This window comes from Mycobacterium sp. NGS41 (assembly GCF_059812725.1).
Window position 1 is genome coordinate 57237 of sequence record NZ_JCALDF010000016.1, and the last position, 54465, is coordinate 111701.

Below are 54465 nucleotides of genomic sequence, written 5' to 3' on the forward strand. Positions count from 1 at the left end.
GTTGCGGCTCGCACAGATCCGGTGCTGGCGCGTCAGATCGAACGGGTGGAGCCCCTGGTAAACACCGCACTGATCGCGGCGATCGCCCAGTTGATCCCCGACCCACAGGCGCAGAAGCAGATACGTGACCTCGTCTACACCGCGATGGATGCGCTGCGGGGGATTCTCGTCGCCAGCTTTGTCGACCAAGATACCGACCGCGCTCGGCGGCGGTGGGAGCGCGCTTGCGCGCAGCTTCAGCCCCGCCTGGCTGAGATTTTGCCATAATCGCTATCTGGGTAGGTGCGCGAGTCTGAGTCGTACCGCTGTTGACCTTCTCCTGGCAATATTGCAAGATACAATCTGGTGTGTATGTTTGTGTGCTAGTTGAGAGGAAGTCATGACGAACAAGGTGTACGTGGTAGGCGTCGGCATGACGAAGTTCGAGAAGCCGGGCCGTCGCGAGGGCTGGGACTACCCCGATATGGCCAGAGAATCTGGAACAAAGGCGCTCGAAGATGCCGGCGTCGACTACACCGAAGTCGAGCAGGGTTATGTCGGGTATGTCTACGGGGAGTCGACTTCCGGTCAGCGGGCGCTGTACGAATTGGGCCTGACCGGCATTCCGATCGTCAACGTCAACAACAACTGCTCGACCGGATCGACGGCGCTTTACCTTGCTGCCCAGGCGATTCGCGGCGGACTGGCGGACTGCACGATCGCGCTGGGTTTCGAAAAGATGAAGCCGGGATCGCTGACCACCAGCTATGACGACCGCGCGCAACCGATGGACAAGCACGTCATGGCGATGGCCGAGATCTCCGAGGTGCTCTTTCCCGCGGCACCGTGGATGTTCGGCGCCGCGGGTCGTGAACATATGAAGAAATATGGCAGCACCGCAGAGCATTTTGCGAAGATCGGCTACAAGAATCACAAGCACTCGGTGAACAATCCGTACGCGCAATTCCAGGAGTCCTATAGCCTCGACGACATCCTGGCGTCGCGGATGATCTACGACCCGCTCACCAAATTGCAGTGTTCGCCCACCTCGGACGGCTCCGGCGCGGCGATTCTGGCCTCGGAAGACTTCGTCGACAAGCACGGCCTGGCCGGTCAGGCGGTGGAGATCGTCGGACAGGCCATGACGACCGACTTCAGCTCGACATTTGACGGCACCTGCAAAGGGCTCATCGGCTATGACATGAACGTGCAAGCGGCGCAACGTGTCTACGACCAATCCGGTTTGGGTCCGGAGGACTTCCAGGTGATCGAGCTGCATGACTGCTTCTCCGCCAACGAGCTGCTGCTCTACGAGGCCCTCGGTCTGTGCGGCGAGGGTGAGGCGCCCAAGCTGATCGACAACGGCGACACCACCTACGGCGGACGCTGGGTGGTCAATCCGTCCGGCGGCCTGATCTCCAAAGGACATCCGTTGGGCGCCACCGGTTTAGCGCAGTGCGCCGAGTTGACCTGGCAACTGCGCGGGACCGCCGACGAGCGTCAGGTCGAGGGCGTCACCGCGGCGCTGCAGCACAACATCGGGCTCGGCGGCGCCGCCGTCGTCACCGCGTACCAACGCGCGCAACGCTGATCCGGCGACAACTGAACTGACAGGGAGGAAATCACATGGGACACATCGAAGCCACCCGGGACCTGGCCGCCAGTCCAGAAGCACTCTGGGGGACGGTCGCCGATCTGGCCAACTGGGACAAATGGTTCACCGTGCACGAAAAGTGGCTGGCGGAACCACCGGCCACCCTGAGCGAGGGTGCCAAGCTGACCGCCAAGATCGTAATGCTGGGGATGGCCAACAAGATCGAATGGACTATCGAATCAGTGGACGCCCCAAATCATTTGGTGCTGGGGGGTACCGGCATGGCAGGCGTTAAAGCGCAGTTCACGTTCGACATTGCACCGGAGGGCACGGGTTCCAGGTTTACAGTGTCCGGTGATTTTGAGGGCGCGATGATCAAGGGCGCATTGGGCAAGGCTGTGGAAAAGGACGGCGTCAAGCAGCTTGCCAAGACACTCGATCAGCTCGACGAGTTGGCGTCGGCGTCGGCATGACAGGCGAGGATCTGCGGTTCGACGACAGCGCACTGAATCAATGGACCGACGACGAGCGGTTCGAGGTCACTAGGGAACGGCTCGCGGAGTACGCGGCGGCGACCAACGATCCGATCGAGGCACACCGTTCGGGGGAGGTGGCCGCGCCGGTATTCGCTATTGTGCCTGTGTTCGAGGCCCTACTCATCCCGGCCGTCGACGTGATGCCGGTCGAGCTGATCCCGCGGGTAGTGCACGGAGAGCAGGACTTCCACTTCCACCGGCCGATCCGGCCCGGCGACAAGCTGGTGTCGCGCGGCAAGATGATCGGCTATGAAGGCTTGGAGAATGGCACCCGGGCTGCGATCCTGCTGGAATGCCGAACCGAGGAAGGTGAACTGGTCAACGAACAGTACGTCACTACCTTCGTTCGCGGCTTCAACGCCGACAAGGCCGTGGGCGAACTGAGTCCGAACCACAAGTTCGACGACCGCTTGCGCGCCGGCGCCCCGGCTGCCAAGGTCGTCCAGCACATCGACGCAGACCAGACCTTTCGCTACGCCCCGGCAGCGGGCGACCCGATGCCAATCCACCTCGACGAAGAAGTGGCGAAAGACGCGGGATTACCCGGAATCATCGCCCACGGGCTGTGCACCATGGCGTTCACCTCCTGGGCGGTACTCACCGAGCTCGCCGGCTCGGATGTCAACCGGCTCACGCGACTCGCGGTCCGGTTCTCCAAACCAGTGCTGCCCGGCGATGACCTGGAGACCACGATCTGGACGAAGGGGGCCGCGAACGGCATCACCAGCTACGTATTCCAAACCACACGAGGCGGCGGCCAGGAACTGGCCATCACCGATGGACTGGCGGAACTCGCCGACTGACCCGACTGATGTTGAGGGAGTGAGCAAATGGGGACTTTGGATGGCCGGGTAGCGGTGATCACCGGCGCGGGCCGCGGTATCGGACGTGAGCACGCTTTACTGTTCGCCAGGGAAGGAGCCCAGGTCGTCGTCAACGACCTGGGCGGTGACAACACCGGAGCGGGCGCGGACAGCGGCCCGGCCCACGACGTCGTGGACGAAATCGTTGCCGCGGGAGGAACCGCAGTCGCCAACACCGACAACATCGCTGGCTGGGATGGCGCGGAAAGCCTTGTGCAGCAGGCTATCGACGAATACGGCCGGATGGACGTACTGGTCAACAATGCCGGTATCCTACGTGACTCCTTCATCGCCGGCATGGAGGAGTCTCAGTGGGACGCGGTGATCGCCGTCCACTTGAAAGGCCACTTCGCGATGCTGCACCATGCCGCCGCGTACTGGAAAAGCCAATCGAAGGCCGGCGATCAGCCGAATGCGGCGGTGATCAACACCGCGTCCGGCTCCGGGGTTACGCTGCCCAATCCAGGCCAGGCGAATTACGGTGCGGCCAAGGCGGGAATCGCGGCGTTGACCCTTATCGCCGCCGAGGAGCTGGAGCGCTATGGCGTTCGGGTCAACGCGATCGCGCCGATCGCCCGTACCCGGCTCACCCTGGCCACGCCCGGCATGGGCTCGCTCATCGCGGAGCCGGAGGAGGGCGAGCACGATTTGTTCAGTCCGGCCAACATCTCGCCCCTGGTGGCGTATCTGGCGACCGAGAAGTGTCCGGTAACCGGCAAGGTGTATGCCGTTCAGGGCGGTGCGATCTCGCGGTTGTCAGGGTGGCGGGATGTGGACACCATCGAGACCGACGGCCCCTGGCTGATCGACGACATCGCCGCGCGGCTGCCGCAGTAATCCCGACGATCAGGAGTAGATGATGTTCGAATGGTCCGACACCGATCTGATGATCCGGGACGCGGTGCGCCAGTTCATCGACAAAGAGATCCGGCCAAATCTTGATCAGCTTGAGACCGGAGAGCTTTCGCCGTATCCGATCGCGCGAAAGCTGTTCAGCGGCTTCGGTCTTGACGTGATGGCGGCCGAAGCGGTCAAAACGATGCTCGATCGGGAGCGTTCCAGGCAAGAGGGCACCGATACCCGCGATGAGGAAGACGAAACCCGCGGCAACTCAGGCGGTTTCGGCGGTATGGGTGCGCAGGCGTCGATGGTCGCGATGCTGGTCTCCGAATTGGCCGGGGTCAGCATCGGATTGCTGAGCACCGTCTCGGTCAGCCTCGGGCTGGGCGCGGCGACCATCATGAGCCGCGGCACGCTGGCCCAGAAGGAACGCTGGTTGCCTGAGATGATGACGCTGGAAAAGATTGCGGCGTGGGCCATAACCGAACCGGATTCCGGATCGGATGCGTTCGGCGGCATGAAGACTACGGTCAAGCGCGACGGTGAAGACTATATTCTGAACGGACAGAAAACCTTCATCACCAACGGGCCCTACGCCGACGTTCTCGTCGTTTACGCCAAACTTGATGACGGGGACCCATCGGTGGACAAGCGCAACCGGCCGGTATTGATCTTCGTGCTCGACGCCGGCATGCCCGGTCTGACGCAGGGCAAGCCATTCAAGAAGATGGGCATGATGTCGTCGCCGACCGGCGAATTGTTCTTCGACAATGTGCGGCTGAGCCCGGACCGGCTGCTCGGGGAGAATCAGCAGCGTGATAAGGATGGCCGCGACAGCGCCCGCGACAACTTCGCCGCCGAACGCATGGGGATCGCGCTGATGGCGCTCGGCATCATCAACGAATGTCACCGGCTCTGCGTGGATTACGCGAAGACCCGCACGCTGTGGGGCAAGAACATCGGGCAATTCCAGCTGATACAGCTCAAGCTGGCCAAAATGGAAGTCGCCCGAATGAATGTGCAGAACATGGTGTTTCAGACCATTGAGCGGCAGCAGGCCGGCAAACCGCTGACGCTGGCCGAGGCATCGGCGATCAAGCTGTACTCATCCGAGGCAGCCACCGACGTCGCGATGGATGCCGTGCAATTGTTCGGCGGCAACGGCTACATGGCCGAGTACCGGGTGGAGCAGCTTGCCCGCGACGCCAAGTCGCTGATGATCTACGCCGGCAGCAACGAGGTTCAGGTGACCCACATCGCCAAGGGGCTGCTGAGCGAATGATACGCCGCGACAACACTATTCAAAACCAGGTCGTCGCGGTCACCGGGGGCGTCCGCGGTATCGGCCGCGCCACCGGGGAGACGTGGAGCCCGAAGGCGTCGCCGCCGCCATCGTGACCGCGGCAACCAGTAGACGCGCGATGATCACCGTCCCAGGGACTTTGGGCGCAATGATCAAAACAATGTCGCTGATTCCGGCGCGCGCTCGGTATCGGATTGGGCATGCCGCTCGCTTCGACACCGTGTTCACCAATGTGGACGCCAACGCGCGCGAGGCGTACCACCGCCGGATCAGCGAGATGGGTTTATGCGATGTCAGGCCGGCAGCGCCGCCGAGAGGCTGTTCTTGACCGGGACGAGGAATCGCCGCGCGTAGTTCTCCGGGCCATCAGGTGCGTCAAGGTCCATGACGCTAGAGGGAATGAGAATCAGGGTATGGATCGCGCGCGCGACGTGCTCGGCGAACATCGCGCGATGCGGCTCGGGCATCTCGTCCTGGCGCACCACCGACTGGACGAAGTCACGACCCCAATCCAACGCCACGCTGTCCTCGGTAATGACGTAGGGCAGCAGAATTTTCGGGTTCACCCGCAGGATCGCGGACAGCGCGGCGTTGTAGCGCAAATAGCGATAGGCGTGGGCGAAGCCGTGAACCAGCCGCTCGTCGGCATCGTCGTAACGCGCGACGACCTCGCTGACACCGGCGAAGAACCGGCCCAGCTCATTTTGGACGGCCGCCGCGACCAGGGCATCGCGGCCCGGGAAGTACTTGTACAGCGTGGCCCGGCCGACCTTGGCATGTCGCGCCACCTCGTCCATAGACAGCTTGCGTAGCCCGGTGAGCGCCGCCAGCGGCAACAGCGCGTCCAGGATCCGCTTGCGGGTATCGGCTTCCCGCCCATCGGCATTCGACTTCCGCGCTCGACTCACAAGCACAAGAATAAGGGTAGACGAAAAGACAAAAAGTGTCTACCTTTCTCTGTATGACAGCAACTCCAACCAGTGCGCACGACGAGGTGGCCGACCGGTTGATCGCGGGGTCGTTGCGGCGGTCGTTTGATTCGCTGGTCGACGTCGACTGGGACGCTCCGCAGGATCCAGACGTGTTCTACATGCCGCCCGAGATGATCTCCCTGTACGAAACGAAGTTGTGGCAGCAGATGAGCCACCGTCAGCGGGTGGAGTTGTCCCGGCAAGAGGTCGCGAACCTCCTGAGCCGGGCGGTGTGGTTCGAGAACACCCTCAACCAGGGGCTGTTGATGGTGATGCTGCATCAGGACCCCACGTCGCGGCATGTGCATTACGCGCTGACCGAACTGGGGGACGAGACGCGTCACATGGTCATGTTCGGGCGGGCGGTTGCGGCGATCGGCGCCGAGCCCTATCGGCTTTCGCGGCTGGAGGCGCTGGCGGTGCATTTGTTTCCGTTGGCGTATCGGGGTCTGATGCTGTGGGTTGCGGCCTTGGTGGGCGAGGAGATCCTCGACAACCTGCAGCGGACCTACGCGCACCATTCCGATCTGCAGCCGATCATCGCGCAGATCATGCGCATTCACGTCGTCGAGGAAGCCCGCCACATCCGGTACGCGCGCGAGGGCGTGCGGCGGCGTGTTCAGCGAGCCCGCGGGTTTGAACGCCGCCTGGTGGCAACCGCCCACGGCGCGGGCGGCTTCGTGATGCGCCGCATGGCCTACGACAAGCGCGTCTACGCGCGTTGCGGGCTGGACGTCAAAGAGGCCATGGCGCAGGCTCGCGCGAACGAAATGGTCATCGCTCGCCGAAGAGAGGCGTTTGCGCCGCTGCATGACTTCTTGGACGAGAACGGTCTGTTCAACCCGGTGAGCCGGTGGTTGTGGCGCAAGTTCGGGTTTCTTGGATGACGGCAAAGTTCAATGTCATCGTCTTCGGAGCCGGGTCCGCCAGACCGGGGTGGGGAATCAGCCGGTGTTGGGCATGATCGAGGCGCACTTGCGCCACACCATCGCCGCTATCCGGGCCATGACCGACCGGAAAGCGACGCGCGTGGCAGCCAATTCGCATGGGCACGCTCATTTCAACCGGGCGATCTGGCCGGCGACCCATCTGTCGTATCGGCGTCGCATGCGCCCGGACCGCACCGCCCTGGATTCTGACGGGTCCGCCGATGACCAGAGCGGTGACTACCGCGGTCCGGCGACTCTCATCGCGAGCGGCAACGTGGAAGTTCGGGTGCAGGTCCACCTGATCGGCAGATACGAGCCGCTGGACAACACCGTACGGTGGGCAGGCCGCCTTGCGCCTTCAGATGAAGTCCGAACGCTGCACCGGTCCATCAACCAGCGGGTGCGGCTGCAGATCGACGGCAACGAGCCCGTGGACGCGCTGTTGCTCGACGCCGACCCGTGGGGCGGCTCGCACATAAGCGGCCAAGGCAAATGTCCGTATCCGCATCCGCTGGAGGCCGAGTTGAGGCTGCTGGAGGAGCGCCGCTGATGACTTACGTCATCACCCAAAGCTGTTGTAACGACGCATCTTGTGTGGCCGTGTGTCCGGTAGGGTGCATCCACCCGACGCCTGACGAACCGGGATTCGGTTCCACCGAGCAGCTGCATATCGACCCTAAAACCTGCATCGACTGCGGCGCCTGCGCCGATGCGTGCCCGGTCGATGCCGTTGTCGCGGACAGCAAGCTCACCCCAGAGATGCAGCCCTATCGGCAACTCAACGCCGCCTACTACGCCGACCACCCGATCGCGCCAACCTTCCAGCGCCGCCGGCCGTTTCGAGTTGTGGTCGGTAGTGGAGCCCCGCTGCGGGTGGCCATCGTCGGATCTGGTGCGGCGGGCTACTACTGCGCCAAAGAGCTCTTGGTGCAGCCCGGTGTCGAGGTGGACATGTACGAGCGGCTGCCGGTACCCGGCGGGCTCATCCGCTTCGGCGTCGCGCCCGATCACCCGGAGACTCGTGAGGTGATACGCCAATTCCGGTGGAACGCCGAGAAACAACGCCGGTTCCGGCTGCATCTGGGCGTCGAGGCTGGTGTCGACATCGACCACGACCAACTTCTGGCCGGCCACCATGCGGTCATCTACGCCGGCGGCGCGTTCCATGACCGCCGCCTGGGGATCCCCGGCGAAGACCTGCCGGGTTCGCTGCCCGCTGGTGTATTCGCCGGGTGGTACAACGGCCACCCCGACCACCGCAACCTTCGCCCCGACCTCTCGCATCGGCGTGCGGTTGTGATCGGCAACGGCAACGTCGCCTTGGACGTCGCGCGCATCCTGATCAGCGAACCCGGCGCACTCGCCCGCACCGATATGGCGCCGGATGCGGTGGAAGCGCTGCGGCGAAGCGCGATCGAAGAAGTCGTCGTCCTCGGTCGACGCGGCCGCGAGGACGCCAGCTTCAGCACGCCGGAAATGCTTGGGCTGCAGGCGGTTCCCCGCGCGGACCGCGTCAGGTTCCGATTCCATGCCCCGTCGGCCGAGATCATCGGTGACGGGCGTGTGCAGGGGGTGCGCATCGCCGGCGGCGAGGTCATCGAGGCGGGGCTGGTAGTGAGCGCCATAGGGTTTGCGGGCCGCCCAATCGACGATGTGCCGTTTGACCCGACGACCTGCACGATTCCAAACACAGCAGGGCGGGTGGTGCCGCGGGTCTACACCGCGGGATGGATCAAGCGCGGGCCAAAGGGAGTGATCGGTACCAACCGGGCTTGTGCACGGGAAACAGTTGGCCGCCTGCTCGACGACTATCTCGCCGGCACGCTGACCGCGCCAGCACTCGTCGCAACCGCGCCTGGCCACCACTCGAGCGACTGCTGCTGGCGGGGTGTTAACCGCTAGGCAACCACCCAGATGGCGCGGGCGGCCGGGCTCCCCAACTCGACGGTGGTCTGAGCACCGTCGGCCGACTCGATCGCCACCGAGATCATGCCGGCGAACTCGCGGCGGGTCAGGACCCGGAACTGCGAGTCCAAACTGATCCCGACGCTGGCGAAATAGCGCAGCATCTCCGGGTCGGCATCAGAGATGCGGGCCACCGTCCCGGTGTCTCCGTCGTCGCAGGCCCACAGCTGGCGCGCCGGCGGCGTCGGTACCTGCCCGTCCGTGGCGGGAATGGGATCGCCGTGCGGGTCGCGCCTCGGGAACCCGAGCTTGGCGTCGATGCGGGCCATCAGGCGGTCGGACACCGCGTGCTCGAGCACCTCGGCCTCGTCGTGCACCTCGTCCCAGCCGTAGCCGAGCTCGTGGACCAGGAAGGTCTCCAGCAGCCGGTGCCGGCGCACCATCGCCAGCGCCGCCCGCCGCCCCGCTTCGGTCAAGGTCACCGCGCCGTACTTCTCGTGGTCGACCAGGCCCTGCTCGGCGAGTTTGCGGATCGACTCCGAGGCCGTGCTGGCGGACACCCCGATCTTCTCGGCCAGCATCTTGGTGCTGACCTTGTGCGGGGCCCCTGCTGGGGACCACTCCTGCGCAGTCCAGATGACCTTCAAATAGTCCTGGGCAACCGCGGTAAGGCCGCCAGGCTCTTCGTCAGCCCTCACACCAAGAGAGTCTAGGGCCAACGACCTGCCGATCCCGCACGCCGCATTCAGCGTGGACCCGTAGGCTTGCGGTCGTGCAGCGGTGGCGCGGCCAGGACGGGATCCCCACGGACTGGGGCAGATGCGTGCTCACCATCGGGGTGTTCGACGGGGTACATCGCGGCCACGCCGAACTGATCGCGCACGCGGTCAAGGCCGGCCGGGCCCGCAACGTGCCGACTGTCTTGATGACGTTCGACCCGCACCCGATGGAAGTGGTCTATCCCGGTAGCCATCCGGCGCAGCTGACGACGCTGACGCGGCGCGCCGAGTTGGTGGAAGAGCTGGGTATCGATGTGTTCCTGGTGATGCCGTTCACCACCGATTTCATGAAGCTCACCCCCGAGCGCTACGTCCACGAGCTGCTGGTCGAGCATCTGCATGTGGTCGAGGTCGTGGTCGGCGAGAACTTCACCTTCGGCAAGAAGGCGGGCGGCAACGTCAACACCCTGCGCAAGGCCGGCGAGCGGTTCGGGTTCGCGGTGGAGTCGATGTCGCTGCTGTCCGAACATCACAGCAACGAGACCGTGACGTTCTCGTCCACCTATATCCGGTCCTGCGTGGATGCCGGCGACGTGATGGCCGCGACCGAGGCGCTGGGTCGCCCGCACCGCGTCGAGGGTGTGGTGGTCCGCGGGCATGGGCGGGGCGCCCAGCTGGGCTTTCCGACCGCAAACGTGGCGCCGCCGATGTACTCGGCCATCCCGGCCGACGGCGTGTATGCGGGATGGTTCACCGTCCTCCCGGACGGGCTGGCGACGGGGACCGTCGTCCCGGGTGAGCGTTATCAGGCCGCCGTTTCGGTCGGCACCAATCCGACCTTCTCCGGACGCACCCGCACCGTCGAGGCGTTCGTCCTGGACACCGACGCCGACCTGTACGGCCAGCACGTGGCGCTGGACTTCGCCGCGCGCATCCGCGGGCAGCACAAGTTCGATTCGGTGGACGATCTCGTCGCCGAGGTTGCCAAGGACACCGAGCGGACGCGCGCCCTGCTGTCTGCGGGTTAACTTCGCTACGGGTTGCGCTGCTAAACTGCCGGACGACAACGGCGCGTGCTGCGGTTCGCGGTGGCCGCGCCCTGAATCCCTGATCGCGGACCAATTGATGGAGATATTTTCGTGGCGCTTACAGCCGAGCAGAAGAAAGAAATCCTGGGCACTTACGGCCTGCATGACACCGACACCGGATCCCCGGAGGCGCAGGTCGCGCTGTTGACCAAGCGGATCGCCGACCTGACCGAGCACCTCAAGGTGCACAAGCACGACCACCACTCACGGCGGGGGCTCCTGCTTCTGGTGGGACGGCGGCGCCGGCTGCTCAAGTACGTGTCTCAGATCGATGTGGCGCGGTACCGCTCACTCGTCGAGCGGCTGGGTCTGCGTCGCTGAGCCTGCGCCGGCCGCGCCCGGCGAATCCTGAGCTCCCTTAGACCTGCGGGTTAGCCCGTGTAGAGTGGGAGCGTTCTGGGCCGCTCCGGCCCAGCAAACGGTGCGGTTCACGCAGGTCCGCGTGTCCCGTTCCAGCGTGTCACTGTGCATGTGAAGGGAGCAGCCCAGTCTGCATCGGGCGGTCTTCGGTAGTGGCTGCCGGGCTTCCCCGGATCCGGGGCAGGTCGGCCGCTTCGATCGATGGCCGTAGCCGTATTCAGACTCTTTGCTCTCCGGCAAGCCCGGGCTCTGCGGCCCGCGCGGGCCGGTTGCGCGTGATGACGCGAAAAAGCTGAATGAACCAGAGAGGCCATACGGACACCCATGTCTGTAGCTGTAATTGAAGAGGGCGTGTTCGAGGCGACCGCCACCATCGACAACGGGAGCTTCGGCACCCGCACCATCCGTTTCGAAACCGGCCGGTTGGCCCTGCAGGCCGCCGGCGCTGTGGTCGCCTACCTGGACGACGAGAACATGCTGCTGTCGGCGACCACCGCCAGCAAGAACCCCAAGGAACACTTCGACTTCTTCCCGCTGACGGTCGATGTCGAGGAGCGGATGTACGCCGCCGGCCGCATCCCCGGCTCGTTCTTCCGTCGTGAGGGCAGGCCGTCCACCGACGCGATCCTGACCTGCCGGCTCATCGACCGGCCGCTGCGCCCGTCGTTCGTCGACGGCCTGCGCAACGAGATCCAGGTCGTGGTGACGATTTTCAGCCTGGATCCCAACGACCTGTACGACGTGCTGGCGATCAACGCCGCGTCGGCCTCCACCCAACTGGGCGGGCTGCCGTTCTCCGGCCCCATCGGGGGTGTCCGGGTGGCGCTCATCGACGGCACCTGGGTGGCCTTCCCGACCGTCGAGCAACTCGAGCGGGCGGTGTTCGACATGGTCGTCGCCGGCCGCGTCGTCGGTGAAGCCGACGGCAAAAAAGATGTGGCCATCATGATGGTCGAGGCCGAAGCCACCGAAAAGGTCATCGAGCTCGTCGAAGGCGGCGCCCAGGCGCCGACGGAAACCGTTGTGGCCGAGGGCCTGGAGGCGGCCAAGCCGTTCATCGCCGCGCTGTGTACCGCGCAGCAGGAGCTCGCCGATGCAGCCGCCAAACCAACCGGCGAATACCCCGTCTTCCCGCCGTACGGCGAAGACGTGTACTACTCGGTGGCCTCGGTGGCCACCGACGAGCTGTCCGCCGCGCTGACCATCGGCGCCAAGGCCGAACGCGACCAGCGCACCGAAGAGATCAAGGCCCAGGTTCTCGAGCGGCTTGCCGACACCTACGAGGATCGGGAAAAAGAGGTCAGCGCCGCATTCCGCTCCTTGACCAAGAAGCTGGTTCGGCAGCGCATCCTCACCGATCATTTCCGCATCGACGGCCGCGGCATCACCGACATCCGTGCGTTGTCGGCCGAGGTCGCCGTGGTGCCGCGGGCACACGGCAGCGCGCTGTTCGAGCGCGGGGAAACCCAGATCCTCGGTGTGACCACGCTCGACATGGTCAAGATGGCCCAGCAGATCGACTCGCTCGGGCCCGAGACGTCCAAGCGGTACATGCACCATTACAACTTCCCGCCGTTCTCCACCGGTGAGACGGGCCGGGTCGGTTCACCCAAGCGGCGCGAGATCGGGCACGGGGCACTGGCCGAGCGGGCGCTGGTGCCGGTGCTGCCCAGCGTCGAGGAGTTCCCGTACGCCATCCGTCAGGTGTCGGAAGCCCTGGGCTCCAACGGCTCGACGTCGATGGGATCGGTATGCGCGTCCACGCTGGCGCTGCTCAACGCCGGGGTTCCGCTGAAGGCTCCGGTCGCGGGCATCGCCATGGGCCTGGTGTCCGATGACGTCGAGACCGACGGGGGCACCGAAAGGCGCTTTGTCACCCTGACCGACATCCTGGGCGCCGAAGACGCATTCGGCGACATGGACTTCAAGTGCGCCGGCACCAAGGACTTCGTCACCGCGCTGCAGCTCGACACCAAGCTCGACGGGATCCCGTCGAAGGTCCTGGCGGGTGCTCTCGCCCAGGCCAAGGATGCGCGGCTGACGATACTCGAGGTCATGGCCGAAGCCATCGACAAGCCGGACGAGATGAGCCCGTATGCTCCGCGGGTTACCACCATCAAGGTCCCGGTGGACAAGATCGGCGAGGTGATCGGGCCCAAGGGCAAGGTCATCAACGCCATCACCGAGGAGACCGGCGCGCAGATCTCGATCGAAGACGACGGCACGGTGTTCGTCGGCGCCACCGACGGCCCGTCGGCACAGGCTGCGATCGACAAGATCAACGCCATTGCGAACCCGCAGCTGCCAACGGTCGGCGAACGGTTCCTCGGAACTGTGGTCAAGACAACCGATTTCGGTGCGTTCGTGTCGCTGCTGCCCGGCCGTGACGGTCTGGTGCACATCTCCAAGCTGGGCAAGGGCAAGCGCATCGCGAAGGTGGAGGACGTCGTCAACGTTGGCGACAAGCTGCGCGTGGAGATCGCCGACATCGACAAGCGCGGCAAGATCTCGCTGGTGCTGGTGGCCGAGGAAGACACAGCAGACGCTGCAGCGCCTGCTGAGAATCCCGTAGCTCCTGCCGGTTCGGGGACCGCGCCGACCGATGCCGCTAGTTGATCCGGGCAGGCGAGCCACTGACCCGGTGACGGCAGGCACACCGCGCCGAACCACTCTGCCCGGCGGCCTGCGGGTGGTCACCGAACACCTGCCCGCGGTCCGCTCCGCGTCCGTCGGGGTTTGGGTCGCGGTCGGTTCGCGCGACGAGGGCGCCACCGTTGCCGGCGCCGCGCATTTCCTCGAGCACCTGCTGTTCAAGTCGACGCCGACGCGCACGGCCGCGGATATCGCCCGGGCCATGGACGCCGTCGGCGGGGAGCTGAACGCGTTTACCGCCAAAGAACACACCTGCTACTACGCCCATGTGCTCGACAGCGACTTGGCGCTGGCGGTCGACCTGGTCGCCGATGTGGTGCTCAATGGTCGCTGCGCGGTTGAGGATGTCGAGCTGGAACGCGCCGTCGTCCTCGAGGAAATCGCGATGCGCGACGACGACCCGGAGGACGCCTTGGCGGACATGTTCCTGACGGCGCTCTTCGGTGACCACCCGGTGGGCCGCCCGGTGATCGGCACCGCGCAATCCGTCTCGGCCATGACGCGGACCCAGCTGAACTCGTTCCACCTGCGTCGCTACACACCGGAGCGGATGGTCGTCGCGGTGGCCGGCAATGTCGACCACGACGAGGTGGTCGCGCTGGTGCGTGAGCATTTCGGGCCGCGTTTGGTGCGCGGGCGGCATCCCGTTGCGCCGCGCAAGGGCGCCGGGCGGGTGAACGGCGGTCCTCAGTTGGCGCTGGGCAAACGGGACGCCGAGCAGACCCACGTGTCGCTGGGGGTGCGTACGCCAGGGCGCGGCTGGGAGCACCGCTGGGCGCTGTCGGTGCTGCACACCGCGTTGGGCGGCGGCCTGAGCTCCCGGCTGTTCCAAGAGGTCCGTGAATCGCGCGGATTGGCCTACTCGGTGTACTCCGCGCTGGACATGTTCGCCGACACCGGCGCGCTGTCCGTGTACGCCGCCTGTCTGCCCGAGCGGTTCGCCGAGGTCATGCGGGTGACCAGTGAAGTGCTCGAATCGGTGGCGCGCGACGGCATTACCGAGGCCGAATGCCGGATCGCCAAGGGTTCGCTGCGCGGCGGGCTGGTGCTTGGTCTGGAGGATTCCAGCTCCCGGATGAGCCGCATCGGCCGCAGCGAACTGAACTACGGCAAGCACCGCAGCATCGAACACACGTTGCAGCAGATCGACGCGGTCACCGTCGATCAGGTCAACGCGGTGGCCCGACGGCTGCTGGCGGGCAACCGCTACGGCGCGGCCGTGCTCGGTCCGTATGGTTCCAAACGATCACTGCCGCAACAACTTCGGGCGATGGTAAATTAGCTCGATGATCTTCGGCTTCTGGGACATCGCGGTGCCCATCGTGGGTGCGCCGATGGCCGGTGGCCCCGGCGGTCCGGCGCTGGCGGCGGCGGTGTCGAACGCCGGCGGGCTCGGCTTTGTCCCCGCCGGATACCTGAGTGCCGAGCAGTTCGCCGACGACATCGCCGCCGCGCGTGCTGCCACCACCGGTCCACTGGGCGTGAATCTGCTTGTGCCCCAACCCAGTGTCGCCGACATGGTGCAGCTGGAGTACTACGCGGAGGAGCTCGAAGAAGTCGCCGAGCACTACCACGTGGAGGTCGGCCGGCCCGAATCCGGTGACGACGACGACTGGGAACGAAAGCTCGAGGTGGTGGCCGATCTACACCCGGAACTGGTTTCTTTCACCTTCGGCGTACCACCGCCTGATGTCGTTCGGCGGTTGAGCGCGCTGGGAATTCTGGTGATGGTCACGGTGACGTCGGCGTACGAGGCCGGCGTCGCCATCGCCGCCGGCGCCGACAGCCTGGTGGTCCAGGGGCCGGATGCCGGCGGTCACCGCGGCACGTTCGCGCCGGACATGGAGCCCGGTCGCGAGTCGCTGCACCAGCTGATCGACCAGATCGGCAACGCCCATCGCGATATTCCGCTCGTCGCGGCCGGTGGCCTGGGCACCGCCGACGACGTCGCCGGCGTCCTGCGCAGGGGAGCGGTGGCCGCACAGGTCGGCACCGCGCTGCTGCTAGCCGACGAAGCCGGCACCAACCCCACCCACCGCGCTGCCATGAAGCATCCGCAATTCACCAATACCGTTGTCACCAGGGCATTCTCAGGTCGATATGCGCGTGCACTGGAGAATGAGTTCACCCGCCTGCTCGACAACGTGGCACCGCTGGGCTATCCCGAGGTCAACCAGATGACGGCGCCGATACGGGCGGCCGCGGTCGAGGTGGATGACCCGAACGGGATCAACCTGTGGGCGGGTACGGCGTTCCGGCAGGCGTGCTCGGGGCCGGCGGCCGAGATCGTCGCGAGTCTCGCACCGAACGATTAGGCGCAGTCAGGTCAGGATGCCGGCCGGTTCGGTGAACCCCAAACCCAGATCGGTAGCCACTCGTTCGGACAGCAGCGAGCCGTCGTGGGTCGAAAGGCCTTTCGCCAGGGCGGGATCCGAACGACACGCGGCTCGCCAGCCGTCGTCGGCCAGCCTGAGCACGTAGGGCATCGTCGCGTTGGTCAGCGCGAAAGTCGACGTCCTGGGCACCGCGCTGGGCATGTTGGCCACGCAGTAGAACAGCGTCTCGTGCACGGGGAACGTCGGGTCATCGTGGGTGGTCGGCCGCGAGTCTTCGAAGCAGCCGCCCTGATCGATGGCGATGTCGACCAGTACCGCTCCTGGCTTCATGTGTGCGACGAGCGAATTCGAGACCAGCGTGGGCGCTTTACCGCCCGGCACCAGAACCGCCCCGATCACCAGGTCGGCGCGTTTGACGGCGTCCTCGAGCTCGTAGGCCGACGAGTAGCGGGTGCCGAAACGTCCGTACTTGCTGTCTAGTTCCCGAAGCCGGTCGAGGTTGACGTCGAACACCGTGACTTCCGCGCCCATGCCACCGGCGATCCGGGCGGCGTTGTAGCCCGCATTACCGCCTCCGATCACGACGACCGCGGCCGGTTCGACGCCAGGCACCCCGCCCATCAGCAGGCCCCGCCGGGAAGGGGGGCCGCCGTGAGTCCGCATCAGTTGGTACGCCCCGACTTGGGCGGAGAGCCGTCCGGCGACTTCGCTCATCGGGGCCAGCAGAGGAAGCGCGCCGTCGGCGGTCTGCACGGTCTCGTATGCGATTGATGTTGTCCCGGAGGCCAGTAACGCGTCGGTGCAGGCGCGCGAGGCGGCCAGGTGCAAAAACGTGAACAAGGTCTGGTCGCGGCGCAGCAGGGCGTACTCGGCCGGTATCGGTTCCTTGACCTTGAGCAGCAGGTCGGCCCCGGCCCAGACTTCTTCGGCGGTGGTGACCAACTGGGCGCCCGCCGCCTTGAAGTCCGCGTCGGAGATCGCCGAGCCATCCCCGGCGCCGGCCTCGACGAGGACCTCGTGGCCGCGATGCGTCAGTTCGGCGACGCCGGCAGGAGTGATGGCGACCCGGAACTCGTTGTGTTTCGTCTCGGTCAGAACGCCGGTGCGCATAGCTCAATTGTGAAGAAAGTTCGGAGAGTCAGCAATTATGCTGATGATAATTCTATAGAATCGCTTTATGTCTGATGAGTCAGCGGTATTTGCGAGTCAGTTGGATGACTCGCCGAAGGATGTTCGGCCAGCTGATCTTGACGCAGTGGACCGCAACATCCTGAGCGTGCTGCACGGCGATGCCAGGATCACCAACAACGCGCTCGCCGAGGCGGTGGGCATCGCTCCGTCGACGTGCCATGGCCGGGTGGGGCGCTTGGTCGACCTGGGCGTCATCCGTGGGTTTTACACCGACATCGACCCGGTCGCAGTGGGCTTGCCGCTGCGGGCAATGATCTCGGTCAACCTGCAGTCCAATGCCCGCGGCAAGATCCGCAGCTTCATTCAGCAGATCCGCCGCAGGCGGCAGGTCATGGATGTCTATTTTCTGGCCGGCGCCGACGATTTCATCTTGCACGTCGCCGCCCGCGACACCGAGGACCTGCGCTCGTTCGTGGTGGAGAACCTCAACGCCGACGCCGACGTCGCGGGCACCCAGACGTCGCTGATCTTCGAGCATCTGCGCGGTGCTTCGCCTGTTTAGGGCTCGTGGCGATCGCAAGCGCGGCGTAGCCGGGCGCGGCGGGTCGCCACCATCGGGCCAGAGCTTATGATCACCGCATGAGCGAGCCTTCCGCTTCGGCGACAGTACAGATCGACCGCAGCCCCGACGAGGTATACCGGCTCATCACCGACCTGCCGACACTGGCTTCGCTGGCCGAGGAGGCGGTGGCCATGGAGTTGCGCAAGGGTGATGCCGTGTGCACCGGCGCGGTGTTCGTCGGACACAACCAAAACGGCGACAAGCGCTGGACGACGAAGTGCACGGTGACCGACGCCGAGCCGGGCCGGATCTTCGCTTTCGATGTGCGCTACGCCGTCTTGCCGATCGCCCGGTGGCGGTATGACATTGAAGCCGCGGCCGAGGGCGGCTGCCGCGTCACCGAGAGCACCTGGGACCGTCGGCCCGGCTGGTTCCGCAAGCTCGCCGGCAAAAGCACCGGTGTAACCGATCGCGCGGCCGCCAATGCCGAGCACATCCGGCTCACCCTGCAGCGGCTCAAACAACGTGCGGAAGCAGGATAGCCAACCGGCCACACATGATCCCGCGGTCGCCATTGTCGGAGCGGGCATGTCCGGCTTGTGTGTCGCTATCGCGTTGCTGCGCAGCGGCATTACCAATGTCACCGTCTACGAGAAGGCTGACGACGTGGATACCAGCCGATGTGCAAGCGGCTGGTGATGTCGGCCGGCTTCTACGATGCGGTCCAGCGCGACGAAGTCGAGCTGGTCACCGCCGGCATCGACCATGTGGAGCACCGGGGCATCGTCACCGACGACGGCGTCCTGCACGAGGTGGACGTCATCGTGCTGGCCACCGGATTCGACACTCACGGCTTCTTTCGGCCTTTGCAGCTGACCGGGCGAGACGGAATCGCGGCCGACGAGGTGTGGCGCGACGGCCCGCACGCCCACCAAACCGTTGCGATACCGGGTTTTCCCAACTTCTTCATGATGCTGGGGCCGCACAGCCCGGTAGGGAATCTATCGCTGACGACGGTTGCCGAGTCGCAGGCCGACCACATAGTGCAGTGGATAAAACGTTGGCGCCATAGCGAATTCGACACCGTCGAGCCGACTCCGGCGGCGACCGAGACATACAACGCGGAGCTGCGGGATGCGATGCCGAATACCGTGTGGACGACCGGCTGGGACAGCTGGTACCTGGGCAAGGATGGACTGCCCGAGGTCTGGCCCTTCACGCCGGGCAAACATCGCGCGATGCTGGAAAATCCCGATCCCGACCACTATGACCTGCGCAGCTTCAGTGAGGCGTGACGCCGCTCTTATACTGACAAATTTGAGGGGGCCAGCATGATTACCGATGAAGTCACCGTCGACGACCAGGCAGTCGGTCCGCACGATGCGTCGCTTGATCACGAGCGTCTGGTCCTCGAGGCGCGCGATGTCGAGTTCGACTGGACCAAGCTGCCGTTTCACTATGTGCCCGACGAACCGATGGCCACCCACGTCCTCAACGTCCTGCATCTGCTGCTGCCCGCGGGCGAGGAATTTTTTGTCGACGTATTCAAGAAGGCCCTGCCGCTGATCAAGGATGACCAGCTGAGGCTGGACATGCAGGGGTTCATCGGTCAGGAGGCAATGCATTCCCAGGCCCACTCCGGCGTGCTTGCCCACTTCGCGGCCCAGGGCGTCGACCTGACACCCTTCACCGGCCAGGTCAGGTGGCTATTCGAACGGTTACTGGGCGAGAAACCTCGGCGCAGCGTGCGGCGACAGCACAGTTGGCTGCTGGAGCAGGTTTCGTTTATCGCTGCCATCGAGCACTACACCGCCGTTCTGGGCGAGTGGATCCTCGATTCCCCCGAGCTCGACGCCGCCGGCGCCGACCCGGTGATGCTGGACATGCTGCGGTGGCACGGTGCCGAAGAGGTCGAGCACAAAGCCGTCGCTTTCGACACCATGAAGCATCTGCGGGCCGGGTACTGGCGGCAGGTGCGTGCCCAGCTGGCGGTCACGCCGGTGATGTTGCTGTTGTGGATTCGCGGCGTGCGGTTCATGTACTCGGTGGATCCGCTACTGGCGCCGGGGACCAAACCGCGCTGGCGCGACTACGTCAGGGCGGCGCGCCGCGGCTTGGTGCCCGGACCGCTGCGACTGGCGCGCGTCGTCAGCGACTACTACAAGCCGCGCTTTCACCCGTCCCAGCTGGGCGGCCTTGACCTGGCCGTCGACTATCTGGCCATTTCACCCGCCGCTCGGGCAACGCACTGATCCATGGCGGTCACTTCTTCTGCCGTCACCGCCTCGGACGGGGTCAGTCTGGCCGTACACCGGTACGCCGAGATCGACCCGCAGCGTCCGACCATTCTCGCCATTCACGGCTGGCCCGACAATCACCATGTGTGGGGCGGGGTCGCCGAAGAGCTCGTGCAGCGCTATAACTTCGTCGCTTACGACGTGCGCGGTGCGGGCGAATCATCTTGTCCGGCAGCCCGTTCCGGATACCGCTTCGAGCAGCTGGTGTCCGATACCGGCACCGTGATCGACAGCCTGGGCGTCGGCAAGGTGCACTTGCTGGCCCACGACTGGGGCTCGATTGCCACTTGGGCGGCGATCACCGACGACTCGGTGATGGACAAGGTCGCGTCGTTCACCTCGATCTCGGGTCCGCACCTGCGCTACGCGGGCAGGTTCCTGCGATCGGCGCGCTCTCCCCGGGCCGTGGCTGACGTCGCCAAACAGCTTGTGGGGTCGGGGTATATCGGCTTCTTTCTCTGTCCGGGGCTACCGGAGGCAGCGTTTCGCTCCGGGTTGGGCGTGAAAGTCCTTGGCGGTCTTGAACGTATCGGCCGGTCCAGCGCCCGCAGTCGACGCCACGCACCGCCCCGCTCGATCGGCGACTACGTCAACGGGCTCGGCATGTATCGGGAAAACATGCCCGCGCCGATGGTGTCGCCCGGGTCGCAGCTGCCGCGGACCACCGTCCCCGTCCAGGTGCTGGTGCCGCGCAAGGACGTCTTCGTCACACCCGCGCTGCAGCGGTTCACCGGCGCAATTCCGGAGGGCAGCAGGGTCGTTCCGATCGAAGGCGGACATTGGGTGGTGACGTCGCGTCCCGACGTCATCGCTCGGCTGACCGCCGAATGGGTCGACCGCACCGCCCGCGGCGCGGCAGCAGGCGCATCGGAGGTGCGCGGCGGCCCGCGTGATGTGCGCGGCAAACTTGCACTGGTCACCGGGGCGGGCGCGGGCATCGGCCGGGCCACTGCGGTGGAATTGGCCCGTCAGGGCGCGCGCAAGGTGGTGATCGTGGATCTCGACGCGGTCGCAGCCAAAGAAAGCGCCGACGCGGTCCGGGCGGCGGGCACCGAGGCGGCGGTGTACCAGGCCGACGTCAGCGACGAAACCGCGATGAACGACCTTGCCGCACAAGTGCTCAGCGAACACGGCGTGGTCGAGGTCCTGGTGAACAACGCCGGCATCGGGATGGCCGGCCGATTCCTGGAGACGACGTCGGCGCATTGGGACACCATCATGGGCGTCAATGTCCGCGGCGTCATCGCCGGCAGTAGGGCGTTCGCCGCGCAGATGGTCGAACGCGGGGAAGGTGGGACGATCATCAACATCGCGTCGGCCGCCGCCTACATGCCGTCGAAATCCATGGTCGCCTACAGCACGACGAAGGCGGCGGTACTGGCATTCAGCGAGGCTTTGCGCGCCGACCTCGTCGACGAGGGCATCACAGTGACGGCCGTGTGCCCCGGCTTCGTCAACACCAACATCGCCAAAAGCACCGTCTACGCGGGCATGACGGCAGAACAGCAGGAGCGTGCCCGCAAGCAGGCGGATGCGGCATACCGGCGCCGCAACTTCACTCCGGAAGCCACTGCCAGGGCGATCGTCAAGGCGGTCAGGACCGGGCCGGCGGTGCTGCCCGTCGCCGCGGAGTCGCGCCTGGGCTACGCGATGCGCCGCATCAGCCCGTCGGCGCTTCGGCTGTTCGCGCGCTTCGACATCCGGCAGAAGTAAGGATTCAGGCCGTGCCGGAGAGCATTTGGTCCTCCAGACCCGCCGACCTCTACGGCCGTCGCGAGCGGGACCGCTTCGGCACGGTGCTGTGGGGCGTGCGCACATTGTTCGGAGGATTTGCCGCTGCTTCGTGGTGGTCACCGGCGCGGGTGGCTCCGGTACAGCGGACGCAGTTTGCGGTGGTCACCAAACGCGAACTCGTCGCACCCGACGTGGTCGCGTTGACCTTGGCCGACCCCGACGGCGGGTTGCTTCCGTCCTGGACGCCCGGCGGACACATCGACGTCCAGCTTCGTTCGGGCCGGCGCCGCCAGTACTCGCTGTGCGGTCCACCCGGGCGGCGCACCGACTACCGCATCGCGGTCCGCCGGATCGCCGACGGCGGCGGCGGTTCGATAGAGATGCACGATGCATACCAGCTGGGCGACACTCTGGTATTCGAAGGTCCCCGTAATGCGTTCTACCTCGGCGCGACGGAGCGCGACGTGCTGTTCGTGATCGGCGGCATTGGCGTGACTCCTGTCCTGCCGATGATCCGGGTGGCCCAGCAACGCGGAATCAGTTGGCGCGCAATCTATGCCGGCCGTAGCCGGGAGTACATGCCGTTCCTGGACGAGGTGGTGTCGGTGGCGCCGGACCGGGTCACCGTGTGGGCGGACGACGAGCACGGCTGTATGGCCGATGTCGATGACTTGCTGGCCGCTGCCGGGCCGACGACGGCGGTCTATGTGTGCGGGCCGAGCGCCATGCTGGAAGCGGTTCGGGTGGCCCGTGACGAACACGCCGATGCGCCACTGCATTACGAGCGGTTCAGCCCGCCGCCGATCGTCGACGGAGTTCCTTTCGAGCTGGAACTTGCCCGGTCGAAATGCGTGCTCAGCGTTCCGGCCAATCGTTCCGCACTCGACGTCATGCTTGATCGGGACCCGACTACCGCTTACTCATGCCAGCAGGGCTTCTGCGGAACCTGCAAGGTCAAAGTGCTTGCCGGACAGGTCGATCACCGCGGCCGCGGCGCCGTGGCTGACGACGAAATGCTGGTGTGTGTGTCGCGGGCGAAGGACGATCGGATCGTCATCGAGGCCTGAGCCGCCTAAAAGGCATGCTGTTCTATCAGCAGGTCAGCAAAGTTCGCCAGATCCGCGGCGAAGGTATCGGGCTGTTCGAAAGCCGCGAAGTGCCCACCACGGTCCTGAATCACGTAGTGCACCAGGTTGTACCGCGCCGCCGCCCAGGCGCGTGGGGTTTGCAGCATCTCATAGGGGTACACCGTGTATCCGGTGGGCACATCGACCCGACCGGTCCATTCGCTGAGCGGGCCGGTGCCGGCGCGTTTGGATTCGCAGTACAGACGTGCCGACGAGGTGGCTGTACCCGTGAGCCAATAGAACATCAGGTTATCGATGAGGCGATCGGTGGAGATGGGCATGCCGTCCCTGATGTCGCACCAGGCGTGAAACTTTTCGAGTATCCAGCCGGCCAGGCCGAGCGGCGAGTCGTCCAGGCCGAAACCGAGTGAATGCGGGCGCGTCGACTGTAGTTCCATGTATGCGGCGCCGTCGGTGATGCGTTCCGCGCTGGACGCGATGGCGGCGAGTTCCGACTCGGAGACGCTCGCCAGCACATCGGGGTTGTTCTGATCGGGTGGCGCGAACAACATGTTGGTGTGGATGGCGGCCACATTGGGCGTGTAGTGCTCGCCAAGATGCCGCGTCACGAGTGCGCCCCAATCACCGCCTTGAGCGATGTACCGTTCATAGCCGAGCTGGGCCATCACGTCGGTCACTGCCGCGGCGATACGGGCGACGTCGACGCCTCGCTCGCGAGTGGGGCCGGAGAAGCCGTAGCCGGGCATCGATATCAGGACGATATGGAATCGCTGCCGCAGCATCGGTACGGCGTCAAGGAATTCGACGATCGAGCCCGGCCAGCCGTGCGTGATGACAAGGGGAAGCGCGTCGCGATCATCTGACCTTGCGTGCAGGAAGTGCACGCGCTGTCCGGCCGCTTCGGTGACGAACGAACCGATCGCATTGACCTCGGCCTCGACGCAGCGCCAGTCGTAGCGGTTCACCCAATGGTCGACCACACTGCGCAGGAACGACTGCTCAGTGCCGTAACCCCAACCCGCTCCGGCGATCTCGGCGGGCCAACGGGCATTGCCCAGCCGCTGGCGAAGGTTGCTGATTTGAACTTCCGGCACGTCGAGAACCAGCGGTTCCATGTGCTTCACCCTTCCAGATACGCGACCAGAGCGTTGGTCAGACCTCGCCGCGCCATGTCGAGATCGGCGTAAGAGCCCAGTTGGCGCTCCGACACCAGACCGCGCATCGCGCCCGGGATCAGCGCGGCCACCTCGCGCACCCGGCCCGGGTCGACGTCCAGACCGGCGAAGGCGTTCTGACAGGTTTCCAGCCAGCTCTTGCCCCACGAGAACAACTCGGCCGCGGTACGCGGGTAGAGGCGTTCCAGCTCGGCGGGATCCCGGGGGAGTGCGGCGCGCAGGTTTTCGATTGCGCGTGAATCCGCCGACGCCAGGCCGCGATACAGGGTTTCGATGATGGCGCCGACCCGCTCTCGCAGGGGTGCGTCCGGCTGAACCGGCGTCGACAGCGTCGAGAATGTCGCGGCGCGCCGCTCGGCGGTACGGTGCAGCACCGCGGCCCAGAACCCGTCGGTGTCGCCGAACTGGTACTGCACCGCGCCCCAGGTGGCGCCGATGTCCTTGGCAATGCGGTTGGCCGACACCGAGCCCGGCTCGCCCGAGGCCAATGATCGCAGCGCGGCCTCGAGCATGCTTTCGCGAGTCGCGTTGCCACGCCGGTTGGGACGTCGACCTTCGACGCCGGCACCGGCAACCCGCCCAGTCACGTCGTTCATCCTATTGTCTCGACTTGCCTTTTCATAGAGGGTACTGTGATTGCATGGCTAAGCCGCCGTTGTCGATGAAACCGACCGGATGGTTCCAGGTCGCCTGGTCGGATGAGATCGGCACCGGTGACGTGCACAAAATGAAGTACTTCGACCAGGAGATGGTCGCCTGGCGCGCTGAGTCCGGCCAGCTCACGGTGATGAACGCCTACTGCGAGCATCTGGGGGCGCACCTCGGTTACGGCGGCAAGGTCGTCGGCGAGGTACTGCAATGCCCGTTCCACGGCTGGCAGTGGAATCCGCAGGGCCGCAACGTCTGCATCCCGTATCAGGACCGCCCCAACCGCGGACGTCGCATCCGCACCTATCCCGTCGTCGAGCGCAACGAGTCGGTCTACATCTGGCATGACGCGCAGGGTCGCGAGCCATTCTTCGACGCGCCGGACGTGTTCGCCAGTTTCGACGACGGCACCAGCGCGGCCGACTACTACCCCCAGCAGCGGTTGTACAGGGAGAGCCTGGAACTGCACCCGCAGTACGTGTTGGAGAACGGCGTGGATTTCGCGCACTTCAAATACGTGCACAACACGCCGATCGTGCCGGTTTTCACCCGCCACGACTTCGACGAACCGGTGTCCTACGTCGACTTCACCATCACCTTCGAGGGCGACGACGGCCAGAAGATCGAGGACGTCAACAGCGGCGTGGAGGCAATCAACGGCGGATTGGGCATCGCGGTGACCAAGAGCTGGGGGATGGTCGACAACCGCACCATTTCCGCGATCACCCCGGTGGACGAGTCCACCTCCGATGTCCGGTTCATGGTCTACATCGGCCGCAAGCCTGCGAAAGATCCGCTGCGAGCTGAGCAACGGGCGCAGGAATTCGGGGGGGAAGTGATCCGGCAATTCGAGCAGGACGTCCACATCTGGCAGCACCAGCGGTACTCCGACCCACCCGCGCTCGCCGCCGAGGAGTATGAAGGGTTCACCGCAATTCGCAAGTGGGCCAAGCAGTTCTACCCCGACGGCGTTGGTGGCAGCGCCGCCGAAGTGTATGCGGCATCCCAGAAAGGCTGAACTTCAATGACTGCACCCGCTCGACCGATTCGTGTCTACCAGGTGGCGACGGGCAACGTCGGTTCGGAGATGATCAGGCGCATCGCCGCCCAGTCCGATCTCGAACTCATTGGTGTGCACTGCTATTCACCCGAGAAGGTCGGACGCGATGTCGGTGAGCTGGTGGGCATCGAACCCAACGGGGTCAAGGCCACCGGTACCGTCGAGGAAATCATCGCGGCCAAACCCGACGTGCTGACGTTTCACGGCGTGTTCCCTGACGAGGATCTTTACGTCAAAGTCCTTGAGGCGGGGATCAATATCGTCACCACGGCGGACTGGATCACCGGCTGGCACCGCGACAAGAACCACCCGCATCCGTCGGGCAAGCCGGTGACCCAGCTGCTGGCCGAGGCCTGCGAAAAGGGCGGTGCGAGCTTCTACGGGACGGGAATGAACCCCGGTCTGAACCAGATCCTCGGCGTGGTGTGCTCTGCCGATGTCGCCGAGATCGAGAACGTCACCACCATCGAGTCCGTCGACGTGTCGTGCCACCACTCAAAGGAGACGTGGATCGAGGTCGGCTACGGACAGCCGGTCGACGATCCGGAAATCCCGTCGAAGCTGGAGAAGTACACCCGCGTCTTCGCCGACAGCGTGCTGATGATGGCCGACTGCTTCGACCTGACACTCGACGAGGTCAAGTTCAGCTACGAGCTGGGCGCGTGCACCAAGGACGTCGATCTGGGCTGGTACACGCTGCCCAAGGGCTCGCTGGGTGGTAACTACATCAAGTACCAGGGCATGGTTGACGGGGTGGCACGGGTAGAGACGCACCTGGAATGGCAGATGACCCCGCATACCGATCCCAACTGGAACATTAAGGGCTGCTACATCACTCAGATCAAGGGCGACCCTTGCGTCTACAACAAGCACATGATTTTTCCGAAGCCCGGCATCGACCTGTCCAATCCGGACAACTTCGCGTCTATCGGCATGACGGTCACCGGGATGCCGGCGCTCCACTCGATCAAGTCTGTCGTCGCGGCGCGCCCGGGTCTTATCACCAGCGCGGACTTGCCGTTGCGTGGGTTCGCCGGACGGTTCAAGAAGTAGGCGAGTGTCAGCACGCTTCGTCGTCGATGAGGCGCTCGGGGTGGTGGAATGTATCGCTAACCGAATTGGCTCAAAACTGGTGCGTAAGTTTGCAGAGATCTTGATGAGGGCGTGGCGGAGATCGTCGGGTAGCGGGTCGGCGGTGTCGCGGGTTTGGTGTCGCCCTTGATTATCAAGCTCCGTTAACAGCGGGTATCCCGAACGGATTTCTCTCTGCCTCAACCCGTTTGGGCTTCGATAGGAGTGCCGGTAATGACCGGCTGCGGTAGCCAACCTAGACGATTGTTGGTGGTGGTTGGGGCTGGAAGGGTTCGTACCACCACCAGTCGGCGCGCTCGCCGGTGGGCCCGGGGCACGGTGGGACAGCGGGCGGGGGAAGCTTCGGCGCACGCGCGAGCGATCCTGCGCTGAGTTCTCGGCCGGCGCTGTCAGTGATGGTGAGATTGTCTGCGGGTCCGGTGATGGTGATGACGCCGCGATGGTGCAGCCGGTGGTGATAGGGGCAGACCAATACGAGGTTGGCCAACTCGGTGGCACCGCCGTCTTCCCAATGCCGAATGTGATGTGCATGTAGCCCGCGGGTAGCCCCACAACCCGCAACTGCACACATGGAGTGGCGGTGCTCGAGGGCACGACGCAGCCGGCGGCTGATCACCCGCGTCGCTCGACCCGAGCCGATGACCTCGCCATCCCGTTTGAACCACACCTCGCAGGTGGCATCACACATCAAATACCGACGCTCGGACTCCGAAAGCAACGGACCCAGATGCAGCGCCGCGACCCGTTGCTGGACGTCTAGATGCATCACCACCGTGGTGTGCTGCCCGTGTGGCCGGCGGGCCGCCTCGGCGTCCCACCCCGACTCGACCAGCCGCATGAACGCCTCGACCGTGGACGGCAACGGCGGCGCATGATCCAAGGCGCGCTCGCCATTGTCGTGGTCGCGCTTCCACTCGGCCACCAGCGCATCCAGGTGAGACGCCAGCGCCGCGTCGAACGTCGCCGCGTCGGTGTGGCCAAGTTTGATCCGCCAGCAGCTGCCTTCCTCGTCGGTGGTCTTGGTGATCGAGGCCTGCGGTGCTGGCCGGGAATCAGGTTCCGGTTGGGGTCGCGGTTCGAGCTTGACCGCGGTGCGCAACTGGCTCACCGTGGCGTGACCGGCCAACTGCGCATAGTGGGCATCAGATCCCTGGCCTGCCCCGGCCGCGATGACGCCGACCTGATCCAGCGACAGTCGGCCTTCGGCCATGCCCTGAGCGCAGCGGGGAAACTCCTCCAGCCGGCGCGCCACGGTGGCGATCGCGTGGGCGTTGGTCGATGACGAACCCAACTTCCAGGTCATCAACGCCGCCACCGACCGCGCACCGGTCACACCCCATAGCTGGTCTCGATCAAGCTCGGCGGCGATCTGCACAATGCGCCCATCGATCGCATTGCGCTGACCGGCCAACTCCGCCAACTCCTCGAACAACACCTCAACACGCTCGGCAGGGCTCACCGCCGCGGAAGGCGATGCGGTCGCAGACATAACGTCATCATTGCAGCCGGGTACGACAAGTTTCGGCTGCCGATCCGGCCGGGGCGGGCCGTCATCATCTGCCAAGCCGCACCACCTAATTGGCCGTCAAACGCATCCCAGCGCAGCCTTCAACGCGGCCCCCCACCGCCCCCAGCCACGGTGCTCGACCGTGCCAGATCCACGCCGCGAAAACCACACCATCTCCACCGCGGGCCGCGCCCAAAGCGGTCATCCCGATGCGCACGTTGGCCCCCAGGCCAGCCCGGCCCCCGAATTTAGTGCGCAGATTGAAAAGGCTTCTGAGCAGCGTGGACCACGATCGCTCGCTCTATCAGCAGCCGCACAGATTCCCGCAGCGCGCATTAGTTAAGCCGCCGACCACGGCAGTAGGCTGCAGAAATGCGGGTAGGGGTGCTAGGAGCCAAAGGAAAAGTCGGCGCGACGATGGTGTCGGCCGTGCAGGCCGCGGAGGATCTGACGCTTTCCGCGGAGGTGGATCTCGGGGATCCGCTGAGTCTGCTGACCGACAGCGACACCGAGGTGGTCATCGACTTCACCCACCCGGACGTTGTGATGGGTAATCTAGAGTTCTTGATAGACAACGGGATTCACGCTGTGGTGGGCACCACCGGGTTCACCGCCGAACGCCTCGAACAGGTCGAAAAGTGGCTCGCCGACAAGAAAACATCGGTGCTGATCGCGCCGAACTTCGCGATCGGGGCGGTGCTGTCCATGCATTTCGCCAAGCAGGCAGCACCGTTCTTCGACTCCGCCGAGGTCATCGAGCTACACCACCCACAAAAGGCCGACGCCCCGTCGGGAACCGCCGCGCGCACCGCCAAATTGATCGCGGAAGCTCGAAAAGGCCTGCCGCCCAACCCCGATGCCACCAGCACCAGCCTGCCCGGCGCTCGTGGCGCCGACGTCGACGGCATCCCCGTGCACTCAGTGCGGCTGGCCGGACTGGTCGCCCACCAGGAAGTGCTGTTCGGCACCACAGGCGAGACGCTGACCATCCGCCACGACAGCCTGGACCGCACGTCGTTCGTGCCCGGCGTGCTGTTGGCGGTGCGGCGCGTCGCGGAACGGCCCGGCCTCACCGTGGGCATCGAGCCGCTGCTCAACCTGCAATGACGCGATGACCGACGCCGGGCGCGCCGTGCGCATCCAGTTGTTCATCGCGTTCTTGTGCGTGGCAAATCTGGTGTACTTCGTGCTGCTCGGCCGAATCGCGGTCGCGCTGATCGGCTCGGGCCGCGCGGCCGCAATGGGCCTGGGGTTGGCGTTGCTGATCTTGCCCGCCATCGGGCTGTGGGCGATGATCGCCACGCTGCGGGCCGGATTCGCCCACCAGAAGCTGGCTCGCCTCATCGCCGAGGACGGAATGGAACTCGACACCAGTGCGCTGCCGCGACGGCCATCGGGCCGGATCCAGCGAGACGCGGCCGACGCGCTTTTCGCCACCGTGCGCACCGAGGTGGAGGACGATCCCGACGACTGGCGCCGCTGGTATCGGTTGGCCCGGGCCTACGACTATGCGGGGGACCGACGCCGGGCGCGGGAAGCGATGAAGACGGCCCTGCAGCTACACGGGCGTTCCCCGGGCGCGGATGGCTAGGACACTACTGATGGTTGCTCGTCGATCGCGATCAGCAACTTACTGGCTACGCTCTCTGGATGGAAGCCGCATTCGTCACTGGTGCCGCGACTGGAATCGGTGAGGCACTCGTCGTGCGACTACAACGTGAAGGTTGGCAGGTTTTCGCGACGTATCGCAACAGCCCCCCCGACCAAGCTCGTTGGTTCGGCAAGCCGAACGTCGTCGCCGTGCCATGCGATGTAACCGACCCCGATCAGGTCCTGGCCGCAGCAAGCACAGTCGGGAAGCAGACTGGTGGCACGCTCGACCTCTTGATTAACAACGCGGGGTACGCACCTCGCGAAGGAGTGATCGAAGCGGCGAACATGACGGAGTACCGGCGTGCGTTCGAGGTCAATTTCTGGGGGCCGGTACAGGTGGTGCAGGCGATGACGCCGCTGTTGCGCCGATCCAGGGGTCGGATTATCAATACAACGTCGGCGCAGGTATACATCACAATTCCCATGTATTCCGCCTACCCGTCATCAAAAGCGGCTCTTAGAACGTTCACCCAACACCTCCGAATGGAGTTGGCGCCGTTCGGGATCGAAGTCACCGAACTCGTGCCGGGCGGTGTCGATACACCGATGATCGAATTGGGTCCCGAGGTCGATGCACGCCAGTGGGCGTCGATCCCAGAGCCATTTCGTGACCAGTACCGGCAGCATTTCCGATCCAGCGCCTCCGCGATCGGCGACAACTTCAAGTTCGTGCAGCCGGATGTGTTCGCCGAGGCCGTGTGGACGAAAATTGTCTGTGCGAAGCGCTTGAAGCTCGCTTATCTGATCGGGCCACAAGTGGGAGCGCTGCCGTGGCTGCACCGCTTTCTTCCGGCCCAGCAGGTGCAGAACATTTGGCGTCGCACATTCAGCAGGAAGCCGGGCGCGGATGGCTAAGACGCTGCTGATCGTCCACCACACGCCGTCGCCGCACACGCAAGAGATGTTCGAGGCCGTGCTGGCCGGCGCCACCGACCCCGACATCGAAGGCGTGGAGGTGGTGCGACGACCCGCCCTCACCGTCGCGCCGACCGACATGCTGGAGGCCGACGGCTATTTGCTTGGCACTCCGGCCAACCTGGGCTACATGAGCGGCGCCCTCAAGCACGCTTTCGACGTTTGCTACTACCCCTGCCTGGACTCCACCCGCGGCCGGCCGTTCGGGCTCTACATGCACGGCAACCAAGGCACCGAGGGCGCCGAGCGCGGCGTCACCGCCATCACGACCGGCCTGGGTTGGGTGAAAGCCGCTGAGTACGTGCTGGTGTCGGGCAAGCCGAATAAGGAGGAGCTTCAATCCTGCTGGGAACTGGGTGCGACGGTCGCCGCGCAGTTGATGGACTGACTTACTGATCCGAGGGCTGGAACGCCTCGGCGGGCTGGGCCAGGCCCAGGGCTGAGCTGGTGCCGATCGGGCCGTGCCGGTCGAACAAAATCGCGCTGCCGGTGGCCACCCCGGCCGCGCCGTAATGGCTTTGGGCTGCGAGTCCGATGTATTCGCCATCCGGCAGCCGGCTCGCGGTGACGGTGTAGTCGGCGTTGATGTAGCGCAATCCGCCGGTGCCCCAATGGGTGAGCGAGCTGGTGATATCGCCGACGAATGACAGGCGAGTGAACGGTGTCAGAGGGTGGCCTTGCACCATCGGACGAAACAGCCGCGTCCACGCGAACTTCTGGGAGTGCGACTGCTCCCATTCGCCCGCAGCGATACCGGGACTGCCATCCGCGGTGTTTCCATATCCCCAAATGAAAAACGGCATGTCCGCGGGGAAGCCGTCGGAGACCGTTGGTAGCGGCGGCATCTCGACCGAAGCGGACCAAACCTCACCGTCGGGATGCTCGCCTCGTCGCAGGAAGAGAGCACTGGCCCGCGCGACGGTCTTGCCGCTTTGCAGCAGCGCACCGTCTACGAGCTTGATGCGCCGCCCTTCCCGCTGCACCGAAGTCTGAATCTGTACCGGCTCGAGTAGCACCGGCCGCAGCAGGTCGACCGTGAGGCGGGCGGGCTGCAAGTCGGGGTCGATGCCGGATCGCTCAATTCCCCAACCCAATAGGCCGCCGACGATCTGACCGCCCATCCCGTAGCCCCAGGGTCCCCGCGTCATCGCGCTCGGCAGATAGAACTCGCCGTCGACAGTGAAGAACGCCTCGGGCATGATGGCGGAATCTTCGATCGTCACCGCTATGACGATAGGACACCATGGAGCGAGGTGCGGGCATGCCTCAAGTGATAGAGATTTCACGCAACGACAACCCGTTCCCGGCCACGGGCGTGTCCCGCGACGCCGAAGGCGTCCCGCACTACGACGAACTGCCGGCCACGCTGCTGGACATGTTCGCCGAGCAGGTGGACAACCGGCCGGACAGCGAAGCCGTGGTGGAGCTGGGGGCCGGCGGGCTGACGTACCGACAGCTATGGGACGGCGCATCGCGGGTTGCCGGTGGGCTGCGAGCGGACGGCCTGAAACCGGGCGACCGGGTTGCGATCCGGTACCCCGCGGGACTCGATTGGGTGCTGGCTTTCTGGGGCACTGTGATGGCCGGAGGCATTGCGGTGGCCGTCAATACGCGGTCTGCTCAACCCGAGGTCGACTTCGTTTTGTCCGACGCCGGTGCTCAGGTGGACCTGACCGCAGACACACGGCTGCCCGACGGGCAGCCTTACGTGACCGAACAGCTGAGTCGGGCAGACATCGCCGCGCTGTTCTACACCTCCGGCACCACCGGGCACCCCAAGGGGGTGCCTACCACCCACGAGGCATTTCTGACCAACACCGAGAACGCGGTCCGGTGCCTTCGACAGCCCAGGGACATCGGCGATCAGCTGCGCACCCTCATCTCGGTGCCGCTCTTTCACGTAACCGGCTGCAACTCACAACTTTTGGCGGCCACTTACCTCGGGGGAGCGTCGGTGATCATGCCCGCACTCAACCTCGACGAGCTGGTCGCAACGCTGAGCACAGAGCGGGTTTCGCTCATGGTGACCGTACCGGCTATCTACTCGCTATTGCTGCGGCACAAGGCGTTTGCCGCAGCAGATGTTTCCGGAGTCCGCTGGGTCGGCTACGGCGGAGCACCCATCGCGCCTTCGTTGGTGCGCGCCGTCAAGGACGCGTTTCCGCACGCCACTGTGTTCAACGGGTACGGCATGACCGAAACCGCCTCGCTGATGACCGCGCTGCCCGACGAGGACGCCGTCAAACACGCCGACTCGGTCGGATATGCGGTGCCGTCGGTGGATCTCGGCGTGCTCGCACTCAATGACGGCTCCGGTGAATTGGTGGGCGAATTGGTGACGCGCGGAGCCAACGTAACCGCCGGCTACTGGAACCGGCCGGAGGCCACCTCGACAACGATCGTCGACGGTTGGTTGCACACCGGCGACGTGGTTCGCGTCGACGACGCGGGCCGGGTACACATCGTCGATCGGCTAAAGGACATCATCAACCGGGGTGGCGAGAACGTCTCCAGTGTTGAAGTCGAGGCGGTGCTGCTGGCCGCCCCCAACGTCGCGGACGCCTGCGTGCTGGCAGTGCCCGACGAGGTGATGGGCGAGAAGGTCGGTGCGGTGCTGTTCGGCGGCCCGGAGCAGATCGACGTGACGGCGGTGATCGAGCACTGCCGTGCCCAGCTTGCTGATTTCAAGGTTCCGCAGTACGTCACGGTGGTAGACGGCGCTCTGCCGCGAAACGCCGGCGGCAAGTTACTCAAGAGCAAGCTGCGCGAACAGGTGCAGTGGGGCCCGGCGCTGCGCTGACCGGACAATCTGGCTAGCCATCCCAGTCCGCGGGTAGGCGGATAGAAACCGCGCCATCTGCGTGTCATTCGTGTACACACAGCGCAGCAAAGTGTCACTCTCGTTACGGCGGCGTTAAGACTGCCAACGCTTGCGTTACGAAATCGTGAACGGATTCGTCGCTTGCGCGTCCTTCGATCGGACTACCGGGGGTACCTATGACCTGTGTTCGGCAAAACCACGTTTCACACGAGAGGAGTACCAGATGTCGTTTCTAACCGCGCAGCCTGAAGAGCTGGCCGCTGCGGCCGGCAAGCTCGGGGTCATCGGCTCGGCATTCGCCGCCCAGAACGCGGCCGCTGCGGCCCCGACCACGGGGGTCATTCCGGCCGCCGCCGATGAGGTATCCATCTTGCAGGCGTCGCTATTCAACGCGTATGGCACGCTGTATCAGCAGGTCAGCGGCCAAGCGACCACGATGTACGGCAGCTTCGTCCACACACTGCAGACCAGCGCCGGTACGTACGAGGCCACCGAGGCCGCCAATACGTCTGCGGCGGCGTCGCCGTTGTCGTCGGTGGGTGCCGCAGCGACGCCCGCGGCCGCGGCGGATCCACCGGGATCCATCGCCGACGTGCTGGACATCGGGATCGGCAACTCGGCCTCGGCCGCGTCGAACTTCCTCGGGTTGGCAAACGGGGGTCTGCTGGTGCCCGCCGACCAGGGCGGCCCCGCCGGCGCCGCACTGCTGGGTTTCGACAGCGTGGGCATGCAGTCGGCGGCGACGGCCGGTCTCGGCGCGGCGCCGGTCACCGGTGTCGGCGCCGTATACGCCAGCATGGGCGGGGCAACCGGACTCGGTGCTTTGTCGGCCCCGCCGAGTTGGGCGGGATCGGCCACATTGGTATCTCAGGTGTCGGGCACCGGCATGTCACCCAGTGCGGGCTGGACCGCCGCTGCGCCGCCACCGGCCGCGTCAGCGACACTGCTTCCCGGTATGCCGGGGTACGCGGCCATTGGCCGTAACAGTGCCGGCTTCGGTGCGCCGCGCTACGGCGTCAAGCCCATCGTCATGCCAAAGCCGGCGGCCGTCTGACTAGCGGCCACCGCGCGCAAACAACCAACTGTGAACTTCTCCCCAAAGAAATGAGATGACAATGGATTTCGGAGCATTACCCCCTGAGATCAACTCCGCACGCATGTACGCCGGCGCCGGTGCGGCACCGATGATGGCGGCCGCGTCGGCGTGGAACAACCTGGCCGCCGAACTCAGTACGACAGCATCCTCCTTCGAGTCGGTTGTCGCCCAGTTGACTGGCGAGCAGTGGATGGGTCCCGCGTCGCTGTCGATGGCCGCCGCGGCACAGCCGTTCGTGGCCTGGTTCACCTACACCGCGGAAGCCACGGCGCTGGCGGGCGCGCAGGCCACCGCGTCGGCGGCCGCGTTCGAGACGGCGTTCGCGATGACGGTGCCGCCCCAGGCGGTCGCTGCCAACAGAGCGCAGTTGGCGGCGCTGGAAGCAACCAATGTCCTGGGGCAAAACACGGCGGCCATCGCAGCCTGCGAGGCGCAGTACGGCGAAATGTGGGCGCAAGACGCGCTGGCTATGTATGGCTATGCGGCAGCCTCGGCGGTCGCCGGAAAGCTGGAACCCTTGACTGCGCCGGCGCAGCCGACCAACCCCGCGGGCATCGCCGGGCAATCCGCCGCAGTTAGCCAAGCTGCCGCGTCCAGTTCCGTCCAGCAAGTGGGCCTCAACAACGTGGTCAGCAATTCGCGCAACGCCGTCATGAGCCTTGCCTCACCGGTCAGCGCTGCTGCCGCCGCCGCGCCGGATCCCTCCGGGCTCGTGGAGGACACCATCAACGGCGCGATCAACACTGGGGCCTGGTTCACCACGGCCGGCATCGTTTCCGGGATATTCCTCGACCACACCCTCAAAACCCTGCCGGCGGCGGGGGCTGCCGTCGCAGCCGCTCCGGCCGCCGCGGCAGCGTTGGCAAATACCGTGGCGCCGGCCGGAATCGGCGGCGCCCCGCTGATGGCAGCTGTGGGCAAGGCGTCCGCGATCGGCGGTCTGTCGGTGCCGGCGGGCTGGACTACCGCGGCACCGGCTGTGACGGCCGGTACCTCGGCGCTGGAGGGCAGCGGTTGGGCCGTGCCCGAGGAGGTTGCACCGATCGCTGGAATGCCCGGCGCGCCGGGAATGGCGTTAGCCTCCAAGGGCGCCGGTGCTTACGCTGGGCCGCGGTACGGTGTGAAGCCCGTCGTCATGCCGAAGCTGGTTGTCGTCTGATTCCCGAGGTGCGCCTATGACCCTGCTGACCGCCAACCGTGGGGAGATCGCGCTCCGAATCATCCGTACCGCAACGGAACTGGGAATCCCGACGGTCGCGGTATACGCCGAGGACGATGCCGACAGCCCCCACGTGCATGCGGCCGACGAAGCGATCGACGTACCCGACTATCTCGACCAGGCCGCGATCTTGGCAGCAGCGAAGGAGTCCGGTGCCGAGCTGATCCACCCGGGCTACGGGTTCCTCAGCGAAAACGCCGGATTCGCCCGGGCCTGCGCCGCCGCTGGTGCCGGGTTCGTGGGACCGGACGCCGACGTGCTGGAGATGGTCGGCAACAAGTCCGCGGCCCGTGCCGCCGCGATTGCCGCCGGGCTGCCGGTGCTGGCCGCGACCGAAGGGCCCAGCAGCGTCGAGGACATCCGGGCGTTCTTCGCCGCCCAAGCCGCCCAGACTAGAGCGATCATGATCAAGGCGCTCGCGGGCGGTGGCGGTCGGGGTATGCGCAAGGTGGACAGCGTCGATCAAATCGACACTGCTTACCGGCAGTGCGCCGCGGAGGCACAACTCGGCTTCGGCGATTCGGCGGTGTTCGCCGAAGCTCATCTCGGCGCCGCGCGCCACATCGAAGTGCAGATCGTGGGCGCGCCGGCCGGTTCCGGGACGCATGCGCTGGCTCTCGGCGACCGCGACTGCAGCATCCAGCGGCGCTATCAGAAGCTCGTCGAAATTGCACCTGCACAAGGGCTTTCGGATATGCTGCGGCGTAACCTGCATCAGGCCGCGGCCCGGCTGTGCGCCAGCGTGAACCTGCATGGGCTGGCTACTGTCGAATTCCTGGTCGCCGGTGAGCAAGACGACGCGAAGTTCGTCTTTCTCGAGGTGAACCCGCGAATTCAGGTGGAACACACCATCACCGAGGAGGTCACCGGTGTCGACCTGGTGGCCGTCCAGCTGGCCATCGCTGGTGGGGCGTCCTACTACCAGCTGCGGCTGCCCGCTGGAATTGCCTCTGACGGAAGCGAAGTCATCGGTGAGCCGGCGGTGCGACGGGGTATCGCGATTCAGACGCGGGTCAACATGGAGACCTTCGCCCCCGACGGGTCCGTCGTACCGGTGTCCGGCACGCTGACGGTGTTCACCCCGCCGAGCGGGCCGGGGATACGCGTCGACACCTTCGGACGGCCTGGCTTGACCCCCAGCCCGCGCTACGACTCGTTGCTGGCCAAGGTAATCACCCACACCCGGGGTTCGGATTTTCCGGCGGCGGTGCGCAAGGCGCGTACCGCGCTGTCCGAGTTCGGCATCGAGGGCATTCGCACGAACCTCGCATTCCTGCGAGAGCTGCTGTCCGACAGTCAGCTTCAGTCGGGTGAGGTGACGACGGCGTTCCTCGACGGGAAGCTTCCGGAGATGGCGGCCGCGGCGCTGTCTCGTCAGCACGAGGTCCGGGTCACCGCCGTCGAGCTTCATCCGGGCGAGGAGGTGCTTCGTGCTCAGCTGGCCGGGACCGTGGTCGAAACTCCGGCCGAGGGAGCCGAATTCGGTATGGGCGCGCAATTGGTTGTGCTCGAAGCGATGAAGATGCAGCATGTGCTGGCGGCGCCGGACCCGTTGCGCACGGTTCGGAATCTGGTGGCGCCCGGACAGGTCGTCGGAACCGGCGATCCGCTGGTGGTGTTCACCCGCACGAGTGCCGGTGCGGATGACGGATCATCGGCTGCCGCACTGGATCTCGATCGGCCGCGGACCGACCTCGACGAGGTCCGGCAGCGCCACATGCTCACCCTCGACGAGGGCCGGGAGGCGGCCGTCGCCAAGCGGCACAAGCAAGGTCGGCGCACCGCGCGGGAGAACATCGCTGACCTGGTTGATGCCGGCAGCTTCGTGGAGTACGGCGCGCTCGCCATCGCCGCGCAGCGCAGCCGCCGCTCCGAAGAGGACCTGATCGCCAACACCCCGGCCGACGGCCTGGTGGCCGGCCTGGCAACCATCAGTGCGGACCGTTTCGGACAGGCCGCGGCCGAGGCGGTGGTGGTGTCCTACGACTACACCGTGCTGGCCGGCACCCAGGGCATGCGCAACCACGCCAAGACCGATCGCGTTTTCGACCTGGCGGCCCGGAAGCGACTGCCGGTGGTGCTGTTCGCCGAAGGTGGCGGGGGCCGGCCGGGCGACACCGACGTGGGCGGCATGGCCGGACTGGATGTGCCGACCTTTCGGGTGCTGGCCGCCCTCAGCGGTCAGGTGCCGCTGGTCTCGGTCGTGTCCGGACGGTGTTTCGCCGGCAACGCCGCTTTGGCCGGGGTGTGCGACGTGATCATTGCGACCCCCGACGCCAACATCGGGATGGGCGGGCCGGCGATGATCGAGGGCGGTGGGCTCGGGGTTTACCCGCCGGAGGCGATCGGACCGATCGACGTGCAGCGGCACAACGGCGTGGTAAGTCTGGTCGCCCGTGATGAAGCGCATGCCGTGTCGCTGGCCAAGCAGTATCTGTCCTACTTCCAAGGCAGCGTGGACGATTGGGCGGCGCCGGACCCGCGACTGGCCCGGCATGTGGTGCCGGAGAACCGGTTACGCGCCTACGACGTGCACCGAGCCATCGAGTCGATCGTTGACGTCGGCTCCGTCCTGGAGCTGCGTCCGGACTATGGCGTTGGCATCGTCACCGCGCTGGTGCGCGTCGAAGGGGTGCCATATGGCCTGATAGCCAACAGCAGTCACCATCTCGGCGGCGCGATCGATGCCGAAGCGGCGGACAAGACCGGCGATTTCTTGGCCCTGTGCGAGTCGTTTCAGCTGCCGGTGATCTCGCTTTGCGACACCCCGGGGTTCATGGTCGGGCCGGACGCCGAGAAGGAAGCCGCTGTGCGCCGGTTCGGACGCATGTTCATCCTCGGCGCGAGGCTGACTGTGCCGCTCGGAATGATCATCCTGCGCAAGGGCTATGGGCTAGGTGCCATGGCCATGGCCGGTGGATCGTTCCACGCGCCGCAGTTCACCGTCGCCTGGCCGACCGGTGAGATCGGCGGGATGGGCCTGGAAGGCGCTGTGCGCCTGGGGTTCAGCAAAGAGCTGGCCGCCGCGACAGACCCCGTCGAGCGCCAAAGTCTGTTCGAGCGTCTGGTGGCGGCGGCCTATCAGCACGGCAAGGCGCTGCGGTCGGCCACCACCTTCGAACTCGACGACGTCATCGACCCGGCAGACTCCCGGGCCTGGATTACCAGGCTGCCGGGAGTTCGCGGGTCAGGGGCTGATTAGGCGTGACCGCCGCCGCAGCCGACGCCCGGCAGACAACCGGTGCCGCCCGGGACGCCGCCTGGGCCGGCATTCTGCCCGCCGGAGCCGCAGCCGACGCCCGGTACGCAGCCACCGCCACCCGGACCGCCGCCGGGGCCGCCGTTCTGGCCGCCGGAGCCGCAGTTGCCGTTGGCGTCGCAGCCGCCCCCGCCCGGGTCGTCCTTGAAGACTACGTGCGTGGGCGCAGGGGACGTCATCGCTGGTCCAGCCGCAAAAACGTCGGCGGAGGCTACTGGCGCCGCCGCAATAGCTGCAGCGACAGCCCCCGCCACTACCAGTGGTTTCATGAGGTTCAATTTCGCTAACATGCTTTTCGCATACCACGTGCACACCGGTACAAAACATTTCGATAACAACTGGGTGCTGCCGCCTGATAACCCTCAGCTAGAACAGCTAGAGCGCCACCTCGACCGAAGGCATACCGAATGACCTCACTAGACCTGACTGGCCGCACCGCGATCATCACCGGTGCTTCGCGCGGAATCGGGCTGGCTATCTCCCAACAGCTGGCGGCCGCCGGCGCCAATGTCGTGCTCACCGCCCGCAAGCAGGAGGCCGCCGATGCCGCCGCCGCGCAAGTGGGACAGGGGGCGCTGGGTGTCGGCGCCCACGCGGTCGACGAGGATGCGGCGCGACGCTGTGTGGACCTCACCCTCGAGCGCTTCGGCGGCGTCGACATCCTGGTCAACAACGCCGGGACGAACCCGGCATACGGTCCGCTGATCGAACAGGACCACGCGCGCTTCAGCAAGATTTTCGACGTTAACCTGTGGGCGCCGCTGCTGTGGACCTCGCTGGTGGTCAAGGCATGGATGGGTGAGCACGGCGGCGCTGTGGTCAACACCGCCTCGATCGGTGGCATGCACCAATCGCCGGCCATGGGCATGTACAACGCCACCAAGGCAGCGCTGATCCATGTCACCAAGCAGCTGGCGCTGGAGCTCTCGCCGCGGATCAGGGTCAATGCGATCTGTCCGGGCGTGGTTCGCACCCGCCTCGCCGAGGCGCTGTGGAAGGACCATGAGGACCCGCTGGCCTCGTCCATAGCGCTTGGACGCATCGGTGAGCCGGTGGATGTGGCGCAAGCGGTCGCGTTCCTGGTTTCGGATGCGGCCGGCTGGATCACCGGGGAGACGATGGTGATCGACGGAGGTCTGCTGCTGGGCCCCGCGCAGGGTTTCCAGATGCAACCGGGAGGCGCGCAATGAGCACCGCAGACGCCATTGCGGCCGACCTGAATGAGCGGGTGCGGTCGCTCCTCAAGGAACACGACCCGGCCGGCACCGATCCGCGGGAATTCCTCGGCGCACGCTTCGATGCGGGCCTGGCCTGGGTGTACTTCCCGCCCGGTAACGGCGGTCTCGGCCTGCCGCACGCCTATCAGGAGCAGGTCGAACGCGAGCTGGCCGCCGCGCGTGCGCCGGTGGGCGGAACCCTCAAGAACTACATCGGTATGGGCATGGCAGCACCCACGATCGCGGCGTTCGGGACCGATGAGCAGAAGCGAAAGTTCTTGCGCCCGTTGTTCACTGGTGAGCAGATCTACTGCCAGTTATTCAGTGAGCCGGGCGCTGGATCTGACTTGGCCGCCGTTGCCACCCGCGCCGTCCGCGACGGTGATGACTGGATTGTCAACGGGCAGAAAGTGTGGACGTCGCAGGCGCAGCACGCGCAAATGGCGATTCTCGTCGCACGTACCGACCCGACCGTACCCAAACATGCTGGCCTGACATACTTCCTGGTCGATCTGACACAGCCCGGCGTCGACATCCGTCCGCTGCGACAGATCACCGGCGAGGCGGAGTTCAACGAGGTCTTCCTCACCGACATCCGGGTGCCCGACGCCAACCGTCTGGGCCCAGAGGGTGGCGGCTGGCGGGTCGCGACCACCACGTTGAACAACGAGCGCATCGCGATCGGTGCTCGCCCCGGTGTTCCGCGCGAAGGCGGCAATATCGGCAAGGTCGCCGCAGCATGGCGAAACGAGCCCGCGCTGCGTAACCCTGCGATGCACGACGAGCTGATGCGGCTGTGGGTGGAAGCAGAGGTGTTCCGTCTCAGCAGCGAGCAGCTCCGCCAGCGGGCCGCCGCCGGCCAGCCCGGACCCGAGGGGGCCGGCATGAAGGTGGCGTTTGCCCGTCTCGCGCAAGCGATCTCGGGTTTCGAGATCGAGCTGCACGCCGATTCCGGGCTGCGTTACGACGACTGGACCATGCGCAGGCCCGAAACGGTCGACATGACCGGCCGCGGGCCCGGTTATCGCTACCTGCGGGCACGCGGTAACTCGATCGAGGGCGGCACCTCGGAGGTTCTGCGGAACACCATCTCCGAACGCATTCTCGGGTTGCCCGGCGAACATCGCGTCGACAAAACCGTCGCCTTCAAAGACCTGGAGAGGTGAGCTCGTTGAGCAATCTGCTGTATTCGGACACCGAAGAGGCGTTGCGCGACAGCGTCCGTCACCTCTTCGCCGACCGGTGCCCACCGGAGGCGGTGGTGCGGGCCTATGACGTAGAAGCTGCGCCGCCGCCAGATTTCTCCAGCGTGTGGCGGACGCTGGCCGCCGAGTTGGGCGTCGCGGGGCTGCTGGTACCCGAGTCGCTTGGCGGTGCCGGGGCGAGCGCGCGCGAGGCCGCGGTCGTCATGGAGGAGATCGGCCGGGCCGTCGCGCCGGTGCCGTACTTGTCCAGTGCGGTGCTCGCGACGGTCGCCCTGCTGGGTGCCGGCGACACCGAAACCGTGCCGGAGCTGGCCCAGGGCACGGTGACCGCGGCGCTGGTGGTGCCGTTTTCCACCGCGCCGGGCGATCCGGTCGAGGGAATCAGCGCTGGCCCAGACGGCCTCACCGGAACGGTCAGTAACGTCGCCGGTGCCGCCGAGGCCGACGTGCTGGTGGTGCCGGTCGCGGGCGCCGACGGACTCGAGCTGCATACCGTTGCGCGCGACGCGGCCGGGGTGGAGGTGTCGGCGGTGCTGGCGCTGGATATGACGAGACCGCTTGCGGATGTGCGCTTTTCGGGTGCGAGATCGTCGCGGGCCGGCGGTGGCCCGGCGGACTCGGCGGTGGCCGAAGCGCTGCAGACCGGTGCGGCTCTGCTGGCGTCGGAGCAACTCGGGGTGGCGCAGTGGTGTTTCGACACCACCCTGGCCTACGTGAAGGGGCGCAAGCAGTTCGGCCGGGCAATCGGTTCGTACCAGGCGATCAAACACCGGCTGGCCGACCTGTGGGTAGAGCTCAATTCGGCCGGCGCGGCGGCGCGCTACGCCGCCGACACCTCCGCTACGGGCGATTCGGACGCGGCTGTCGCCACAGCCCTCGCGCAGGCTTACTGCAGCGGCGTCGCGGTACACGCCGCCGAGGAATGCGTGCAGCTGCACGGCGGCATCGGGATGACCTGGGAGTATCCGGCGCACCTGTATCTCAAGCGGGCCAAGAGCGACCAGCTGGCGTTTGGTACCGCCTACCGTCACCGCACCCGGCTCGCCGAGTTGGTCGACTTAACCTAGGGCGAGCAGACGCAAAAGCACCCTATTTCGGCATGAAATGGGTGCTTTTGCGTCTTTTCGCGCAGCTAGCCGAGCGTCCCGCGGAAGGTCTCGACCATCGCGGCCCAGTGCCGTTCGTTGGCCGACTCGTCATACGGCGCATTGTCTGGAACCGCGAACCCGTGGGCGGCCTGGTACCACTCGATGGTGTGCTGCACACCGGCTGCGGTCAGCGCCTTGTCGAGCTGCTCGGCGTGATCCGCGGTGAACGATGCGTCGTTCTTGGCGCCGCCCACATAGACCGTGGCGCTCATCCGGTCGGCCAGCAGGTGCGGGCTGTCCGCAGAGTCGGTCACCAGGCCGCCGCCATGAAACGAGGCCGCGGCGGCGACTCGGTCCGGCTGCCGCCCGGCCACTACCACCGAGGTACGTCCACCCATGCAGTAACCGCATACGCCGTACCGCTCGCCGGACACCTCGGGACGGGCGGCCAGGTAGTCGAAAAACGCGCCCGCATCGCTGGCCATCATGTCCGGCGTGATGCTGCCGATCATCGACATCAGCCGCTTGCGCTCGGCCGGATCACCGAACGCGGTCGACATGTCGATCGGGGCCCAGTCGCCGTGGCGGTAGTAAAAGTCGGGAAGCAGCACGGCGTAGCCGAACCCGGCCAGCTTGGCCGCCATCTCGTAGAACGTGTCGCGCACCCCGCCGGCGTCGGGATACATGACCACACCGGGCCAGGGACCGGACCCTTCGGGAGTGAACAGGTGGACGGGGCAGCTGCCGTCGGGAGTGCTGAAGTTGTCGGTGATTTTCGGCATGGCCTCCGTTCTACTCCCTGCGATCGACGAGGGATTTTTCGGCGTCGACCCGCCGCCCCCGGCTACGCCGCGCTTGCGATCGACGCGCAATTTTTCGGCGTCGACCCGCCGCGCCCGGCTACGCCGCGCTTGCGATCGACGCGCAATTTTTCGGCGTCGACCCGCCGCGCCCGGCTACGCCGCGCTTGCGATCGACGCTAAGCTGGCCGCGTGCCGATCGCGACCCCGTACGAGGATCTGCTGCGCCTCGTGCTCGAGCAGGGCACCGCCAAAGCCGACCGCACCGGCACCGGGACCCGCAGCCTGTTCGGCCAACAGCTGCGTTACGAGCTGTCATCGGGCTTCCCACTGCTCACCACTAAGAAGGTGCACTTCAAATCGGTGGTCTACGAGTTGCTGTGGTTCTTGCGCGGCGACTCCAACGTCGGCTGGCTGCACGAACACGGAGTCACCATCTGGGACGAGTGGGCAAGCAGCACAGGCGATCTCGGGCCCATCTATGGTGTGCAGTGGCGATCCTGGCCGACACCGTCGGGTGAGCACATCGACCAGATCAGCGCTGCGCTGCATTTGCTGCGAACCGACCCGAACTCCCGGCGCATCATCGTGTCTGCCTGGAACGTCGGTGAAATCGCGCAGATGGCGCTGCCGCCGTGTCACGCGTTCTTCCAGTTCTACGTCGCCGATGGGCGGTTGAGCTGTCAGCTCTACCAGCGCAGCGCCGACCTGTTCCTCGGGGTGCCGTTCAACATCGCCAGCTATGCCCTGCTGACCCACATGATGGCCGCGCAGGCGAGCCTCGATGTCGGCGAGTTCATCTGGACCGGTGGCGATTGCCACATCTACGACAACCACGTCGAACAGGTGCGGATCCAGCTCAGTCGCGATCCGCGTCCGTATCCGGAACTTGTTCTGGCCCACAGAGAGTCGATCTTCGACTACACCTACGATGATGTGATCGTCAAGAACTACGACCCGCATCCGGCGATCAAAGCCGCCGTCGCTGTATGACGGTCGGCCTGATCTGGGCGCAGTCGACGTCCGGTGTCATCGGTCGCGGCGGCGACATTCCATGGCGGGTACCCGAGGATCTGGTCCGCTTCAAACAGGTCACCTTGGGCCACACCGTGGTGATGGGCCGCCGGACCTGGGATTCTTTGCCGGCCAGAAACAGGCCGCTGCCCGGCCGCAGAAATGTCGTACTGAGCCGCCAGCATGACTTCATCCCGGACGGGGCCGAGGTGGTCGACGCACTTGAACAGGCCATTTCCAATTCCGAGACCTGGGTGATCGGCGGCGGACAGATCTATGTGCTGGCGCTGCCGCAGGCCAGTCGGTGCGAGGTCACCGAGGTCGACATCGACCTGCCGCGCGACGACGACGACGCGCTGGCGCCGGTGCTCGACGAGACGTGGCTGGGGGAGACGGACGAATGGCAGGTCAGTCGCTCGGGGCTGCGCTATCGATTTCACAGCTACCGTCGGCCCTGAGCGCTCGCGTGGCGCCAACGGCGAATCCTGACCATACTCGACAAGGGTCGGGGGTCTCTGACTCTTTTCCAGAAGGGACTCTTTTCCCGAAGGGTTTTTTTCCAGAAGGGGGATTTGTCGGTGATAACCGAACCCGCAAAGACGTTCACTCGCATGTTCAGGGGTTACGATCCGGCTGCGGTCGATGCCTACATCGAGATGTTGGCAACCAAGCAGCACTTGCTGCGTGACGACGTCGAGAGCCTGAGGGCCCGGCTGAAGGAATCCGGCGATCAAGTAGATGCGCTGCGGAAAGAGGTCGCCGTGCTTACGGACACCTCCCCGTCGCCCCACGCGGTGCAACAGCGGATGGCTCAGATGCTGCGGCGCGCGGTCGACGAGGTTGCCGAGATGCAGGCCGAGGCGCGGGCCGAGGCAGAAGCGGTGATCGCGGCGGCCGAGGCCGAAGCGGAAGCCGCACAGCGAAAGCACGAAGAGCAGTTGGACGACATGGCCGCTCGGCTAAAAGCCCTGCAAGCCGAGTATTCGCAAACCAAAAGCAACCTCGAGGCCGAACTGGCCGACATGCGCGCTGACACTGAGCGGGCGATCGATCAGGCGTGGCAGGACGTTCGGCGGGAGACTGATCGCTATCGCGAGCAGGCTCGGCAGGCGGTCGACGAGGCAAGCCGGCAACGAATCAAGATCCTGGAGCAGCTGATGGGCGTGTACCGCGACCTGGAAGGGGTTCCGGCCACACTGGAATCGGCATACCAAGAACAAAAGAATCCAGCGGAGGCGAGCCCGCAGACGAGCGAGGTGGCGCCGTTGGACGAGAAAGTCGCCGCGGGTTGAGCCGGCGCCAGTCTCGCAGCTGTCGAAGCCGAAGGCACCGGTATTCTCGGCGCCGTGTCGATCCCAAACCGCAGGCTGACCGGCGGGCAGGCCCGGCGGATAGCAGTTGCGGCCCAAGGATTTAGCGAGCCGCGGCCCGGCGGCCCGATCACCCGTGCGCATCTGAAGCGGCTGATCGCGCGCATCCAAGTGCTGCAATTGGATTCGGTGTCCGTGGCGGTGCGTGCCCACTACGCGCCGGCCTTCAGCCGACTCGGGTCGTATGACCGCGACGTGCTGGACCGGGCCGCTTGGGGTCCGCGTTCGGCGAGGCTGCTGGCAGAGTACTGGGCCCACGAGGCCGCGCTGATGGCCGTCGACGACTGGCCGTTGCTGCGCTGGAGGATGCGGCAGTATCGGCACGGCCGTTGGGGCTCACATATCGTCAAGGCCAATCTGAAGCTGGCCGACGAGATCGTCGCCGCTGTCACCGAACTCGGCCCGAGCACTGCCGGTCAGATCGAGGCACATCTGGAGGCCGAACCGCGCGGTGCAAAAGGTCCCTGGTGGGGGCGCAGCGACACCAAGTGGGTGGCCGAGGCGCTGTTCGCCAGTGGCGTGCTGACGACAGCCACCCGGGTCGGTTTCGCCCGGCATTACGACCTGGCTGAGCGTGTGCTGCCGCCGGAAGTGCTGGCCCGTCGCGTCGACGACGACGAAGCGATCCGCGAGCTCACCCTGCGTGCCGCCACCTCGCTGGGTGTGGCCACCGAGGCCGACATCCGCGATTACTTCCGGCTGTCGGCCCAGCAGGTCAAGCCGGCCATCGCCGAGTTGGTGGCTGCGGGCGAGGTCGAGTCGGTGAACGTCGACGGCTGGTCGGCGCCCGCGTATCTGCGGGCCGGCCGCAGCGTGCCCCGGCTGGACCGCGGCACCGCACTCCTATGTCCATTCGACCCGCTGATCTTCTTCCGACCGCGGGTGGAGCGGTTGTTCAACTTCACGTATCGCATCGAGATCTACACGCCTGCGAGTCAGCGCAAGTACGGGTACTACGTATGGCCGTTCCTGCTGGATGGACAGCTGGTCGGACGGGTGGACCTCAAGGCCGACCGCGCCGCGGACACGCTGAGCGTGGTGGGTGCGTTCGGGGAGCCGGACGTACCGCGGGCCCGAGTCGCGGCGGCGCTCATCGGGGAGTTGGAGTCGATGGCGTCGTGGTTGGGGCTGGGCGGGGTCAGCCTGTCCAGTCGGGGCGATTTGGTGGGGGAGTTGCGCACGGCCATCAAGCGGGCCGGTTGATGAAAGAGCTCAAAGGCACGCTCTGGAAGGCCGCGGACAAGCTGCGCGGCTCCCTTCCGGCCAGCCAGTACAAGGACGTCATCCTCGGGTTGGTGTTCTTGAAATATGTATCGGACGCACACTGGAAGTTTCTGGCGGACAACGCGAAAGCTCCGAACATCGGCCAGCTGGCCGACGACGCGATGCAGACGGTGATGACGGCCAACACCGCGCTGGCGGGGATGCTGCCGCGGTTATACGAAAACGTCGACCAGCGCCGCCTCGGCGAGTTGATCGCACTGCTGGATACTGCGCGGTTGAGCCGACCGGGCCGGCACCACGCGCGTGACCTGCTGGGGGAGGTTTACGAGTACTTCCTCGGCAATTTCGCTCGCGCGGAAGGACGCCGCGGCGGCGAGTTCTTCACCCCGCCCAGCGTGGTTCGGGTGATCGTCGAGGTGCTGGAACCGGCGAGTGGGCGTGTGTACGACCCGTGCTGCGGTTCGGGCGGGATGTTCGTCCAGACCGAGCAATTCATCGCCCAGCGCGACGGAGATCCGCGGGACGTATCGATCTTCGGGCAGGAGAGCGTCGAGGAAACGTGGCGAATGGCGAAGATGAACCTCGCCATCCACGGCATCGACAACACGGGTCTGGCCCGCGGCGACATCTTCGTCGACGACCGGCACGCCGGCGTCCAGATGGACTTCGTGTTGGCCAATCCGCCGTTCAACATCAAGGATTGGGCCCGCGACGAGCAAGATCCGCGCTGGCGCTTCGGCGTTCCGCCCGTCGGCAACGCGAACTTCGCCTGGATTCAGCACATTCTGTCCAAGCTAACGCCGGGCGGTACGGCCGGCGTGGTGATGGCCAACGGCTCGATGTCATCGAACACGGGTGGGGAAGGCGACATTCGGGCGAGGATCGTCGAGGCCGATTTGGTGTCGTGCATGGTGGCACTGCCCGGCCAGCTGTTCCGCAGTACCGGAATTCCGGTGTGCCTGTGGTTCTTTGCCATGGACAAGGCCGCTGGAAAGCGGTCGGGTCAGGTGCTGTTCATCGACGCCCGTGGCCTCGGGCGTTTGGTGGACCGGACAGAGCGTGTGCTGACGCAGGACGAGGTGGCCCGGATCGGCGACACCTACCATGCCTGGTGTGGTTCCGCGAAAGATATTGCTTACCAGGATATTCCAGGATTCTGTAGATCGGTGACGCTGGACGAGATCAGGGCTGCAGGTTACGCGCTGACGCCGGGACGCTATGTGGGGGCTCCGGCGGCTGCTTATGACGGCGAGCCCGTGGCCGAGAAGATCGCCCGGCTGAAAAAGGAACTGCTGGCGGCCCTCGACGAATCCGCGCTATTGGACGAGGCGGTGCGCGAGCAGGTGGAGCGGGCGTGACGCAGGTCAGGCTGGGTGAGCACCTCGACTTCAGCACCGGCGCCGCGCCGCCCGATCGACGGCCGACCGGGCGTTTTCCGGTCTACGGCTCCAACGGGCCGATCGGCTATGCGGCGCGGCACAATGCCAGTGGCCCGCTCATCGTGCTCGGTCGCGTCGGATCGTATTGCGGCAGCGTGCATTACTGCGACTCCGATGTCTGGGTCACCGACATGGGTTGGTGTGCCGGGCCAAGGACCCCGACGAGACCCGCTATTGGTATTACGCCTTGCAGACCTGCGGGATTAACGAGCATCGGACCGGATCTGGACAGCCACTGCTGAACAAGAGAATTCTGCGCGACATCGAGGTTCGGGTCGTGCCCGCGCGGCAGCGCCGGGGTATCGCCGAGCTACTCGGCTCGCTGGACGACAAGATTGCTGCCAACCGACGTGTGATCAACACGGCGCAGGCATTGATGGTCGCCACCGCCGAGTCGGTCTCCGATCGCGTGCCGCTATCCAGCCTGGCGACACGGTCGAACAGGTTCCTCGAACCAGATGAATTCGATGGCACCGTAGCCCACTTCAGCTTTTCGGCGTTCGATGACGGCGCGAATCCCGAGCTTGTCGCCGGCAACTCCGTCAAGAGTGGCAAGCTTCTGCTGCCCGGGCCGTGTGTGCTGTTCGCGACGCTGAATCCCAGGACGCCACGAGTCTGGAACGTGGTGCACCTTCCGCCGGAAATGGCTTTGGCGAGTACGGAGTTCGTCGTGCTGCGGCCGATCGATGTCGACACATCGGCGCTGTGGGCCGCTCTGGGACAGCCCTCCGTCTCGCAACCGCTGCAACAGAAGGTCGCCGGGACGTCGGGCAGCCGTCAGCGCATCCGGCCGGGAGATCTGTTGGACGTTCGCGTGCCAGACGTACGGCGTCTGCCCAGCGCGGCATCGCAGTCACTCACCGGGCTGGGCGCGTTGTGTCATGCGCGACGGGCCGAGTCGATCCGGTTGGCCGCCTTCCGTGACATGTTGCTGCCGCTGCTGATGTCGGGCTCGGTCCCGGTCTAGCGGTCGAGCCTGCGCTGAGGGCACCGGCAAGGGCCCGACAGTAGCCCTGTACGCAGGCTCGATGCCACCAGCGCAGGCTCGAGCGTCGAGACCCGGTTAGTCTGAGCGCCGTGGCCGAGACCGCGCCGCTACGCGTGCAACTGATCGCCAAGACGGAGTTCCTGGCGCCGCCGGACGTCCCTTGGACCACCGACGCCGACGGCGGCTCCGCGCTGGTCGAGTTCGCCGGCCGGGCCTGCTATCAGAGCTGGTCGAAGCCCAACCCGCGGACCGCGACCAACGCCGGCTACATCGGGCACATCATCGACGTCGGACACTTTTCGGTACTCGAGCACGCGAGCGTGTCGTTCTACATCACCGGCATCTCGCGATCGTGCACCCATGAACTGATTCGGCACCGGCATTTCTCCTACTCGCAGTTGTCGCAGCGCTACGTCCCGGAAAAGGACTCACAGGTGGTGGTGCCGCCGGGAATGGAGGAAGACGCGGAGCTGCGGCAGATCCTGACCGACGCCGCCGACGCCAGCCGCGCCACCTATACCGAATTGCTGGCCAGGCTGGAAGCCAAGTTCGCTGACCAGCCCAACGCCATCCTGCGGCGCAAGCAGGCCCGCCAGGCCGCACGCGCCGTGCTGCCCAACGCCACCGAAACCCGCATCGTCGTGACCGGCAACTACCGGGCATGGCGGCATTTCATCGCCATGCGGGCCAGCGAGCACGCCGACGTGGAAATCCGTCGACTGGCCATCGAGTGCCTGCGCCAGCTCGTCGACGTCGCGCCCGCGGTGTTCGCCGACTTCGAGGTGTCCACCCTGGCGGACGGCACGCAGGTCGCCACCAGCCCGTTTGCGACGGAGGCCTGAGCCGCGAGCGTGCGCAGATGTACGGTCCCGGCGGCGTGTCGCCGTACAAACGCGCACGCTCGCGCTGCCGAAAACGAGCTTGCTGTCGCCAGGTAACCTTGGGAATCGTGACGACCGTCGGATTCGACGCCCCGGCCCGCCTGGGAACGCTGCTCACCGCGATGGTGACACCGTTCGGCGCCGACGGGTCCGTCGACACCGCGACAGCGGCGCGGCTGGCGAATCACCTGGTGAACGCGGGGTGCGACGGCCTGGTGGTTTCCGGAACCACTGGCGAGTCGCCGACGACCAGCGACGACGAGAAACTCCTGCTGCTGCGGACCGTGCTGGAAGCGGTCGGCGACCGGGCCCGCGTCATCGCCGGCGCGGGCACCTACGACACCGCACACAGCGTCCGGCTGGCCAAGGCCTGCGCGGCCGAAGGCGCGCACGGGCTGCTGGTGGTGACGCCGTACTACTCGAAGCCGCCGCAGGACGGACTGTCGGCACATTTCACCGCCGTCGCCGACGCCACCGATCTGCCGGTGCTGCTCTACGACATCCCGCCGCGATCAGTGGTGCCGATCGAGCCGGAAACCATTCGTGCGCTGGCGGCACACCCCAACATTGTCGGCATCAAAGACGCCAAGGCCGACCTGCACAGCGGCGGCGAGATCATCGCCGAAACCGGGCTGGTGTACTACTCCGGCGACGACGCGTTGAATCTGCCGTGGCTGGCGATGGGTGCTATCGGTTTTATCAGTGTGATTTCTCACCTCGCGGCGGGCCAGTTGCGGGAATTGTTGTCCGCCTTCGGTTCCGGTGATATCGCTACCGCACGCAAGATCAATGTCGCCCTCGCGCCGCTGTGCAACGCGATGAGCCGGCTGGGCGGGGTGACGTTGTCCAAGGCGGGCCTGCGGCTGCAGGGCATCGAGGTCGGCGACCCGCGGCTGCCGCAGGTGGCCGCGACACCGGAACAGATCGACGCGCTGGCTGCCGACATGCGTGCGGCTTCGGTGCTCAGGTGAGCCGGCGGTGAGCCAAACGGTGGTCCAGACGTGGACGTAGACCTGGCGCCACCAGGTCCTCTGGCCGCGGGCGGGTTGCGAGTCACCGCGCTGGGCGGCATCAGTGAAATCGGCCGCAACATGACGGTTTTCGAACACCTGGGCCGGCTGCTGATCATCGACTGCGGGGTGATGTTCCCCACCCACGACGAGCCCGGCGTCGACCTGATTCTGCCCGATCTGCGCCACATCGAGGACCGCCTCGACGACATCGAGGCGCTGGTGCTGACTCATGCGCACGAAGACCACATCGGAGCGATCCCGTTCCTGCTCAAGCTGCGGCCCGATATCCCGATCGTCGGCTCGAAGTTTACTTTGGCGCTGGTCGCCGCGAAGTGCCGCGAGCACCGCATCAAGCCGGTTTTCACCGAGGTCGCCGAGGGGCAGAGCAGTCGCCACGGCGTGTTCGAGTGCGAGTACTTCGCCGTCAACCACTCCATTCCGGACGCGCTGGCCATCGCCGTCTACACCGGTGCGGGAACCGTCCTGCACACCGGCGACATCAAGCTAGACCAGCTGCCACTCGACGGCCGGCCGACCGACCTGCCCGGCATGTCCCGACTCGGCGACGCCGGTGTGGATTTGTTCCTGTGCGATTCGACCAACTCCGAGCACCCCGGCGTCGGGCCGTCGGAAAGCGAAGTGGGCCCGACGCTGCACCGGCTGATCCGGGGCGCCGACGGGCGCGTCATCGTGGCGTGCTTCGCCTCCAACGTTGACCGGGTGCAGCAAATCATCGATGCCGCTGTGGCATTGGGCCGTCGGGTCTCGTTCGTCGGCCGATCGATGGTGCGCAACATGGGCATTGCGCGGGACCTGGGTTTCCTGCGGGTGGACGATTCGGACCTGATCGACATTGCCGCCGCCGAGATGATGGCACCCGAGCAGGTGGTGCTGATCACCACCGGCACCCAGGGCGAGCCGATGTCGGCGTTGTCGAGGATGTCACGCGGCGAACATCGCAGCATCACACTGACCGCAGGAGACCTCGTCGTGCTGTCGTCGTCGCTGATCCCCGGCAACGAGGAGGCCGTGTACGGGGTCATCGATTCGCTGTCCAAGATCGGGGCCCGGGTGGTCACCAACGCGCAAGCGCGGGTGCACGTTTCGGGTCACGCCTATGCCGGAGAGCTGCTGTTCCTGTACAACGGGGTGCGGCCGCGCCACGTCATGCCGGTGCACGGGACCTGGCGGATGTTGCGCGCCAATGCCAAGCTGGCGGCGAGCACCGGGGTGTCACCGGAGTCAATTCTGTTGGCGGAGAACGGCGTCAGCGTGGATCTGGTCGCGGGAAGCGCTTCGGTTTCCGGCGCCGTGCCGGTCGGCAAGATGTTCGTCGACGGGCTGATCACGGGTGACGTCGGCGATATCACCCTGGGCGAGCGGCTCATCCTGTCGTCGGGCTTCGTGGCGGTGACCGTGGTGGTCGAGCGGGGCACCGGCCGCCCGGTCGCCGCACCGCATCTACACGCACGCGGATTCTCCGAAGATCCCAAGGCGCTGGAACCGGCTGTGCGCAAGGTGGAAGCGGAGCTGGAATCGCTGGTGGCCGCCAAGGTCACCGATCCGGTTCGGATCGCCCAGGGGGTGCGTCGCACCGTCGGCAAGTGGGTCGGCGAAACCTACCGCCGCCAGCCGATGATCGTGCCGACGGTCATCGAGGTCTAGTGGTGATCGCAAGCGCGGCGGAGCCGGGCGCGGCGGGTCGCCACCATCAAACTAGATCTTCTCCGCGTAGGCCGACCATTCCAGGTCGGACGCCTTGAGCGTGCGGCCGGTGGGCTCGACGTAGCGCTGTACCAGCTCGTCGGGCCCGGCCTGCTCCACCAGGCGCCAGCCGTACTCGCCGAGAAACTCTGCGACTTCGTCGGGCTGTAACCCGAAGTGCCACAGTTGCTTTCGTCCGCGCACCGAACGATACAGGGTGCGGGTGCCGTACCGGTTGGTCCCATCGATGAAGTCGCGGCGAACATAGGTGAACACCAGCCGGCTGCCCGACGCCGCCGCCCGTAGCCCCTCCAAGGTCCGCCGCACAGTTGCCTCGGTCAGGTACTGGGTCACGCCTTCGCAGATGAAAAAAACGCGGTAGTCGGCGAGGTAGCCGTGCTCGGCCAGCGAGGTGAGCAGGTCGTCGCGCGCCAAGTCCAGCGCCACCAGCCGGACCGACAACGGCGGGCCGCCGAGCACCCGCCGGACCGTCTTGGCCTTTCGGGCGATGTTGACCGGCAGGTCGACTTCGAAGACGGGGATTCGGACCTGCCGCGTCAACAGGTACGGGCGGGTGTCCAGGCCGGCCCCGAGAATGACGACCGCGTCGACGCTGTCGAGCGCTTCCTTGAGCTTGTCGCCGATGAAGCGCTTACGGCAGGCCAGATTGGCCCACAGCCCGCGTCCCGTCCACTCGGACGCCCGGACCAGCGTGCGCCGGACAGCCGCGACCCGGGTCGCGCTGACCAGCCAGCGCAGCGGGGCAGGCAGGAACAGGTCGGCAAGGTCGTCGTCCACCAGTCGCTTGTCGGGCGGTTCGTTCTGTTCGACAGCGGCCAGCACCATCGGTCCGAAGGCGGTCTGGGCGGCGGGATTTCGGGCCATCGGCTACCGCCTGTTCACACAGCCCGCATCGACCGGCAGGGTGACGCCGGTGATGTAGCGGGCCTGGTCGGATACCAACCACGCCACGGCGTCGGCGATGTCGTCGGGCTGCAGAATCTGGACCGGCAGCGCGTTGCCCATGCCGGGCGCAGAACCGGTCTCGGCGACCAGGTCGGCGAGCCACTTGCGGGTGAACTCGTTGTTGATCATCGGGGTGTCCACGCCGGAGGGGTGAATCGAGTTGACCCGGATGTTGTGCTGGGCAAGCAAATTGGCGTACAAGCGCACCAACCCCACCAGCCCGT

Annotated in this window: 52 protein-coding genes and 2 pseudogenes (1 of these 54 cut by a window edge); 43 read left to right on the forward strand and 11 right to left on the reverse strand. The window is 65.9% G+C overall.

Annotation, left to right across the window (positions count from 1 at the left end):
• The 6 genes from AC5Y21_RS15950 to AC5Y21_RS15975 all read left to right on the forward strand — a co-directional run.
• Positions 1-267 carry the 3' end of a TetR/AcrR family transcriptional regulator gene (locus tag AC5Y21_RS15950; protein ID WP_499913547.1) on the forward strand. The gene continues 360 nt to the left of window position 1, outside the view, so the window shows 267 of its 627 coding nt (coding positions 361-627); its start codon lies beyond the left edge, outside the window; the stop codon is at positions 265-267.
• 112 nt (positions 268-379) lie between these two features.
• On the forward strand, positions 380-1570 hold the full coding sequence (locus tag AC5Y21_RS15955; RefSeq protein WP_499913549.1) for a lipid-transfer protein: 1191 nt from the start codon (positions 380-382) through the stop codon (positions 1568-1570).
• A gap of 35 nt (positions 1571-1605) precedes the next feature.
• Complete coding sequence (locus AC5Y21_RS15960) at positions 1606-2046, forward strand: type II toxin-antitoxin system Rv0910 family toxin (RefSeq protein ID WP_499913551.1); 441 nt, start codon at positions 1606-1608, stop codon at positions 2044-2046.
• Positions 2043-2912 carry a MaoC/PaaZ C-terminal domain-containing protein gene (locus AC5Y21_RS15965; protein WP_499913553.1) on the forward strand — a complete coding sequence of 290 codons (870 nt, stop codon included), beginning with the start codon at positions 2043-2045 and terminating at the stop codon, positions 2910-2912. The genes AC5Y21_RS15960 and AC5Y21_RS15965 overlap by 4 nt, the downstream gene beginning before the upstream one ends.
• Before the next feature lie 27 nt (positions 2913-2939).
• Positions 2940-3809 carry an SDR family oxidoreductase gene (locus AC5Y21_RS15970; protein ID WP_499913555.1) on the forward strand — a complete coding sequence of 290 codons (870 nt, stop codon included), beginning with the start codon at positions 2940-2942 and terminating at the stop codon, positions 3807-3809.
• 22 nt (positions 3810-3831) lie between these two features.
• Entirely contained in the window at positions 3832-5094 is a 1263-nt protein-coding gene (locus AC5Y21_RS15975) for an acyl-CoA dehydrogenase family protein (protein WP_499913557.1), read from the forward strand.
• A 314-nt stretch (positions 5095-5408) separates the two neighbouring features.
• On the opposite strand, the gene AC5Y21_RS15980 is transcribed toward AC5Y21_RS15975, so the two are convergent.
• Entirely contained in the window at positions 5409-6023 is a 615-nt protein-coding gene (locus AC5Y21_RS15980; protein ID WP_499913558.1) for a TetR/AcrR family transcriptional regulator, read from the reverse strand.
• Between the two features lie 53 nt (positions 6024-6076).
• Between AC5Y21_RS15980 and AC5Y21_RS15985 the strand changes: the two genes are divergently transcribed.
• From AC5Y21_RS15985 to AC5Y21_RS15995, 3 genes are all read left to right on the forward strand, one after another.
• Positions 6077-6973 carry an AurF N-oxygenase family protein gene (locus AC5Y21_RS15985; RefSeq protein ID WP_499913560.1) on the forward strand — a complete coding sequence of 299 codons (897 nt, stop codon included), beginning with the start codon at positions 6077-6079 and terminating at the stop codon, positions 6971-6973.
• 73 nt (positions 6974-7046) lie between these two features.
• Positions 7047-7565, forward strand: coding sequence for a DUF4873 domain-containing protein (locus tag AC5Y21_RS15990; protein ID WP_499913562.1), 519 nt, complete (start codon positions 7047-7049; stop codon positions 7563-7565).
• A complete protein-coding gene (locus tag AC5Y21_RS15995) occupies positions 7565-8917 on the forward strand; it encodes an FAD-dependent oxidoreductase (RefSeq protein ID WP_499913564.1) in 1353 nt (450 codons plus the stop codon). Before AC5Y21_RS15990 ends, AC5Y21_RS15995 begins: the two co-directional genes overlap by 1 nt.
• On the opposite strand, the gene mntR is transcribed toward AC5Y21_RS15995, so the two are convergent.
• Positions 8914-9618 carry a manganese-binding transcriptional regulator MntR gene (gene mntR, locus AC5Y21_RS16000; RefSeq protein ID WP_499913566.1) on the reverse strand — a complete coding sequence of 235 codons (705 nt, stop codon included), beginning with the start codon at positions 9616-9618 and terminating at the stop codon, positions 8914-8916. The genes AC5Y21_RS15995 and mntR overlap by 4 nt on opposite strands.
• A gap of 74 nt (positions 9619-9692) precedes the next feature.
• Here mntR and AC5Y21_RS16005 point away from each other — a divergent pair, with 74 nt between their 5' ends.
• From AC5Y21_RS16005 to AC5Y21_RS16025, 5 genes are all read left to right on the forward strand, one after another.
• A complete protein-coding gene (locus tag AC5Y21_RS16005) occupies positions 9693-10667 on the forward strand; it encodes a bifunctional riboflavin kinase/FAD synthetase (protein ID WP_499913568.1) in 975 nt (324 codons plus the stop codon).
• 111 nt (positions 10668-10778) lie between these two features.
• Positions 10779-11048, forward strand: coding sequence for a 30S ribosomal protein S15 (gene rpsO, locus AC5Y21_RS16010; protein WP_499913570.1), 270 nt, complete (start codon positions 10779-10781; stop codon positions 11046-11048).
• A 363-nt stretch (positions 11049-11411) separates the two neighbouring features.
• Entirely contained in the window at positions 11412-13703 is a 2292-nt protein-coding gene (locus AC5Y21_RS16015) for a polyribonucleotide nucleotidyltransferase (protein WP_499913572.1), read from the forward strand.
• Entirely contained in the window at positions 13690-15021 is a 1332-nt protein-coding gene (locus AC5Y21_RS16020) for a M16 family metallopeptidase (RefSeq protein WP_499913574.1), read from the forward strand. Before AC5Y21_RS16015 ends, AC5Y21_RS16020 begins: the two co-directional genes overlap by 14 nt.
• A 4-nt stretch (positions 15022-15025) precedes the next feature.
• Entirely contained in the window at positions 15026-16054 is a 1029-nt protein-coding gene (locus tag AC5Y21_RS16025; RefSeq protein WP_499913576.1) for a nitronate monooxygenase, read from the forward strand.
• A 6-nt stretch (positions 16055-16060) separates the two neighbouring features.
• On the opposite strand, the gene ald is transcribed toward AC5Y21_RS16025, so the two are convergent.
• A complete protein-coding gene (ald, locus tag AC5Y21_RS16030) occupies positions 16061-17185 on the reverse strand; it encodes an alanine dehydrogenase (RefSeq protein ID WP_499913578.1) in 1125 nt (374 codons plus the stop codon).
• A gap of 67 nt (positions 17186-17252) precedes the next feature.
• Here ald and aldR point away from each other — a divergent pair, with 67 nt between their 5' ends.
• The 7 genes and pseudogenes from aldR to AC5Y21_RS16065 all read left to right on the forward strand — a co-directional run bounded on the left by aldR (position 17253) and on the right by AC5Y21_RS16065 (position 22866).
• Positions 17253-17768 carry an HTH-type transcriptional regulator AldR gene (aldR, locus tag AC5Y21_RS16035; protein ID WP_499913580.1) on the forward strand — a complete coding sequence of 172 codons (516 nt, stop codon included), beginning with the start codon at positions 17253-17255 and terminating at the stop codon, positions 17766-17768.
• Positions 17769-17845: 77 nt separating this feature from the next.
• Positions 17846-18310 carry an SRPBCC family protein gene (locus AC5Y21_RS16040; RefSeq protein WP_499913582.1) on the forward strand — a complete coding sequence of 155 codons (465 nt, stop codon included), beginning with the start codon at positions 17846-17848 and terminating at the stop codon, positions 18308-18310.
• On the forward strand, positions 18252-18467 hold the full coding sequence (locus AC5Y21_RS16045; protein WP_499913584.1) for an FAD-dependent oxidoreductase: 216 nt from the start codon (positions 18252-18254) through the stop codon (positions 18465-18467). Before AC5Y21_RS16040 ends, AC5Y21_RS16045 begins: the two co-directional genes overlap by 59 nt.
• Positions 18440-19063: pseudogene (locus tag AC5Y21_RS16050) on the forward strand (NAD(P)/FAD-dependent oxidoreductase); the annotation flags it as partial. The gene AC5Y21_RS16045 and the pseudogene AC5Y21_RS16050, both read left to right, overlap by 28 nt.
• Positions 19064-19099: 36 nt before the next feature.
• Positions 19100-20020, forward strand: coding sequence for a metal-dependent hydrolase (locus AC5Y21_RS16055; protein ID WP_499913586.1), 921 nt, complete (start codon positions 19100-19102; stop codon positions 20018-20020).
• A gap of 3 nt (positions 20021-20023) precedes the next feature.
• A complete protein-coding gene (locus AC5Y21_RS16060; protein ID WP_499913588.1) occupies positions 20024-21778 on the forward strand; it encodes an SDR family oxidoreductase in 1755 nt (584 codons plus the stop codon).
• Between the two features lie 11 nt (positions 21779-21789).
• A complete protein-coding gene (locus AC5Y21_RS16065; protein ID WP_499913590.1) occupies positions 21790-22866 on the forward strand; it encodes a PDR/VanB family oxidoreductase in 1077 nt (358 codons plus the stop codon).
• A gap of 5 nt (positions 22867-22871) precedes the next feature.
• On the opposite strand, the gene AC5Y21_RS16070 is transcribed toward AC5Y21_RS16065, so the two are convergent.
• On the reverse strand, positions 22872-24002 hold the full coding sequence (locus tag AC5Y21_RS16070; RefSeq protein ID WP_499913592.1) for an epoxide hydrolase family protein: 1131 nt from the start codon (positions 24000-24002) through the stop codon (positions 22872-22874).
• A 5-nt stretch (positions 24003-24007) separates the two neighbouring features.
• Positions 24008-24574, reverse strand: a complete 567-nt coding sequence (locus AC5Y21_RS16075) for a TetR/AcrR family transcriptional regulator (RefSeq protein WP_499913651.1) — start codon at positions 24572-24574, stop codon at positions 24008-24010.
• 128 nt (positions 24575-24702) lie between these two features.
• On the opposite strand from AC5Y21_RS16075, the gene AC5Y21_RS16080 reads away from it, so the two are divergent.
• Positions 24703-25728 (forward strand): aromatic ring-hydroxylating dioxygenase subunit alpha, encoded by a 1026-nt coding sequence (locus AC5Y21_RS16080; RefSeq protein ID WP_499913594.1) that lies wholly within the window; start codon positions 24703-24705, stop codon positions 25726-25728.
• A gap of 6 nt (positions 25729-25734) precedes the next feature.
• Positions 25735-26823, forward strand: coding sequence for an NAD(P)H-dependent amine dehydrogenase family protein (locus AC5Y21_RS16085; RefSeq protein WP_499913597.1), 1089 nt, complete (start codon positions 25735-25737; stop codon positions 26821-26823).
• Between the two features lie 274 nt (positions 26824-27097).
• Here AC5Y21_RS16085 and AC5Y21_RS16090 read toward each other — a convergent pair whose 3' ends face one another.
• Positions 27098-28351: an HNH endonuclease signature motif containing protein gene (locus AC5Y21_RS16090; protein WP_499913599.1), complete on the reverse strand. Its 1254-nt coding sequence runs from the start codon at positions 28349-28351 to the stop codon at positions 27098-27100.
• Between the two features lie 390 nt (positions 28352-28741).
• Between AC5Y21_RS16090 and dapB the strand changes: the two genes are divergently transcribed.
• Genes dapB through AC5Y21_RS16110 form a run of 4 tightly spaced genes read left to right on the forward strand, consistent with a single transcriptional unit; the run spans position 28742 to position 31325 of the window.
• Complete coding sequence (dapB, locus tag AC5Y21_RS16095) at positions 28742-29476, forward strand: 4-hydroxy-tetrahydrodipicolinate reductase (protein WP_499913601.1); 735 nt, start codon at positions 28742-28744, stop codon at positions 29474-29476.
• 4 nt (positions 29477-29480) lie between these two features.
• A complete protein-coding gene (locus tag AC5Y21_RS16100) occupies positions 29481-29960 on the forward strand; it encodes a tetratricopeptide repeat protein (protein WP_499913603.1) in 480 nt (159 codons plus the stop codon).
• A gap of 59 nt (positions 29961-30019) precedes the next feature.
• Positions 30020-30877 carry an SDR family NAD(P)-dependent oxidoreductase gene (locus AC5Y21_RS16105; RefSeq protein WP_499913605.1) on the forward strand — a complete coding sequence of 286 codons (858 nt, stop codon included), beginning with the start codon at positions 30020-30022 and terminating at the stop codon, positions 30875-30877.
• Positions 30870-31325: a flavodoxin family protein gene (locus tag AC5Y21_RS16110; RefSeq protein ID WP_499913607.1), complete on the forward strand. Its 456-nt coding sequence runs from the start codon at positions 30870-30872 to the stop codon at positions 31323-31325. Before AC5Y21_RS16105 ends, AC5Y21_RS16110 begins: the two co-directional genes overlap by 8 nt.
• A 1-nt stretch (position 31326) precedes the next feature.
• Here AC5Y21_RS16110 and AC5Y21_RS16115 read toward each other — a convergent pair whose 3' ends face one another.
• The gene (locus AC5Y21_RS16115; RefSeq protein WP_499913609.1) at positions 31327-32160 is read right to left on the reverse strand and encodes a thioesterase family protein; all 834 of its coding nucleotides are present in this window, start codon (positions 32158-32160) and stop codon (positions 31327-31329) included.
• A gap of 38 nt (positions 32161-32198) precedes the next feature.
• Between AC5Y21_RS16115 and AC5Y21_RS16120 the strand changes: the two genes are divergently transcribed.
• The 4 genes from AC5Y21_RS16120 to AC5Y21_RS16135 all read left to right on the forward strand — a co-directional run bounded on the left by AC5Y21_RS16120 (position 32199) and on the right by AC5Y21_RS16135 (position 39275).
• Positions 32199-33737, forward strand: a complete 1539-nt coding sequence (locus AC5Y21_RS16120) for a class I adenylate-forming enzyme family protein (RefSeq protein WP_499913611.1) — start codon at positions 32199-32201, stop codon at positions 33735-33737.
• 244 nt (positions 33738-33981) lie between these two features.
• Entirely contained in the window at positions 33982-34812 is an 831-nt protein-coding gene (locus tag AC5Y21_RS16125) for a PPE family protein, SVP subgroup (protein WP_499913613.1), read from the forward strand.
• A 61-nt stretch (positions 34813-34873) separates the two neighbouring features.
• Positions 34874-36013, forward strand: a complete 1140-nt coding sequence (locus AC5Y21_RS16130) for a PPE family protein (protein WP_499913615.1) — start codon at positions 34874-34876, stop codon at positions 36011-36013.
• Between the two features lie 16 nt (positions 36014-36029).
• Positions 36030-39275 (forward strand): acetyl-CoA carboxylase family protein, encoded by a 3246-nt coding sequence (locus AC5Y21_RS16135; protein WP_499913617.1) that lies wholly within the window; start codon positions 36030-36032, stop codon positions 39273-39275.
• On the opposite strand, the gene AC5Y21_RS16140 is transcribed toward AC5Y21_RS16135, so the two are convergent.
• Complete coding sequence (locus AC5Y21_RS16140; protein ID WP_499913619.1) at positions 39272-39601, reverse strand: PE-PGRS family protein; 330 nt, start codon at positions 39599-39601, stop codon at positions 39272-39274. The genes AC5Y21_RS16135 and AC5Y21_RS16140 overlap by 4 nt on opposite strands.
• Before the next feature lie 138 nt (positions 39602-39739).
• On the opposite strand from AC5Y21_RS16140, the gene AC5Y21_RS16145 reads away from it, so the two are divergent.
• From AC5Y21_RS16145 to AC5Y21_RS16155, 3 genes are read left to right on the forward strand one after another with little or no spacing between them, the layout of a single operon-like run.
• Complete coding sequence (locus AC5Y21_RS16145) at positions 39740-40522, forward strand: SDR family oxidoreductase (RefSeq protein ID WP_499913621.1); 783 nt, start codon at positions 39740-39742, stop codon at positions 40520-40522.
• Positions 40519-41715 carry an acyl-CoA dehydrogenase family protein gene (locus AC5Y21_RS16150; RefSeq protein WP_499913623.1) on the forward strand — a complete coding sequence of 399 codons (1197 nt, stop codon included), beginning with the start codon at positions 40519-40521 and terminating at the stop codon, positions 41713-41715. Before AC5Y21_RS16145 ends, AC5Y21_RS16150 begins: the two co-directional genes overlap by 4 nt.
• A gap of 5 nt (positions 41716-41720) precedes the next feature.
• Entirely contained in the window at positions 41721-42821 is a 1101-nt protein-coding gene (locus tag AC5Y21_RS16155; RefSeq protein ID WP_499913625.1) for an acyl-CoA dehydrogenase family protein, read from the forward strand.
• A gap of 65 nt (positions 42822-42886) precedes the next feature.
• Here AC5Y21_RS16155 and AC5Y21_RS16160 read toward each other — a convergent pair whose 3' ends face one another.
• A complete protein-coding gene (locus tag AC5Y21_RS16160; protein ID WP_499913627.1) occupies positions 42887-43624 on the reverse strand; it encodes a dienelactone hydrolase family protein in 738 nt (245 codons plus the stop codon).
• Positions 43625-43834: 210 nt separating this feature from the next.
• On the opposite strand from AC5Y21_RS16160, the gene AC5Y21_RS16165 reads away from it, so the two are divergent.
• The 9 genes and pseudogenes from AC5Y21_RS16165 to AC5Y21_RS16205 all read left to right on the forward strand — a co-directional run bounded on the left by AC5Y21_RS16165 (position 43835) and on the right by AC5Y21_RS16205 (position 53236).
• A complete protein-coding gene (locus AC5Y21_RS16165) occupies positions 43835-44635 on the forward strand; it encodes a thymidylate synthase (protein WP_499913629.1) in 801 nt (266 codons plus the stop codon).
• Complete coding sequence (locus AC5Y21_RS16170; protein WP_499913631.1) at positions 44632-45114, forward strand: dihydrofolate reductase; 483 nt, start codon at positions 44632-44634, stop codon at positions 45112-45114. Before AC5Y21_RS16165 ends, AC5Y21_RS16170 begins: the two co-directional genes overlap by 4 nt.
• Positions 45115-45234: 120 nt before the next feature.
• On the forward strand, positions 45235-45948 hold the full coding sequence (locus AC5Y21_RS16175) for a DivIVA domain-containing protein (RefSeq protein ID WP_499913633.1): 714 nt from the start codon (positions 45235-45237) through the stop codon (positions 45946-45948).
• Positions 45949-46008: 60 nt separating this feature from the next.
• Complete coding sequence (locus AC5Y21_RS16180; protein ID WP_499913653.1) at positions 46009-47229, forward strand: winged helix-turn-helix domain-containing protein; 1221 nt, start codon at positions 46009-46011, stop codon at positions 47227-47229.
• Positions 47229-48608, forward strand: a complete 1380-nt coding sequence (locus tag AC5Y21_RS16185) for a class I SAM-dependent DNA methyltransferase (protein WP_499913634.1) — start codon at positions 47229-47231, stop codon at positions 48606-48608. The genes AC5Y21_RS16180 and AC5Y21_RS16185 overlap by 1 nt, the downstream gene beginning before the upstream one ends.
• Positions 48605-49656, forward strand: a pseudogene (locus AC5Y21_RS16190) (restriction endonuclease subunit S). Before AC5Y21_RS16185 ends, AC5Y21_RS16190 begins: the two are co-directional and overlap by 4 nt.
• A 110-nt stretch (positions 49657-49766) precedes the next feature.
• Positions 49767-50519, forward strand: coding sequence for an FAD-dependent thymidylate synthase (gene thyX / locus AC5Y21_RS16195; protein ID WP_499913635.1), 753 nt, complete (start codon positions 49767-49769; stop codon positions 50517-50519).
• 107 nt (positions 50520-50626) lie between these two features.
• A complete protein-coding gene (gene dapA, locus AC5Y21_RS16200; protein ID WP_499913636.1) occupies positions 50627-51529 on the forward strand; it encodes a 4-hydroxy-tetrahydrodipicolinate synthase in 903 nt (300 codons plus the stop codon).
• Between the two features lie 30 nt (positions 51530-51559).
• The gene (locus tag AC5Y21_RS16205) at positions 51560-53236 is read left to right on the forward strand and encodes a ribonuclease J (RefSeq protein ID WP_499913637.1); all 1677 of its coding nucleotides are present in this window, start codon (positions 51560-51562) and stop codon (positions 53234-53236) included.
• Between the two features lie 51 nt (positions 53237-53287).
• Here the strand turns inward: AC5Y21_RS16205 and AC5Y21_RS16210 are convergent, their stop codons facing one another.
• Entirely contained in the window at positions 53288-54160 is an 873-nt protein-coding gene (locus AC5Y21_RS16210; RefSeq protein WP_499913638.1) for an SAM-dependent methyltransferase, read from the reverse strand.
• A 3-nt stretch (positions 54161-54163) separates the two neighbouring features.
• A partial coding sequence (locus tag AC5Y21_RS16215) for an SDR family oxidoreductase (RefSeq protein ID WP_499913639.1) occupies positions 54164-54465 on the reverse strand: 302 nt, incomplete at its 5' end.

What these genes read in the sequence shown, in the direction of transcription:
- AC5Y21_RS16145 (WP_499913621.1), top strand. Translation starts at nt 39,740, where the DNA reads ATGACCTCACTAGACCTGACTGGCCGCACCGCGATCATCACCGGTGCT.
- AC5Y21_RS15955 (WP_499913549.1), top strand. Translation starts at nt 380, where the DNA reads ATGACGAACAAGGTGTACGTGGTAGGCGTCGGCATGACGAAGTTCGAG.
- AC5Y21_RS16150 (WP_499913623.1), top strand. Translation starts at nt 40,519, where the DNA reads ATGAGCACCGCAGACGCCATTGCGGCCGACCTGAATGAGCGGGTGCGG.
- AC5Y21_RS16170 (WP_499913631.1), top strand. Translation starts at nt 44,632, where the DNA reads ATGACGGTCGGCCTGATCTGGGCGCAGTCGACGTCCGGTGTCATCGGT.
- AC5Y21_RS16055 (WP_499913586.1), top strand. Translation starts at nt 19,100, where the DNA reads ATGATTACCGATGAAGTCACCGTCGACGACCAGGCAGTCGGTCCGCAC.
- AC5Y21_RS15970 (WP_499913555.1), top strand. Translation starts at nt 2,940, where the DNA reads ATGGGGACTTTGGATGGCCGGGTAGCGGTGATCACCGGCGCGGGCCGC.
- AC5Y21_RS15965 (WP_499913553.1), top strand. Translation starts at nt 2,043, where the DNA reads ATGACAGGCGAGGATCTGCGGTTCGACGACAGCGCACTGAATCAATGG.
- AC5Y21_RS16120 (WP_499913611.1), top strand. Translation starts at nt 32,199, where the DNA reads ATGCCTCAAGTGATAGAGATTTCACGCAACGACAACCCGTTCCCGGCC.
- AC5Y21_RS16110 (WP_499913607.1), top strand. Translation starts at nt 30,870, where the DNA reads ATGGCTAAGACGCTGCTGATCGTCCACCACACGCCGTCGCCGCACACG.
- AC5Y21_RS16045 (WP_499913584.1), top strand. Translation starts at nt 18,252, where the DNA reads ATGCCGAGCACATCCGGCTCACCCTGCAGCGGCTCAAACAACGTGCGG.
- AC5Y21_RS15985 (WP_499913560.1), top strand. Translation starts at nt 6,077, where the DNA reads ATGACAGCAACTCCAACCAGTGCGCACGACGAGGTGGCCGACCGGTTG.
- AC5Y21_RS15990 (WP_499913562.1), top strand. Translation starts at nt 7,047, where the DNA reads ATGATCGAGGCGCACTTGCGCCACACCATCGCCGCTATCCGGGCCATG.
- aldR (WP_499913580.1), top strand. Translation starts at nt 17,253, where the DNA reads ATGTCTGATGAGTCAGCGGTATTTGCGAGTCAGTTGGATGACTCGCCG.
- AC5Y21_RS16085 (WP_499913597.1), top strand. Translation starts at nt 25,735, where the DNA reads ATGACTGCACCCGCTCGACCGATTCGTGTCTACCAGGTGGCGACGGGC.
- AC5Y21_RS16090 (WP_499913599.1), bottom strand. Translation starts at nt 28,351, where the DNA reads ATGTCTGCGACCGCATCGCCTTCCGCGGCGGTGAGCCCTGCCGAGCGT.
- AC5Y21_RS16210 (WP_499913638.1), bottom strand. Translation starts at nt 54,160, where the DNA reads ATGGCCCGAAATCCCGCCGCCCAGACCGCCTTCGGACCGATGGTGCTG.
- AC5Y21_RS16020 (WP_499913574.1), top strand. Translation starts at nt 13,690, where the DNA reads ATGCCGCTAGTTGATCCGGGCAGGCGAGCCACTGACCCGGTGACGGCA.
- AC5Y21_RS16080 (WP_499913594.1), top strand. Translation starts at nt 24,703, where the DNA reads ATGGCTAAGCCGCCGTTGTCGATGAAACCGACCGGATGGTTCCAGGTC.
- AC5Y21_RS16185 (WP_499913634.1), top strand. Translation starts at nt 47,229, where the DNA reads ATGAAAGAGCTCAAAGGCACGCTCTGGAAGGCCGCGGACAAGCTGCGC.
- AC5Y21_RS16015 (WP_499913572.1), top strand. Translation starts at nt 11,412, where the DNA reads ATGTCTGTAGCTGTAATTGAAGAGGGCGTGTTCGAGGCGACCGCCACC.
- AC5Y21_RS16135 (WP_499913617.1), top strand. Translation starts at nt 36,030, where the DNA reads ATGACCCTGCTGACCGCCAACCGTGGGGAGATCGCGCTCCGAATCATC.
- AC5Y21_RS16060 (WP_499913588.1), top strand. Translation starts at nt 20,024, where the DNA reads ATGGCGGTCACTTCTTCTGCCGTCACCGCCTCGGACGGGGTCAGTCTG.
- AC5Y21_RS16130 (WP_499913615.1), top strand. Translation starts at nt 34,874, where the DNA reads ATGGATTTCGGAGCATTACCCCCTGAGATCAACTCCGCACGCATGTAC.
- AC5Y21_RS16105 (WP_499913605.1), top strand. Translation starts at nt 30,020, where the DNA reads ATGGAAGCCGCATTCGTCACTGGTGCCGCGACTGGAATCGGTGAGGCA.
- AC5Y21_RS16100 (WP_499913603.1), top strand. Translation starts at nt 29,481, where the DNA reads ATGACCGACGCCGGGCGCGCCGTGCGCATCCAGTTGTTCATCGCGTTC.
- AC5Y21_RS16140 (WP_499913619.1), bottom strand. Translation starts at nt 39,601, where the DNA reads ATGAAACCACTGGTAGTGGCGGGGGCTGTCGCTGCAGCTATTGCGGCG.
- AC5Y21_RS15960 (WP_499913551.1), top strand. Translation starts at nt 1,606, where the DNA reads ATGGGACACATCGAAGCCACCCGGGACCTGGCCGCCAGTCCAGAAGCA.
- AC5Y21_RS16025 (WP_499913576.1), top strand. Translation starts at nt 15,026, where the DNA reads ATGATCTTCGGCTTCTGGGACATCGCGGTGCCCATCGTGGGTGCGCCG.
- AC5Y21_RS16040 (WP_499913582.1), top strand. Translation starts at nt 17,846, where the DNA reads ATGAGCGAGCCTTCCGCTTCGGCGACAGTACAGATCGACCGCAGCCCC.
- AC5Y21_RS15995 (WP_499913564.1), top strand. Translation starts at nt 7,565, where the DNA reads ATGACTTACGTCATCACCCAAAGCTGTTGTAACGACGCATCTTGTGTG.
- ald (WP_499913578.1), bottom strand. Translation starts at nt 17,185, where the DNA reads ATGCGCACCGGCGTTCTGACCGAGACGAAACACAACGAGTTCCGGGTC.
- AC5Y21_RS16075 (WP_499913651.1), bottom strand. Translation starts at nt 24,574, where the DNA reads ATGCTCGAGGCCGCGCTGCGATCATTGGCCTCGGGCGAGCCGGGCTCG.
- AC5Y21_RS16160 (WP_499913627.1), bottom strand. Translation starts at nt 43,624, where the DNA reads ATGCCGAAAATCACCGACAACTTCAGCACTCCCGACGGCAGCTGCCCC.
- dapB (WP_499913601.1), top strand. Translation starts at nt 28,742, where the DNA reads ATGCGGGTAGGGGTGCTAGGAGCCAAAGGAAAAGTCGGCGCGACGATG.
- AC5Y21_RS16125 (WP_499913613.1), top strand. Translation starts at nt 33,982, where the DNA reads ATGTCGTTTCTAACCGCGCAGCCTGAAGAGCTGGCCGCTGCGGCCGGC.
- AC5Y21_RS15975 (WP_499913557.1), top strand. Translation starts at nt 3,832, where the DNA reads ATGTTCGAATGGTCCGACACCGATCTGATGATCCGGGACGCGGTGCGC.
- AC5Y21_RS16070 (WP_499913592.1), bottom strand. Translation starts at nt 24,002, where the DNA reads ATGGAACCGCTGGTTCTCGACGTGCCGGAAGTTCAAATCAGCAACCTT.